This window comes from Variovorax sp. Varisp85 (assembly GCF_047304045.1).
Lineage (GTDB): Bacteria > Pseudomonadota > Gammaproteobacteria > Burkholderiales > Burkholderiaceae_C > Variovorax.
Map to the genome: position 1 here is coordinate 1 of NZ_JBGLYN010000026.1, position 55,889 is coordinate 55,889.

Annotated in this window: 53 protein-coding genes (1 of these 53 running past the window's edge); 18 read left to right on the plus strand and 35 right to left on the minus strand. The window is 67.1% G+C overall.

What is annotated here, in order from left to right; translation table 11 throughout:
* The first annotated feature begins 15 nt into the window (after window positions 1-15).
* Window positions 16-2,925: an aminomethyl-transferring glycine dehydrogenase gene (gcvP, locus tag ACCC97_RS12620; protein WP_413333161.1), complete on the plus strand. Its 2,910-nt coding sequence runs from the start codon at window positions 16-18 to the stop codon at window positions 2,923-2,925.
* An 18-nt stretch (window positions 2,926-2,943) separates the two neighbouring features.
* Here gcvP and ACCC97_RS12625 read toward each other — a convergent pair whose 3' ends face one another.
* The 5 genes from ACCC97_RS12625 to ACCC97_RS12645 all read right to left on the minus strand — a co-directional run bounded on the left by ACCC97_RS12625 (window position 2,944) and on the right by ACCC97_RS12645 (window position 7,501).
* A complete protein-coding gene (locus ACCC97_RS12625) occupies window positions 2,944-3,225 on the minus strand; it encodes a hypothetical protein (RefSeq protein ID WP_007834440.1) in 282 nt (93 codons plus the stop codon).
* A 95-nt stretch (window positions 3,226-3,320) separates the two neighbouring features.
* Window positions 3,321-4,241, minus strand: coding sequence for a DUF3014 domain-containing protein (locus ACCC97_RS12630; protein ID WP_007834437.1), 921 nt, complete (start codon window positions 4,239-4,241; stop codon window positions 3,321-3,323).
* 129 nt (window positions 4,242-4,370) lie between these two features.
* The gene (locus tag ACCC97_RS12635; protein WP_413315139.1) at window positions 4,371-5,048 is read right to left on the minus strand and encodes an alpha/beta hydrolase; all 678 of its coding nucleotides are present in this window, start codon (window positions 5,046-5,048) and stop codon (window positions 4,371-4,373) included.
* Window positions 5,049-5,058: 10 nt separating this feature from the next.
* Entirely contained in the window at window positions 5,059-6,111 is a 1,053-nt protein-coding gene (locus ACCC97_RS12640; protein WP_007834432.1) for an NAD(P)H-dependent flavin oxidoreductase, read from the minus strand.
* Between the two features lie 88 nt (window positions 6,112-6,199).
* On the minus strand, window positions 6,200-7,501 hold the full coding sequence (locus ACCC97_RS12645) for a UDP-N-acetylglucosamine 1-carboxyvinyltransferase (protein ID WP_413315140.1): 1,302 nt from the start codon (window positions 7,499-7,501) through the stop codon (window positions 6,200-6,202).
* A 258-nt stretch (window positions 7,502-7,759) separates the two neighbouring features.
* Between ACCC97_RS12645 and ACCC97_RS12650 the strand changes: the two genes are divergently transcribed.
* From ACCC97_RS12650 to ACCC97_RS12660, 3 genes are all read left to right on the plus strand, one after another.
* Window positions 7,760-8,173, plus strand: a complete 414-nt coding sequence (locus ACCC97_RS12650; protein ID WP_413333092.1) for a GFA family protein — start codon at window positions 7,760-7,762, stop codon at window positions 8,171-8,173.
* Between the two features lie 201 nt (window positions 8,174-8,374).
* On the plus strand, window positions 8,375-8,545 hold the full coding sequence (locus ACCC97_RS12655; RefSeq protein WP_413333094.1) for a hypothetical protein: 171 nt from the start codon (window positions 8,375-8,377) through the stop codon (window positions 8,543-8,545).
* Window positions 8,546-8,633: 88 nt separating this feature from the next.
* Window positions 8,634-9,212 carry a dihydrofolate reductase family protein gene (locus ACCC97_RS12660; protein WP_413333096.1) on the plus strand — a complete coding sequence of 193 codons (579 nt, stop codon included), beginning with the start codon at window positions 8,634-8,636 and terminating at the stop codon, window positions 9,210-9,212.
* Between the two features lie 65 nt (window positions 9,213-9,277).
* Here the strand turns inward: ACCC97_RS12660 and ACCC97_RS12665 are convergent, their stop codons facing one another.
* The 3 genes from ACCC97_RS12665 to ACCC97_RS12675 all read right to left on the minus strand — a co-directional run bounded on the left by ACCC97_RS12665 (window position 9,278) and on the right by ACCC97_RS12675 (window position 11,304).
* Complete coding sequence (locus ACCC97_RS12665; RefSeq protein ID WP_413333098.1) at window positions 9,278-9,784, minus strand: O-acetyl-ADP-ribose deacetylase; 507 nt, start codon at window positions 9,782-9,784, stop codon at window positions 9,278-9,280.
* 402 nt (window positions 9,785-10,186) lie between these two features.
* Complete coding sequence (locus ACCC97_RS12670; RefSeq protein WP_007828126.1) at window positions 10,187-10,795, minus strand: hypothetical protein; 609 nt, start codon at window positions 10,793-10,795, stop codon at window positions 10,187-10,189.
* Between the two features lie 164 nt (window positions 10,796-10,959).
* Window positions 10,960-11,304, minus strand: a complete 345-nt coding sequence (locus tag ACCC97_RS12675; RefSeq protein ID WP_413333101.1) for a hypothetical protein — start codon at window positions 11,302-11,304, stop codon at window positions 10,960-10,962.
* A 300-nt stretch (window positions 11,305-11,604) separates the two neighbouring features.
* On the opposite strand from ACCC97_RS12675, the gene ACCC97_RS12680 reads away from it, so the two are divergent.
* Window positions 11,605-12,168, plus strand: coding sequence for a hypothetical protein (locus ACCC97_RS12680; protein ID WP_101488608.1), 564 nt, complete (start codon window positions 11,605-11,607; stop codon window positions 12,166-12,168).
* Between the two features lie 57 nt (window positions 12,169-12,225).
* On the opposite strand, the gene ACCC97_RS12685 is transcribed toward ACCC97_RS12680, so the two are convergent.
* The 3 genes from ACCC97_RS12685 to ACCC97_RS12695 all read right to left on the minus strand — a co-directional run bounded on the left by ACCC97_RS12685 (window position 12,226) and on the right by ACCC97_RS12695 (window position 15,420).
* Window positions 12,226-12,399, minus strand: a complete 174-nt coding sequence (locus ACCC97_RS12685) for a hypothetical protein (protein ID WP_413333103.1) — start codon at window positions 12,397-12,399, stop codon at window positions 12,226-12,228.
* 54 nt (window positions 12,400-12,453) lie between these two features.
* Entirely contained in the window at window positions 12,454-12,963 is a 510-nt protein-coding gene (locus tag ACCC97_RS12690) for a DUF1993 family protein (protein WP_062471023.1), read from the minus strand.
* A gap of 309 nt (window positions 12,964-13,272) precedes the next feature.
* A complete protein-coding gene (locus ACCC97_RS12695) occupies window positions 13,273-15,420 on the minus strand; it encodes a glycoside hydrolase family 3 N-terminal domain-containing protein (RefSeq protein ID WP_413333105.1) in 2,148 nt (715 codons plus the stop codon).
* A gap of 128 nt (window positions 15,421-15,548) precedes the next feature.
* On the opposite strand from ACCC97_RS12695, the gene ACCC97_RS12700 reads away from it, so the two are divergent.
* From ACCC97_RS12700 to ACCC97_RS12715, 4 genes are read left to right on the plus strand one after another with little or no spacing between them, the layout of a single operon-like run.
* On the plus strand, window positions 15,549-16,844 hold the full coding sequence (locus ACCC97_RS12700) for a glucoamylase family protein (protein WP_413333107.1): 1,296 nt from the start codon (window positions 15,549-15,551) through the stop codon (window positions 16,842-16,844).
* Window positions 16,845-16,852: 8 nt separating this feature from the next.
* Entirely contained in the window at window positions 16,853-18,223 is a 1,371-nt protein-coding gene (locus ACCC97_RS12705; protein ID WP_413333109.1) for a glycoside hydrolase family 15 protein, read from the plus strand.
* A gap of 2 nt (window positions 18,224-18,225) precedes the next feature.
* Entirely contained in the window at window positions 18,226-19,986 is a 1,761-nt protein-coding gene (locus ACCC97_RS12710; RefSeq protein WP_413333111.1) for an ABC transporter ATP-binding protein/permease, read from the plus strand.
* Entirely contained in the window at window positions 19,983-22,274 is a 2,292-nt protein-coding gene (locus ACCC97_RS12715; RefSeq protein ID WP_413333113.1) for a CocE/NonD family hydrolase, read from the plus strand. Before ACCC97_RS12710 ends, ACCC97_RS12715 begins: the two co-directional genes overlap by 4 nt.
* Before the next feature lie 4 nt (window positions 22,275-22,278).
* Here ACCC97_RS12715 and ACCC97_RS12720 read toward each other — a convergent pair whose 3' ends face one another.
* Entirely contained in the window at window positions 22,279-23,916 is a 1,638-nt protein-coding gene (locus ACCC97_RS12720; protein WP_413333115.1) for an alpha-amylase family glycosyl hydrolase, read from the minus strand.
* Window positions 23,917-24,012: 96 nt separating this feature from the next.
* A complete protein-coding gene (locus ACCC97_RS12725) occupies window positions 24,013-24,522 on the minus strand; it encodes a DinB family protein (protein ID WP_007830036.1) in 510 nt (169 codons plus the stop codon).
* Between the two features lie 189 nt (window positions 24,523-24,711).
* Here ACCC97_RS12725 and ACCC97_RS12730 point away from each other — a divergent pair, with 189 nt between their 5' ends.
* Window positions 24,712-25,320, plus strand: a complete 609-nt coding sequence (locus ACCC97_RS12730; RefSeq protein ID WP_413333117.1) for a TetR/AcrR family transcriptional regulator — start codon at window positions 24,712-24,714, stop codon at window positions 25,318-25,320.
* Between the two features lie 47 nt (window positions 25,321-25,367).
* Here ACCC97_RS12730 and ACCC97_RS12735 read toward each other — a convergent pair whose 3' ends face one another.
* Window positions 25,368-25,772, minus strand: a complete 405-nt coding sequence (locus ACCC97_RS12735; RefSeq protein ID WP_413333119.1) for a RidA family protein — start codon at window positions 25,770-25,772, stop codon at window positions 25,368-25,370.
* 131 nt (window positions 25,773-25,903) lie between these two features.
* On the opposite strand from ACCC97_RS12735, the gene ACCC97_RS12740 reads away from it, so the two are divergent.
* Window positions 25,904-26,830 carry a LysR substrate-binding domain-containing protein gene (locus ACCC97_RS12740; protein ID WP_413315154.1) on the plus strand — a complete coding sequence of 309 codons (927 nt, stop codon included), beginning with the start codon at window positions 25,904-25,906 and terminating at the stop codon, window positions 26,828-26,830.
* Here the strand turns inward: ACCC97_RS12740 and ACCC97_RS12745 are convergent.
* Window positions 26,825-27,571: a tRNA-uridine aminocarboxypropyltransferase gene (locus ACCC97_RS12745; protein ID WP_413333121.1), complete on the minus strand. Its 747-nt coding sequence runs from the start codon at window positions 27,569-27,571 to the stop codon at window positions 26,825-26,827. The genes ACCC97_RS12740 and ACCC97_RS12745 overlap by 6 nt on opposite strands.
* Before the next feature lie 30 nt (window positions 27,572-27,601).
* Between ACCC97_RS12745 and ACCC97_RS12750 the strand changes: the two genes are divergently transcribed.
* Window positions 27,602-27,868 (plus strand): helix-turn-helix domain-containing protein, encoded by a 267-nt coding sequence (locus ACCC97_RS12750; RefSeq protein WP_042672889.1) that lies wholly within the window; start codon window positions 27,602-27,604, stop codon window positions 27,866-27,868.
* On the opposite strand, the gene ACCC97_RS12755 is transcribed toward ACCC97_RS12750, so the two are convergent.
* From ACCC97_RS12755 to ACCC97_RS12775, 5 genes are all read right to left on the minus strand, one after another.
* Window positions 27,865-28,899 (minus strand): RNA methyltransferase, encoded by a 1,035-nt coding sequence (locus ACCC97_RS12755; protein WP_413333123.1) that lies wholly within the window; start codon window positions 28,897-28,899, stop codon window positions 27,865-27,867. The two genes, ACCC97_RS12750 and ACCC97_RS12755, sit on opposite strands and share 4 nt — an antisense overlap.
* A gap of 97 nt (window positions 28,900-28,996) precedes the next feature.
* Window positions 28,997-29,701 (minus strand): SDR family oxidoreductase, encoded by a 705-nt coding sequence (locus ACCC97_RS12760; protein WP_413333125.1) that lies wholly within the window; start codon window positions 29,699-29,701, stop codon window positions 28,997-28,999.
* Between the two features lie 37 nt (window positions 29,702-29,738).
* The gene (locus ACCC97_RS12765) at window positions 29,739-30,740 is read right to left on the minus strand and encodes an NADP-dependent oxidoreductase (RefSeq protein ID WP_413333163.1); all 1,002 of its coding nucleotides are present in this window, start codon (window positions 30,738-30,740) and stop codon (window positions 29,739-29,741) included.
* Window positions 30,741-30,837: 97 nt separating this feature from the next.
* Window positions 30,838-31,443, minus strand: a complete 606-nt coding sequence (locus ACCC97_RS12770) for a TetR/AcrR family transcriptional regulator (RefSeq protein ID WP_413333127.1) — start codon at window positions 31,441-31,443, stop codon at window positions 30,838-30,840.
* Between the two features lie 77 nt (window positions 31,444-31,520).
* The gene (locus tag ACCC97_RS12775) at window positions 31,521-31,964 is read right to left on the minus strand and encodes a cupin domain-containing protein (protein ID WP_413333129.1); all 444 of its coding nucleotides are present in this window, start codon (window positions 31,962-31,964) and stop codon (window positions 31,521-31,523) included.
* 338 nt (window positions 31,965-32,302) lie between these two features.
* On the opposite strand from ACCC97_RS12775, the gene ACCC97_RS12780 reads away from it, so the two are divergent.
* A complete protein-coding gene (locus tag ACCC97_RS12780; RefSeq protein WP_413333131.1) occupies window positions 32,303-34,231 on the plus strand; it encodes a 3'-5' exonuclease in 1,929 nt (642 codons plus the stop codon).
* Window positions 34,232-34,436: 205 nt separating this feature from the next.
* Here ACCC97_RS12780 and ACCC97_RS12785 read toward each other — a convergent pair whose 3' ends face one another.
* From ACCC97_RS12785 to ACCC97_RS12840, 12 genes are all read right to left on the minus strand, one after another.
* Window positions 34,437-35,561 (minus strand): 3-deoxy-7-phosphoheptulonate synthase, encoded by a 1,125-nt coding sequence (locus tag ACCC97_RS12785; protein WP_413333132.1) that lies wholly within the window; start codon window positions 35,559-35,561, stop codon window positions 34,437-34,439.
* 73 nt (window positions 35,562-35,634) lie between these two features.
* Window positions 35,635-36,846: a DUF1501 domain-containing protein gene (locus ACCC97_RS12790; RefSeq protein ID WP_007828080.1), complete on the minus strand. Its 1,212-nt coding sequence runs from the start codon at window positions 36,844-36,846 to the stop codon at window positions 35,635-35,637.
* A gap of 156 nt (window positions 36,847-37,002) precedes the next feature.
* On the minus strand, window positions 37,003-38,565 hold the full coding sequence (locus ACCC97_RS12795) for a DUF1800 domain-containing protein (protein ID WP_413333134.1): 1,563 nt from the start codon (window positions 38,563-38,565) through the stop codon (window positions 37,003-37,005).
* A gap of 118 nt (window positions 38,566-38,683) precedes the next feature.
* Entirely contained in the window at window positions 38,684-39,367 is a 684-nt protein-coding gene (locus tag ACCC97_RS12800) for a DsbA family oxidoreductase (RefSeq protein WP_007828076.1), read from the minus strand.
* A gap of 46 nt (window positions 39,368-39,413) precedes the next feature.
* Entirely contained in the window at window positions 39,414-40,823 is a 1,410-nt protein-coding gene (locus ACCC97_RS12805) for an MFS transporter (RefSeq protein WP_413333135.1), read from the minus strand.
* Between the two features lie 28 nt (window positions 40,824-40,851).
* Window positions 40,852-42,735: a bifunctional sugar phosphate isomerase/epimerase/4-hydroxyphenylpyruvate dioxygenase family protein gene (locus tag ACCC97_RS12810; RefSeq protein WP_413333137.1), complete on the minus strand. Its 1,884-nt coding sequence runs from the start codon at window positions 42,733-42,735 to the stop codon at window positions 40,852-40,854.
* 132 nt (window positions 42,736-42,867) lie between these two features.
* Window positions 42,868-43,632: an alpha/beta fold hydrolase gene (locus ACCC97_RS12815; protein WP_007828070.1), complete on the minus strand. Its 765-nt coding sequence runs from the start codon at window positions 43,630-43,632 to the stop codon at window positions 42,868-42,870.
* Window positions 43,629-44,768, minus strand: coding sequence for an MFS transporter (locus ACCC97_RS12820; RefSeq protein ID WP_413333165.1), 1,140 nt, complete (start codon window positions 44,766-44,768; stop codon window positions 43,629-43,631). The genes ACCC97_RS12815 and ACCC97_RS12820 overlap by 4 nt, the downstream gene beginning before the upstream one ends.
* A gap of 80 nt (window positions 44,769-44,848) precedes the next feature.
* On the minus strand, window positions 44,849-45,271 hold the full coding sequence (locus ACCC97_RS12825) for a carboxymuconolactone decarboxylase family protein (RefSeq protein WP_007828066.1): 423 nt from the start codon (window positions 45,269-45,271) through the stop codon (window positions 44,849-44,851).
* Window positions 45,268-46,479, minus strand: coding sequence for a 3-carboxy-cis,cis-muconate cycloisomerase (gene pcaB, locus ACCC97_RS12830; protein WP_413333140.1), 1,212 nt, complete (start codon window positions 46,477-46,479; stop codon window positions 45,268-45,270). Before pcaB ends, ACCC97_RS12825 begins: the two co-directional genes overlap by 4 nt.
* 16 nt (window positions 46,480-46,495) lie before the next feature.
* Complete coding sequence (locus ACCC97_RS12835) at window positions 46,496-47,329, minus strand: shikimate dehydrogenase family protein (protein ID WP_007828063.1); 834 nt, start codon at window positions 47,327-47,329, stop codon at window positions 46,496-46,498.
* Window positions 47,330-47,358: 29 nt separating this feature from the next.
* Window positions 47,359-48,282: a shikimate dehydrogenase family protein gene (locus ACCC97_RS12840; RefSeq protein ID WP_413333142.1), complete on the minus strand. Its 924-nt coding sequence runs from the start codon at window positions 48,280-48,282 to the stop codon at window positions 47,359-47,361.
* Between the two features lie 199 nt (window positions 48,283-48,481).
* On the opposite strand from ACCC97_RS12840, the gene ACCC97_RS12845 reads away from it, so the two are divergent.
* From ACCC97_RS12845 to ACCC97_RS12865, 5 genes are all read left to right on the plus strand, one after another.
* Window positions 48,482-49,276 carry an IclR family transcriptional regulator C-terminal domain-containing protein gene (locus ACCC97_RS12845; protein ID WP_007828060.1) on the plus strand — a complete coding sequence of 265 codons (795 nt, stop codon included), beginning with the start codon at window positions 48,482-48,484 and terminating at the stop codon, window positions 49,274-49,276.
* 72 nt (window positions 49,277-49,348) lie between these two features.
* Window positions 49,349-50,359: a Bug family tripartite tricarboxylate transporter substrate binding protein gene (locus tag ACCC97_RS12850; protein WP_007828059.1), complete on the plus strand. Its 1,011-nt coding sequence runs from the start codon at window positions 49,349-49,351 to the stop codon at window positions 50,357-50,359.
* 25 nt (window positions 50,360-50,384) lie between these two features.
* Window positions 50,385-51,050 (plus strand): response regulator, encoded by a 666-nt coding sequence (locus ACCC97_RS12855; protein WP_007828058.1) that lies wholly within the window; start codon window positions 50,385-50,387, stop codon window positions 51,048-51,050.
* Window positions 51,051-51,094: 44 nt separating this feature from the next.
* Complete coding sequence (locus ACCC97_RS12860; RefSeq protein ID WP_007828057.1) at window positions 51,095-52,516, plus strand: sensor histidine kinase; 1,422 nt, start codon at window positions 51,095-51,097, stop codon at window positions 52,514-52,516.
* Window positions 52,517-52,535: 19 nt separating this feature from the next.
* Complete coding sequence (locus ACCC97_RS12865) at window positions 52,536-53,543, plus strand: Bug family tripartite tricarboxylate transporter substrate binding protein (protein WP_413333167.1); 1,008 nt, start codon at window positions 52,536-52,538, stop codon at window positions 53,541-53,543.
* Window positions 53,544-53,559: 16 nt separating this feature from the next.
* On the opposite strand, the gene ACCC97_RS12870 is transcribed toward ACCC97_RS12865, so the two are convergent.
* The 3 genes in view from ACCC97_RS12870 to ACCC97_RS12880 are tightly spaced (each overlapping or abutting the next) and all read right to left on the minus strand, a layout consistent with a single transcriptional unit that may run on beyond the window.
* Window positions 53,560-54,783, minus strand: a complete 1,224-nt coding sequence (locus ACCC97_RS12870; RefSeq protein WP_413315170.1) for an ROK family transcriptional regulator — start codon at window positions 54,781-54,783, stop codon at window positions 53,560-53,562.
* The gene (locus tag ACCC97_RS12875) at window positions 54,776-55,573 is read right to left on the minus strand and encodes an ATP-binding cassette domain-containing protein (RefSeq protein ID WP_007828054.1); all 798 of its coding nucleotides are present in this window, start codon (window positions 55,571-55,573) and stop codon (window positions 54,776-54,778) included. Before ACCC97_RS12875 ends, ACCC97_RS12870 begins: the two co-directional genes overlap by 8 nt.
* Window positions 55,573-55,889: the 3' portion of an ABC transporter permease gene (locus tag ACCC97_RS12880; protein ID WP_413333145.1), read on the minus strand. Its footprint extends 643 nt past the window's final position; only the last 317 of its 960 coding nucleotides appear in the window; its start codon lies off the right edge, out of view; the stop codon is at window positions 55,573-55,575. Before ACCC97_RS12880 ends, ACCC97_RS12875 begins: the two co-directional genes overlap by 1 nt.

Below are 55,889 nucleotides of genomic sequence, written 5' to 3' on the forward strand. Positions count from 1 at the left end.
CCCTACCTCTCCGCCATGTCAAGCCACGCCCTCCCCTCCCTGCAACAACTAGAGAACGCCGAAGAATTCCTCGCCCGCCACATCGGCATCGATGCGGCGGACGAGGCGCGCATGCTGCCCGTGATCGGCTCGGAGACGCGGGCTGAGCTCATCGACGGCATCGTGCCCGCGGCCATTCGCCGCGCGAAGCCGATGCGGCTGCCCGCACCGGCGACCGAAGCCGATGCGCTGGCCGAGTTGAAGGTGATGGCGTCGAAGAACAAGGTGTTCCGCAATTTCATCGGCCAGGGCTACTACGGCACGCACACGCCGGGCGTCATCTTGCGCAACGTGCTCGAGAACCCCGCCTGGTACACCGCCTACACGCCCTACCAGGCCGAGATTTCGCAGGGCCGCATGGAAGCCCTGCTCAACTTCCAGACGATGGTGTGCGACCTCACGGGCATGGCCATCGCCAACGCATCGATGCTCGACGAAGCCACGGCCGCGGCCGAAGCCATGACGCTCGCCAAGCGCAGCGTCAAGAGCAAGAGCAACGTGTTCCTGGTGTCGGGCGACTGCCATCCGCAGACCATCGAAGTCATCAGGACGCGCGCTGCGCCGCTGGGCATCGAGGTGAAGGTGAGCACCGTGTCGGAAACGCTGCCGCACCTGATGGTGAGCGGCGAATTCTTCGGCGTGCTTGCGCAATACCCCGCCACCACCGGCCACGTGCACGACCTGCGCCCGCTCGCGGGCCACGCGCACCAGTGCGACGCCGCCCTCATCGTCGCGGCCGACCTGCTGGCGCTGACGCTGCTGGTCGCACCCGGCGAGTTCGATGCCGACATCGTCTGCGGCACCACGCAGCGCTTCGGCATGCCGCTGTGCAACGGCGGCCCGCACGCCGCCTACCTGGCCTGCCGCGATTCGTTCAAGCGTTCGCTGCCGGGCCGCCTGGTGGGTGTGAGCGTCGACGCGCACGGCCGGCCCGCCTACCGACTCGCTCTGCAGACGCGCGAGCAGCACATCCGTCGCGAGAAGGCCACCTCCAACATCTGCACCGCACAGGTGCTGCCGGCCGTGGTGGCCAGCATGTACGCCGTGTACCACGGGCCCGACGGGCTCACGCGCATCGCGCAGCGCGTGGCGGCGCTCACCGCCATCCTCGCCCGGGGCCTGTCGCAGATGGGCCGCGAGCTGGTCAACACCACGGCCTTCGACTCGCTGACGATCCGCACCGGCGACGACACGGCCGCGATCATCGAACGCGCGCAGGCTGGCGGCGTCAACCTGCGCCAGCGCCTGCAACAGCACCTGGGCATCTCGCTCGACGAAACCACCACGCGCGCCGACATCGAAACCCTGTGGGCCCTGTTCGTGCCCGCCGGCACCCCGATGCCGCGCTTCGACGACCTGGCCGCCAACACCGCGCCGCTCATTCCCGAAGACCTGCGCCGCACCAGCGCCTTTCTCACGCACCCGGTGTTCAACACCCACAAGAGCGAGACCGCGATGCTGCGCTACATCCGCAGCCTGTCGGACAAGGACCTCGCGCTCGACCGCAGCATGATCCCGCTGGGCAGCTGCACCATGAAGCTCAACGCGACCAGCGAGATGATCCCCATCACCTGGCCCGAGTTCGCCAACATCCACCCCTTCGCACCGGCCGAGCAGCAGCAGGGCTATGCGCAGCTCGACGCGCAGCTGCGCGCATGGCTGTGCGAGGCCACCGGCTATGCCGGCATCAGCCTGCAGCCCAACGCCGGCTCGCAGGGCGAGTACGCGGGCCTGCTGGCCATCAAGTCCTTCCATGAGGCCAAGGGCCAGGGCCACCGCAACATCTGCCTGATTCCGTCGTCGGCGCACGGCACCAACCCGGCCAGCGCGCAGATGGTGGGCCTGCAGGTGGTGGTGACGGCCTGCGACGCGCAGGGCAACGTCGACATGGACGACCTCAAGCGCGCCTGCGAGAAGCACAGCGCCCACCTCGCCGCCGTGATGATCACCTACCCGAGCACGCACGGCGTGTTCGAGACGCGCGTGAAGGAACTGTGCGAGCTCGTGCACGAGCACGGCGGGCGCGTGTACGTCGACGGCGCCAACATGAACGCGCTGGTCGGCGTGGCCGCGCCGGGCGAATTCGGCGGCGACGTGAGCCACCTGAACCTGCACAAGACCTTCTGCATTCCACACGGCGGCGGCGGCCCGGGCGTGGGCCCGGTCTGCGTGGTCGAAGACCTCGTGCCGTACCTGCCGGGCCATGCGACGGCCGGCGTCGCATCGAACGGCGTCGGTGCGGTTTCCGCAGCGCCGCTCGGCAATGCGGCCGTGCTGCCGATCAGCTGGATGTACTGCCGCATGATGGGCGCCAAGGGCCTGCAGGCCGCGACCGAAACGGCCATCCTCAGCGCCAACTACATCAGCGCGCGCCTGAAGGACCATTACCCGACGCTGTACGCAAGCCCGAACGGCCACGTCGCGCACGAGTGCATCCTTGACCTGCGCCCGCTCAAGGACACCAGCGGCGTCACCGCCGAGGACGTGGCCAAGCGCCTGATCGACTACGGCTTCCACGCGCCCACGCTGAGCTTCCCGGTGCCGGGTACGCTGATGGTCGAGCCGACCGAGAGCGAGCCTCTGGCCGAGCTCGACCGCTTCGTCGACGCGATGATCGCCATCCGCGGCGAGATCCGCCGCGTGGAGGAAGGCGTCTGGCCGAAGGACGACAACCCGCTCAAGCACGCGCCGCACACGGCCGCGAGCCTGCTCGGCACCGAGTGGCCGCACCCCTACTCGCGCGAACTCGGCGCGTTCCCGCTGGCCGAACTCAAGCAGGCCAAGTACTGGCCGCCGATCGGCCGCGTCGACAACGTGTACGGCGACCGCAACCTGTTCTGCAGTTGCGTGCCGGTGGGCGAATACCAGGAAACCGAAGAGGCCTGAGAAGGCCCGCAGGCGGGTTCAGCCGCGCCGCGCCGCGGCGCCCTTCTTCGGTGGGGATTCGCGGCGATAGATGGCCCACTTCACAGTCAGGATGTCCGCGGCGATCTTGGCCGCGTTGACGCCCGCATAGGCCTCGGACGGGTTGAACTGGAATGCCTCCTGGTATCGCTTGACCTGCGCGTAGTCCTGGTCGAAGGTCATCGGGCCCATGAGTTCGGCAGGATCGGCGCCCGCGGGAAGCGCGAGGAATTTCTCCGGATCGGTGGCACTCTGGTAGAGGTCGACGCTCATCGGGTTCATACGTTTGTCCTCGAGATCTTGGTCTTGGGAACAAATCATCTGCGGCATCTGCGCGGCATGCAATCAGTCCGCGCCTACACGGCGCACCGTGCGCGTCAGGGCTGTTTCTTCTTCGCCAAGCCGGCCGTGGCGATCTGCTCGCGGAAGCCGCGCAGGCTGGCCTTCAGCCTGCGTTCGTTTTCGAGCCCCACCCGCACCATGATCTTCTGGCCGGAAGAAAGCGACTCCAACTGCGGATCGGCGTATTCGTAGCGCACCCAGGGCCGCTGCGAAGGAACATTGCCCTTCACCTCGACCAGCCGCACCTGCACCGGTCCGGCGGGCTCCGGCGCCTGCAGCAGGTGGTCGATCACGGCAATGAGCCGGTCGTTGAAGTAGCGCCCCGGATAGCCGAGTTCTTCATAGGCTTGCTGGAACAGCGGGTAGAGGCGGGCATACGTCTTGGCCGCCTTCGCAGGATCGACCGATTCGGCAAACAGCACGATGGCGTTGTAGCGCGCGGCGTTGTTGGGCGCGATGACCTGTTTCTCGCCCTGCCCTGCGGTGGTGAAGCGCTGCCTGGCCGGCTGCACCGGCCACGCACTCGCTGGCGCCTGCTCGCGCGCGAGGTTGTCGACCGTTGCCACGAAGCGGCGCACGACACCGTCGAACTTCAGGAAGTCGGCCACGTTCTTGCTGCCGAGCAGGTCGACGAGCGCCTTCATCACGCGCGTATCGGAATCGGTGACGGTAGGCAGCCCCGTGTCGGGCACGGCAATCGCGTCGATGGGGTTGCGCGGCTCCAGGGACTCGGGCGCGGGCACGGGCGCCGGTGCGGGCGCGAGCCCGTCGTTCGGCGCCGCGGCCACCGGCGGGGCCTCGGGTAGTTGTTGCTGCTGCTGATACCAGCGCCAGCCTACGAAGGCCGTCCCGAGCACCACCAGCATGAAGGCGACGATGGCGCCTACGGGCATTTCGCGGCGTGGCCGGAATTCGGGGGAATCGTCCCCGGAGCCGGGGGTATCTCGGTCGGACATGGCGGCACTTTCCTTCTGCTAAGGCTGTGTGTGATGCGGAGAGACCGGTCATGTTGCACCAATCGGGCGCTCCATGGCACCACGGCCGCGTAACGCCCTGTGTCGCCCCGTGCCGCGCAAGCTGCGCAATCAGGCCGCGTCGGTGGGCCCGCTCAGCGATTGCAGCCAGGCAATCGACCCCTGCAGCTCGGCCGGGCGGATCTCGTGCGCGCCCGGAAAGTCCGAGCCCGACAGCGCCAGCGGCAAGCCGCGCGCCAGCTCGCGCGTGGCCTGCGCGGCGCTCGGCGGAATCACGTTGTCGGCGCTGCCATGGCTCACCCACAGCGCCTTGCCCTCGAAGGCCTCCGGCGGCGCGATGTGCGGCACCACCTGCGAGAGCAGCCGGCTGTGCCACACCATCGCGGCACGCACGCTCTGCGGCTTGGTAAGCAGCTGCGACAGCGACATGATGCCGCCCTGGCTGAAGCCGCCAACCACCACCCGCTCGGCCGGCACGCCGAGCTGCTGCGAGGCCGAGGCGATCATCTCGCCGACGAGGAAGCGGCTTTCGCGCTCCTGCTCTTCGTTGATCTGCCGCTCGCCGTTCGGCAGCACCTGGAACTCGAACCACGCGTAGGCACCGGGCGACAGCACATACGGCGCGCGCAGGCTCAGCACGTGGAACTGCGGCGGCATCAGCCGCGCGAGGCCGAACAGGTCCTGCTCGTTGCTGCCCACGCCGTGCATCAGCACCAGCAGCCAGGGTTCGCGGGCCTCGGGCCGGGCCGCGTGTTCGAGGAATTTGAGGGGCAAGTGAAGTTGAGGCATCGATGGATCTTCAGACGGTTGCGTGAAAGCCTTGCGCGAGCGCGCGGGTAACTTCGGCCGCCGGCACCTCGCGGCAGCCGGTTGCGTTCTGCCCCGACCACAGCGGAGAGAAATCGCCGCTGCCCTGCGCCTCGGCCTTGGCCCGCAGCGGCGCAATGCCCGAGGTGGCCAGTGGAAACTCCGGCGCGGCCTCGCCGATGGGCCCCAGGTCGCGCATCACACGGTTCACGATGCCGCGGGCCGGTCGGCCGGTAAAGAGATTGGTCAGCGCCGTGTGCCGCGCGGCCCTGCCCTTGAGCGCCTCGCGGTGCAGCGCGCTGGTCGTCGCCTCGGGCGTCAGCATGTAGGCCGTGCCCACCTGAACGCCTGCAGCGCCCAGCGCCATGGCCGCGGCCACGCCGCCCGCATCCGCGATACCGCCGGCCGCGATCACCGGCACCTTCACCGCATGCACTACCTGCGGCACCAGCGCAAAAGTGCCGAGCTGCCTCGTCAGGTCGTGCGAGAGGAAATGGCCGCGATGCCCGCCGGCCTCCAGTCCTTGGGCGATGACGGCATCGGCGCCGCGCGCTTCGAGCCACAGCGCCTCTTCCACCGTGGTGGCCGAGGCCAGCACCTTCGCGCCCCAGCCGTGCACCCGCGCCAGCAGCGCCTCGGAGGGCAGTCCGAAATGAAAGCTCACCACCGGCGGTGCGAATTCGGCCAGCAGCTCGGCCACCTCGGCGCTGAAGGGGTTGCGGCCCGGCCCGGTCGGAATCCCGGCCGCATCGATGCCGAACTCGGCGTAGTAAGGCGCCAGCGCGGCGCGCCACGCCGCCTCGCGCTCGGCGCTCGGCACGGGCGGCGTATGGCAGAAGAAGTTGACGTTGAAGGGCTTGTCGGTGCCCGCGCGGATCGCGGCGAGCTCGCTGCGCATGGCCTCGGGGCTCAGCATGGCGCAAGGCAGCGAACCGAGGCCGCCTGCGTTGCTCACCGCGATGGCCATCGCGCTGCCCTGAATGCCGGCCATCGGGGCCTGGATCAACGGGAGTTCGGTGCCGAGAATCTGCTGCAGCGTGGTCATGAAGGCGCTCCTTTTGTGTCGGATACCGCCGATTCTCCCGCCAAGGCGGAGTTGCCTCCCGCAACAGGGCCATCGCCCGTGGATCAGCTCACTCCTCGCTCGTCCACTCCACCTGCACGCCAAGGCTGCGCAGGTTCTCGACGAAGCGCGGATGGGCGCGGCGAATGGGCGTGGCGTTGCGGATCTCGGAACGCCCTTCGATGCTCGCCGCCACCATGAACAAGGCGATCGCCACGCGGATGATGTACGGGCTTTCGACCACGGCCGGCGTCAGCGGATTGCCGCCGAAGGTGATGAGCCGGTGCGGGTCCGAAGAGAACACGTGCGCGCCGAACTTCGACAACTCGCCCGTCCAGCCCAGCGCCCCGTCGTACACCTTGTTCCAGAACATCGCATTGCCCTGCGCGCGCACGCCCAGCGCGATGAAGATCGGCAGCAGGTCGACTGGAAAGTAAGGCCACGGCGCCGCCTCCACCTTGGTCAGCACGTTGCTCGTGAAAGGCGTCTGCACCTTCAGCGGGCCGCTGCGGATGGCGCGCGACCAGCCGTCTTCATGCACGATCTGCACGCCGAACTTCGCGAACGTGCGGTCGAGCAGCGGAAAGTTTTCGGGTGCGCTGTTGCGCACGACCACGTCGCCGCCGGTGATGGCGCCCAGCGCCAGGAAGGTCGTGATCTCGTGGAAGTCTTCGTCGAAGCGGAACTCACCGCCCTTGAGCGTGCCGCCGCCGTGCACAGTGAGCCGCGAGGTACCCATGCCTTCGATGCGCACGCCGATCATCGCCATGAAGCGGCAGAACTCCTGCACGTGCGGCTCCGACGCCGCATTGGTCAACGTCGAAGTACCGCCCGCTGCGGCTGCGCACAGCACGAAATTCTCGGTGGTCGTGACGGAGGCGTAGTCCAGCCAGTGGTCCGTGGGCGTGAGGCGGCCCGCGCTGCGCACCAGCAGCGAGCCTTCGGTGCGCTCCACCTCGCCGCCGAAGCGCTGGAACACCTCCACGTGCGGATCGATCTCGCGCACACCGAGCGTGCAGCCCTTCACGTTGTCCTCGAGCCGCGCCACGCCGAAGCGCGCCAAAAGCGGCGGCACCAGCATGATCGACGAGCGCATCTCCTCCGGCAGCCGGTGGCGCGATGCGTCGAAGGCAGTCTCGCGATGGTGCAGCTCGAGCGTGCCGGTCTCGTGGTCCATGCGCACGTCGCTGCCCAGGGTGCGGAAGATGTCGAGGATCTTGCGCACGTCGGTGATGTCGGGCACGCCGTGCAGGCGCAGCGGCTCCCAGGTGAGCAAGGTGGCACAGAGCACCGGCAGCACGGCGTTCTTGTTGGCGGAGGGGGTGACGCGGCCACGCAGCGGCGTTCCGCCGTGCACGATGAGGTTGGACATGGGGGGCGAGCGGAAAAGCGGGAGGCGGTGGAAAAAAGGGCCGCGGACGATCCGAAACCGGAGACGGGAACTTTACCGTCTGGCAGCAGACTGGATGGCGCCGAAGTTGTAAGCACTTCAAATGGCGGCCCTGGCATCCAGCCGGCTCGGCGAAGCGACTCGCGACGAACTTGTTACTCCCCGCGACACGCGTGCCCCCGCTAGATTGGCTGCACCCGGCCAGAGCCGCCGGAAAGCACACCCCGAAGGAACCAGGAAATGACCCACGCCTACACCGGCGGCTGCGCATGCGGCGCAGTCCGCTACGAGATTTCAGCCGAGCCCATCTTCCAGAACGACTGCCAGTGCCGCGACTGCCAACGCAAGAGCGGCACCGGCCATGGCTCGTACCTCACCTTCCCGCGTGGCGGCGTGAAGCACAGCGGCCAGGCCGCGCTGTGGGACATGGTCGGCGACAGCGGCAACGTCAAGACCCGGGCGTTCTGCCCGCACTGCGGCTCGCCCGTGTACATGACCTTTGCGGCGATGCCCGACATCTTCACGGTGCACGCCGCGAGCCTCGACGACCCTGGCCGGTACAAGCCACAGGCGGTCACGTATGCCGTGCGCGGACATCGATGGGATTTTCTGGACCCGGCATTGCCCAAGTTCGACAGGATGCCGCCGATGTGAAAGGAAGGTGACGGCCCTACCCCGCCAGCGCCTCGCACTGGACTCGATCCGCGCGTGAAGGAGGCCCGGCGTTGCCGAGAGAAGTCGCTGCGGCGAGGCGCGCTGGCATGCGTCGAAGAGCGGTGCGGGGTCTGAGTCGGACAAGCCGGCATCGCGCTGGTCTTCGTCCCAGGCGAACAACTGGACGAGCGTTTGCGCGCCTTGCACTACGTCGCGGGCGCCATTCAGGAAGACGGCTTGCCTCTGTTGGGAGAGATCGAGCTTCCCGCCGGAACAGACTGCTTCCAGCTCGCCCGCGCGGACCTGGCCGGCTCGCCTCAGACTCCCGAGCGCTTCGATGAGCCACAGATGGCGCGCGCGAGCAACGCCTGACTCCTAGGCCGGCGGAGTTGCGCGAAGACCGAGAGCGGTTCAGCATCCTCATCCCCTCCAAGCCCAACAACCAAACACGGAGACCCGAATGAGAAAGCTCAAGATCATGGAGCACGTGTCGCTGGACGGCGTGATCCAGTCCTCCGGCGAAGACGGCTTCCCGTATGCCGACTGGACGGCGCCCTACCGGACTCCCGCCGGCCGGGACGAGGTGCTCGCCGCGCACGGCGGGCGCTTCGACCTGCTGCTGGGCCGGCGCACCTACGACATGTGGTCGGACTACTGGCCGAAGGTGCCGGCCAGTCCGATGGCTGATGGCTTGAATGCGGCCACCAAGTTCGTCGTCACCCATCGCCCGGAAAGCCTCGCGTGGGGGCCGTTCGAGGGCGTCGGGCCGGACCCGGTCGAGGGCGTGCGGCGCATCAAGTCGAAGGCTGGCCCGGACCTGGTTCTGTGGGGCAGTTCCACACTGACATCGACGCTGCTGGAGCACGGACTTGCGGACGAAGTCATGCTGATCCTCTATCCGGTGCTGGTGGGCACGGGCAAGCGCTTCTTCGCCGAGGGGACCCCGGGGTGTTCCTTCGAGCTCGCCAGCACGAAGACGACGCCGTCCGGCCTTGTCCTCAATACCTACAGGTTCGCCGCGCCGTTGAGGCCGGCTTAGGCCGTTGGACAGCGCGGCGGCGGGCCTCAGTGTCTGCCATGGTGAGAAGGAGGCCTACACCCACCTTATCCAAGAACAGACCTGTAAATTGCCAAGTCTTCGTCTGAAAAACAGCAGAACGTGACCTCTGCAATGACCGAAGTTTCTTCCAACGCAGCGCGGACCGCATCAACGGCCACCTGCGCAGCCCGTTCGATCGGGTAGCCATAGATGCCCGTACTGATGCTCGGAAACGCCACCGTTCGCGCCCCGTATTCGTTTGCGAGCATCAGCGATTTTCGGTAGCAGGACGCCAGCAGGTCCGCCTCGCCGTTTACCCCTCCCCTCCAGACCGGACCGACCGTATGAATGATGAAGCGGGCCGGTAGCCGATAGCCTTTTGTGATCTTTGCATCACCTGTTTTGCATCCCCCCAGCAAGCGGCACTCATGTACCAGCTCAGGACCTGCGGCGCGGTGGATTGCTCCATCGACACCGCCCCCGCCAAGCAATGACGAATTGGCTGCATTGACGACGGCATCGACCGACAGCCCAGTGATGTCGGCTCGAATAGCATGAAGTCTTGTTTTCATGAGATGTGCTTGAAGGCCCGACCGTCCGCTACTGTGGCTGAATTCTGCCGGAGCGGTCGCCCGATCGGGCTGACGTTAGCCCTCTGGATGAAACAGTTCCGGCAAAAGTCGGTGCGCGTATTCAGCCTTAAAGCCCAGGCATCCCTGAAGTAGGCGGTGTTTCGCTCAAGGTCCGGCACAGCCAGCACGAACGAAAACGGGCGCAGTTGGTTTGCTTGTGACATCGGACCTCCCTTGGCGTGGCAGTTTATGGCTCCTGGCCGACTGTAGCTGGTCGCGCTACCGTCGCGAAAGGGCCCATTGTGGACATCAAGCCTCCCCGGAAGCAGTCGTTCGACCTGAAGGTCAGAACCGTGTCGTTCCAACGCCATCCCTCTTGTTGAGGCGCAGACGGGCACTCCCCTACAGCTTGCGAGTGTCAAGCAGCCAAGATCTTGCGGCTCGTTCTGCTTCGTCTTGTGGTCCCCAGAATGTGAAGCCCTTTCCTTCGAAGTCCCGAATCAAGAAGGCTACTGCGCCATCAAATGGAATAGCAGGTCGTTCAAGATGCGCAGTCATCTCCTCGGAAGTAATGTCGGCCGCCGGGTGGCCGGTTCCATGTGCGAACTTGGAGATAGAAGCATCACTCACAACCACCAGCTTCTCGGTTCCCAGCAAGATGAAGAATCTCGGTGATGCAGATGCGCTGTGCGGAATAAGCATCCCGCCGGAATACACCGCGATGAGTCGCTTTCCATCAAATCTCTTGCGCTCTAAATAGAAAATTCGAAAGTTGTCCGACTGCTCACTCAAGAAGAATGTACCCGCTTCATTCTGGCCGACGGGTACGTATCGGCCTGCTTTTATCGCGAGCGCATATTGAACCTTCGCGAGGCCCGCGACACCCTCGTGCACGAAGTCTTCTGCCGGCGCGCGCGCTGCCACGCCTGACACAGGCTTTAGATTCACTGTTTGAACTGCGCAACCCGCGAGAGCGAGCACGATGGAGACGAGCACTGTTTTGAAGAGCATGAAGTCTGTGTGGTAGTTGATACGCCGGGAGGTTGCACATGAGTTGCAGAAGTGAATACCTCTGCCGAGTTTCGGCTGCGCTTCACCATGTCTTGTACGTCATTGGCTTTGACTAGATTCCGGTCAGAGCCGAAGAGCCGGTTCTGGCCGGGTGCCGCTGTCGGTTAGTTGTCGGACCAAGCCCAACCTTTGCGGGCCATACAGCCCATCAAGATGTCCTGTTTCAGTTGTTCGCCATCGGCTCTGAGACTGTTGCTGGCACTGATGCACTGTTGATACAGATATGGCGCCATGGTCTCTGGGCACCCGTGCTGCTCAGGGACTGCCTGCTTCTTGACTGCCGCAGCGTCGGCTTGGCATTGCGCAAAATCACCCCTGGCGATCGCGTTCCACTGTGCTTTGGGAAGATTCCGGGCTTCCAATTCCTCGTTACTCCATTCTGCGTGCGCTGCACCAAGGGCGATGCAGGCGAGCACAAGAGCGACAAGCTTTTGAACTGCTATTCGCATTGTTGGGTCCTGGCTCCGAAGGTCCGGTCGTGGCCGATAGTACCTATTCGAGCGAGCCTTTCGAAGGCTGGCAGTCGCTGCATGGCCGTCCTTCGTGTGCGCCCGCTTCAGACTGTTGCGAGACAGGCCTGCACGCCTGACTATCTCGCGAATGCACAACCAATCATTTCATTTGCATCTTTTACTCAGAGCAAATCAGCCGGCGCATCATGTCTTGTGCATGTCGTATCGATGCACTTTGGGTCTCGGCTCGACCCACCCGGCCGCTCCGGTATCCAACTACTTCAATTGGAGACCCAAATGAAAAAATTCATTCCCAGCGCCATCGCCAGCCTCCTGATCGCCGGGGCAATCTTGCCGGCCGCCGCCAAGGAGAAAGTCGTCGACCGGAGCATCACGGAAGCGGAAGTCCTGGGGGCCCAGCAGGCCTGGTGCAAGGCGCTGGTCGACATCAGTGCTGCGAATTCCAGCGCAGGGCAGCCGGCCGCCAGGGCGCTGGCCGAGAAGGTCATCGACAGCGCCTACGCCTACCAGCTGGGCGCAGTGCTGTTCAAGCCGACGCTCACGACATCGCCGCAGACCTTCCGCACCGCTCGCGACGGCGCGCTGGCGTACTTCGTGGGCGGCAACCCTGCCTTTCCCAACGACACCGGCTTCGCCCTGAAGGGCTGGACCAAATGCGAGATTGCCAACAGTGCCGTGCTCATCCACGGCGACGTGGCCAGCACGCTGGGTAACGTGCTGTTCACTGACCCGGACGGCAAGGTCACCACGGTCGACAAGACCTGGACTTTCGTGAAGGACGGTGCCGGCAAGCTGCGCATCGTCGTGCATCACTCGTCGCTGCCGTACGCTGGCCGTTGAACACCGCGTTCGAGTGCCGGCAGGCCCAGGCTCTAGGGCGGCGCCTTCAAGGGGCCTTCATCGGGTGATGACGGCCCCTCGGAGGACCGTCATTGGCGGCTCAAAGGCGCGAATCGGTGGCAGCACGCCGTCGTAGCGCGCGACCTGCACCGTAGTGCGTTGCCCCGCGCAACCCTGCGCCAGCGATGAGGTGCCGATGTCGCGCGTCAACACATTGGGGTTGCCGTGCACGCTTGCACTTCGAGCGGCAGTGGCCAGAGTGGCCGAACGCCTGTCTGTCTTGAGTCAGTAGGCCCCCATGTAGTCGCGCTTGCCGATCTCCATACCGTTGTGGCGCAAGATGGCATAGGTGGTGGTCACGTGGAAGAAAAACTGCGGCAGTCCATAGTGCAGAAGGTATGCGCTTGCGGTCAGCTTCTTTTCCTTGGGGGTGCCGGGGCGCAATACGATCTCGCGGCTCTCGCTTGAATCAAATTGCTCAGGCTTGAAGGAGCCGATATGGGCCAAAGCTTTGGCGATCAACGCTTGCAGGTCGGCGAAGCTGACCTCGGTGTCGGGCCAGGACGGCACCTCGGCACCAGCCAGGCGGGAGGCAATGCCCTTGGAGAAGTCTGCGGCGATCTGTACCTGACGTACCAGCGGAAACATGTCAGGGAACAGCCGCGCCTGCAGCAGCGCATTCGGATCGATATTTTTCTGCGTCGCCTGGTCTTCGGCCTTCTTGAGCACGTCGGACAGGGCGCGCAGCATCTGCTGCATGACGGGAACGGAGGCGTTGTACAGCGGGCTGGTCATGGTTAGTTCACTTCTAAAATTGGGCACGATGGCCGGAGTTGGCGTGGCAGAGGCCCTGCCGACCATGCAAGGCTAACAGCACAGGGCGAACTGAATCGCCCCGGCTTTTGTGGCCAGCTTTTCTCCCTGCTGGTAGTCGGAGCAGCCGCGTTGAAGGGCAGTTCATCAGCAAGAAGCGGACGTCAATTGCAGACGCACGACAGACCGCGATCGCTGCGTAACCGCCCTTCGAGGATGCCCGCTTCAGGCTGGCTGCCCCCTTACCTACGCCCCGCTCACAAACGGCCGGTCTCCTTCAGCGCCAAGGTTTCAACCCAATTCAATGGTCCGACGCAGCAACCCCGATTGCTCGGCACTCGGCCCGACAAGGATCTCCACCTCGCCCGCCTCGAACAAGGGCAGCAGGTTCGGCCCGAGGTAACGCAACTCGGACGCCGGTAACTCCAGCTCGACCGCGCCGGCTTCGCCGGGCATCAATCGCAGCTTCGCGTAGCCCTTGAGTTCCAGCAGCGGCCGGGTGACACGGCTCACCTTTCCGCGCACGAACAGGAAGACGGTCTCTTCAGCCTCGCGCACGCCAACGTTGCGCAGCCTGACGCTGATCTTCAGCGCGTCCTGCTCGCGCACGCGCCGCGGCTCGACCTGGAGTTCGTCGTAGCTGAACCGGCCGTAGGTCAGTCCGTGGCCGAAGGCATACAGCGGCGTGTTGTCGACGTCCTGGTACTTGCTCGTGAAGTAGTCGGCGGGATTCATCGGCCGGCCGGTGGGACGCTGGCCGAAGTGGATCGGCACCTGTCCGACGGCGCGCGGCCAGCTCATCGGCGTGCGGCCGCAGGGCGATGCCCGGCCTGTGACCACGTCGGCGATCGCATGGCCCGCTTCGACGCCGAGGAACCACGCAGCCAGCAGCGCATCGGCGTGTTCGGAAAGCCAGGGGACGACGAGCGGACGGCCCGAAAACAGGATCGCGACGACGGGGATGCCTAGCGCACGCGCGCGGGCCGTCACCGCTTCGGCCAGAGCCTGCTGTCGACCGGGAAGCGCGGGCGTGGCGCGGCTGGCCGCCTCGCCGCTCATCGTGGCGCGCTCGCCCAGGCACAGCAGAACGGCGTCGGCGCCCTCGCACAGCGCGACAGCAGCTTCGATGCCGCTGTCGTCGTCGCTCTCGATAGCAACGCCCGGCGCGTGGCGTATGTCGGTCTGCGGCAGCGCGGCGCGCAAGCCGGCAAGCACGCTGACGGCCGGCTCGTGTTCGCCGGCACCCCACCACGGGCCTTTCATCTCGGTGCTCGCGTCGGCCAGCGGGCCGATGACGCACAGTGCCTTGGCCGCCGCGGACAAGGGCAAGGTGTCACGCTCGTTCTTCAGCATGACGATGGCCCTGCGCGCGGCGTCGCGCGCCACCGCGCGCCGCTCGGCGACAACCGCCGCGGGCTCCGGTGTCGCGCCGCGGCGGTAGGGGTCGTCGAACAGTCCGAGCTGTTCCTTGAGCCGCAACACGCGGCGCACGCTGGCGTCGATCTCCTCGATCGTCACGCGCCTCTGCTCGAGCGCGACCGGCAGGCCCTTGCGGTATGCGTCGGCCATCATGTCGATGTCGACGCCGGCCTTCAGCGCCAGTACCGCGGCATCGACGAGATCGGCGGCAACGCCGTGCTTGATGAGTTCCGCGATCGCGTTGTAGTCGCTGACGATCACGCCCTCGAAGCCCATCTCGCCGCGCAGCCAGTCGCGCAGCAAGGGAATGTGCGCCGTCATCGGCACGCCATTGAGATCGGTGAAGGCGGGCATCAGCGTCGCGACGCCGGCGCGCACGGCCGCCGCGAAGCCCGGCAGATGCACTTCGCGCAAGGTGCGCTCGGAGATGTCGACGGCGGCGTACTCGCGCCCCGCGGCGACCCCGCCGTACGCGACGAAATGCTTCGCGCAGGCGGCCAGCGATTCGGCCGACGACAGGTCGGCGCCCTGGAAACCGCGCACCTTGGCCTGCGCGATGCGCGCGTTGAGCCACGGGTCTTCGCCGGGGCCTTCCGCCGTGCGGCCCCAACGCGGGTCGCGCGATACGTCGAGCATCGGCGCGAAGGTCATCGCCAGTCCGTCGGCCGCGCCTTCGCGCGCGGCCTCGCGCGCGGTGCGCTCCCAGAGCTTGTCGTCGAAGGCGCCGGCCTCCGCGAGCGGGATCGGAAAGAGCGTGCGATGGCCATGGATGATGTCCAGGCCGATCAAGAGCGGAATGCCCAGCCGCGACTTCTCGACGGCCAGCCGCTGCATCTCGTGCGTGGGACCGGCGCCCACCATGTTCAGCAGGTTGCCGACGGTGCCGTCGATGATCGACTGCGTGGAGTCTCCCGCGAGCACCGGTCCGGTGACCGTGTAGCTGGAGGCCGTCATCGTGAGCTGGCCGAGCTTTTCGGGCAGCGTCATCCGGGCCATGAGGGAATCGATGCGACTCATCATCAGGGATTTCGAATAGAACCCAGGGGACCTAATGATGGCATGCTGCGGGGGAACCGTCGGCCGCGTGGCGCCGATGATTCGATGAAAACCAACCGTGACACCCGGGACGACAACGAAAGGAACTGTTCGTGCAGAAGGATGACAGGAACCCGAGGGCACTGGCTGCCCTGCCCGATGAAGCCTTGATCGACGCCGTGCAGCGGCAGACCTTCCGCTATTTCTGGGACGGTGCGGATGCCGCCAGCGGCCTGGCACTCGACCGCCGCACGCTCGTCAGCGCCACGGGCGAAGACCTGGCCGACGAGAGGGTCGCGATCGGCGGCACGGGCTTCGGCATCATGGCCATGATCGTCGCGGTGGAACGCGGCTGGGTCACGCGGGACGCAGCGCTGGAGCGCCTGGGGCGCATGCGCGACGCCCTCTTCCGCGCCAGGCGCTACCACGGCGCCTTCCCCCACTTCATGGACGCAGCAAGCGGCGCGACGATCCCGATGAGCCCCAAGGACGACGCGGGCGATCTGGTCGAGACCTCGTTCCTCTGCATGGGCCTGCTCTGTGCGCGCCAGTATTTCAGCGAGGACACGGCCGCGGCGCGCCGGTTGCGCAGTGACATCGACACACTGTGGCACGAGGTCGAATGGAACTGGTTCACCCAGGGCGGACGGGACGTGTTGTATTGGCACTGGAGCCCGAACCACGGCTGGGCGATGAACCATGAAGTGCGCGGCTGGAACGAGTGCCTCATCACATATCTGCTGGCGGCGGCCGCGCCGCGCCATGCGATCGATCCGCGGGTGTACCACCGCGGCTTTGCGGCGGGGGCTGGTTTCCTCAACGGCCGGTCGTACTACGGCATCGAGATACCGCTGGGCATGCCGTATGGCGGCCCGCTGTTCTTCACGCACTACTCGTTCTGCGGCCTCGATCCGCACGGCCTGAAGGATCGCTACGCCGATTACTGGGATCTCAACTGCCGCCACCTGCAGATCAACCGTGCACACTGCATCGCCAATCCTCATGGCCACCCGGGCTACGGCGAATCGTGCTGGGGCCTGACCGCCAGCGACGACCCCGACGGCTACCTCGCGCACGCCCCGGACGTCGACAACGGCACCATTTCGCCGACGGCCGCACTGGCCAGCCTGCCGTATGCGCCCACCGAGGTGATGCAGGTTCTGCGGCATTTCCTCACCGTGCATGGCACGCGCTTGTGGAAGGACTACGGCTTCGTCGATGCGTTCTGCGAACGGCGCGATTGGTTCGCAGAGACTTTTCTCGCCATCGACCAGGGCCCGATCGTCGTGATGATGGAGAACCATCGCACAGGCCTGCTCTGGAAACTGTTCATGAGCGTGCCCGAGGTGCAGGCCGGGCTGCGCCGCCTGGACTTCAGCAGCCCGCACCTCGGGTCACCGGCACTGTGACATTCGGCGTGGCGAGTCATCAAGACCCGGCGTTCGAGTCCTGGCTCGACGGACAGCTCTCACATTCGGCGAGCGCGATGCTGTCCAGCGTCTCGCCGGTGTCGATCGTCAAGCATCGCCCAGGCTTCGGCCAGACCATACGGCCGGTCGCCGGTGCCATCGTCGCCTCGCCGGTGCTCGGCAACTACGACCCTGACCCGGACTACTTCTTCCATTGGTTCCGGGATTCCGCCGTCGTCATCGATGCGCTGCGCCTGCTCTACGTCGAGCGACGCATCGGCGCCGAAGCCCTGCAGCATCTGCGCGACTTCATCCGCTTCAGTCTTGCCTTGAACGCACTCGACGGCCGCGCGATTGCCGCGGTGCAGGACCGCAGGACGCGCGTGGCTCCCGAATTGCTGCAGTACCTGCGCGAGGACCATGAGCTCGCGGGCGTCCACGGCGATGCCGTCGCCGCCGAGACGCGGGTGAACCCCGACGGCACGCTCGATGTCCTGCGTTGGGCGCGCCCCCAGCACGACGGGCCGCCGCTGCGAGCGCTGGCGCTGCTGCGCTGGGTGGCCGGCGGGCACCTCGACGCGGCCCTGCTGGCCGAGGTCGCGCCGCTGATCCGCTTCGACCTCGGCTTCACGCTGCGCCACTGGCGCGAGCCGTCGTTCGACATCTGGGAGGAGGAAAGCGGCCATCACTACTACACGCTGCGCGTCTCGGCAGCAGCGCTGGCCGAAGGCGCGGCATGGCTGGAGGGCCTGGGCGACGCGGCGCAGGCGCAGCGCTGCCGGGAGGAGTCGCAGGCCGTGCTGCGCCTGCTCGATGGCTACTGGGTCGATGAGGAAGGCGCGACGCACGGCTACTACCGTTCGCGCGTGCTGGCCGATGGCCGGCCCAGTCCGAAGGCGCTGGACATCGCGGTGATCCTGTCGGCGATCCACAGCCTCGGCACCGAGGCCTCGCACAGCCCGGTCGATCTGCGCATGCAGGCCACGCTGGCGCGGCTCGACGCACTGTTCGACGCTGCCTATCCGATCAACCACGGCCGTGCCGCAGGCCGTGGCACGGCGATGGGCCGGTACGCCGGCGACGTGTACTGCTCGGGTGGCGCGTACTACTTCTCGACGCTCGGTGCCGCCGAGTTCTGTTTCCGCGCCGCGGTGCTGGGCGGCGATGCACGCCATGGGAACCAGTGGATGGAGCGCGGCGACGCCTACCTGGCCACCGTACGCACCTACACGCCGGCCGGCGGTGATCTGTCGGAGCAGTTCGATCAGCACAGCGGCGCGCAGACCTCGGCGAAGCAATTGGCCTGGAGCCACGCCGCGTTCATTTCGTGTGTCTTCGCGCGCCGCATCGCGGCCGCCGCCTCTCAGGCATCGCGGTAACGATGAGCGCAAGGCCAGGCGACCCTGCCGAGCCGGCTGCAAGGACCGGCGTCTTCCGCCAGGTCGGCGAGCTGCTCGGCGCCTTGCGCGTATCCCCGGTCGCGAAAACGCTTGTCGCGCTGATGGGCGCGATCGTCGTGGTCGTCGCGCTCACGGCGTATGGGCAGATCGAGCTCAACAGCTGGAACAAGCCGTTCTACGACGCGATCTCGCGCCGCGACCTGAGCGAATTCATCGTGCAGGTCGGCGTCTTCGCGGTGATTGCGGGCGCGTTGCTGGTCTTGAACGTCGCGCAGCGGTGGCTCGGCGAAACCTTGCAACTGAAGCTGCGAAAGGCAGTGGTCAACGACCTGGTGGGGCTGTGGCTGCAGCCGCGCCGGGCGTTCTGGCTCCAGGCCAGCGGCCCGATGGGTGCCCACCCGGATCAGCGCATGCACGACGACACGCTGAAGCTGTGCGATCTGTCGGTCACCCTCGGCGTGGGCCTGCTGCAGGCCACGATGCTGTTCGGCAGCTTCGCGAGCGTGCTGTGGGTGCTCTCCAAGGACTTCAGCATCTTCTTCGACGGCCAGGACCATGTGTTGCCGGGCTTCATGTTGTGGGCGGCGATGGTCTATGCGGTGGCCGGGTCGCTGGTCACCTACTGGGTCGGCAACGGCCTGATCTCGCGCAACGCCGAGCGCTACGCGCGCGAAGGCGAACTGCGCTTCTCGCTGACGCGCATCAACGAGCATCTGGACGGCATCTCCCTGGCCGGTGGCGAGGCCGACGAGAAGCGTCGCGTCGCCATGCATTTCGGCGGCGTGCTGCGCGCCACGTCGCGCGTGGTGCTCGGGCTGACCAACCTGACCTGGGTCACCGCGGGCTTCGGCTGGATCACCATCATCGCGCCGACGCTGGTGGCCGCACCGCTGTATTTCTCGGGGAAGGTTTCGTTCGGCGGCCTGATGATGGCTGCCGCGGCCTTCACGCAGGCGCAGTCGTCGCTGCGCTGGTTCGTCGACAACTTCAGCATCATTGCCGACTGGCGCGCCACGCTGCTGCGTGTCACCGACCTGCGCCGGATGCTGGCGTCCGATCTGGAGGCACGGGCGAGCGGCAGTCGCATCGCCTACGAGGAAGGCGAAGGCGGAACGCTCGCGATCGAAGCGCTGGAGGTTCGCTCCTGGAGCGGCCACGATCGGCTGGACGTTTCGGGCCTGGTCGTGCACCGCGGCCAGCGCGTGCTGATCCTCGGCACGCCGGGTGCCGAGAAGACGCTGCTGTTCCGCTCGCTTGCGGGCCTGTGGCCCTGGGGCTCCGGCACGGTGCGCCGGCCGGGCGGCGAGACGATCCACTACATGCCGCGCGGCACGCCCTACATTCCCCGCGGCACGCTGGCCGAAGTGCTGTCGTATGCGATGGAGCCGACGACCTATCCCAGAGATGCCATGGTGGCCGCGCTGGCAAGCGTGGGCCTCCAGCGCCTGGAACCCTTGCTTGACAGGAAGGGCCGCTGGGAAAGCGAGCTCAGCATGGACGAGCAGCTGCGGCTGGGCTTCGCCCGCGTGGTGCTGCAGGCGCCGCCCTGGCTGGTGATGGACGAGGCCTTCAGCGCATTCGACGACGACACGCTCGAACTCATCATCGGCGTGCTTGGCAAGCTCACCCACACGGGCATCATTCACATAGGCTCGGCCGGCGAGGCGCACGACCGGCTGTTCACGCAGGTGGTTCATCTGGTCAAAGCGCCGCACGCCGTGCCCGAGGAGCAGCGACCATGAGACGCCCCCTGCCAACCGTCAGCCGTGCGCGCCGCGCCCTCATGCGGCTGGCTCTTGCGCTGCCCGCCTGGCCCACCGGGTCCCGGGCGGCTGATTTCGGCTTCCGGCCGCCGCGCGACCCGGACGATGCCGCCGCTGCGGACCTGATGCGGGACTTGGCCGAGCGCATCCTGCCGGTGTACCAGGACGCGGACACCGATTCCTTCCTGGCCAACGTCACCGCCCTGCAGATCGTCAGCGGCGCCTACCGTGCGGCCTACGACAGCAGCCGCTCCCTGCGCGACCGGCGCCAGGGCAAGCCCTTCGACGGCCTGGTCGAGCGTGCGATCCTCGATGGCATCTATACGAATGCGCGCATGCTCGAGGCGGACGGGCGCCTCGGCTTCGCCGAAGCCTACGCGCGCTCGTTCCATGAGCTGGTGTCGCCTCTCGACAACGCGCAGGCCCAGGCCGTCATGGCGCGGCTCGAGATTCCGCCGGCTACATACAGGGAGCCGCTGCGCCAGGCCTTCGATCTCTGGCGCGCGAAGGGCAGCCTCCCGGAGGCCGAGGCCTTGGCGCTCGTGCGAACCTGGCTCTCGTACCAGTCGCGCCGCAGCTTCGGTGCGCTGCTGCCCGAATTGTTCGCCGCGCAAAACGGCAGCCGCTACGTGGCGGAGGCCGACGTCAGGATTCCCGTGCGGGGCGGCGTCATCCATGCCAGCGTGGTCCGGCCCGGCCGCATGGACGGCGCGCTGTCGACGCTGCTGCGCTTCACGCTCGACCCGGCCGAGGACGACGCCAGGCGCAGCGCCGCCAGGGGCTACATCGGCGTCACGGCATACGTGCGCGGACGCACGCCCGACGGCAAGGGCGCCGTGTGGCCCTTCATTCGCGACGGCGAAGATGCCGCCGCCGTCATCGACTGGATCGCCCGGCAGGCGTGGAGCGACGGCCGCGTTGCCATGCTCGGCGACGGCTACTCCGGCTACGCCGCCTGGGCCGCCGCGCGCAAGAGGCCGGCGGCGCTCAAGGCCATCGCCACCATCGCGCCGATGGCGCCGGGCATCGACTTCCCGATGGCCGGACAGATCTTCCGCAACGCCATGGTCCGCTGGGCGCAGGAGCACGCGGATGCCGAGCCCCTGCAGGCCGGCATCGACGCCGACGCCGGCCCGGACGCGGTATGGCAGGCACTCGACGCGCGCTGGCATCGCGGCAATCGCCCCTACTGGGACGTGGACCGCGTCCTGCTGGGCAGGCGCAGCAGGCTGATCCGCGCCTGGCTGACGCACCCGAGCCACGACCGCTACTGGCAGAAGTTCCTGCCGTCGGCGGAGCAGTTCGCGCGCATCGACATCCCGGTGCTCAGCTTCGCCGGCTACTACGGCGCCGACGCCGGCGCGCTCTACTTCCACCACGAGCATCTTCGCAACCGGCCGCAGGCCGACACGACGCTGCTGCTTGGCCCCTACGACGCGACCTCGATCCGCCGCGGCACGGCGCCGACGCTGCGCGGCTACACGCTGGACCCCGTCGCGCGCGTCGACCTGCCCGAGCTGCGCTACCAATGGCTCGACCACATCCTGAAGGGCGCGAACAAGCCTTCCCTGCTGCTGGATCGCATCAACTACCAGGTGATGGGCGCGGACCAGTGGCGCCATGTGCCGACGCTGGACGCGCAGGAGCGCACGCCGCTGCGCCTCTATCTCGACACCAATGGGCGCGACGACCCGCACCGCCTGTTGCCGTCGCCGTCCGAAGGCGGTGGCAGCGCGCGGCTCTCGGTCGATCTCGCCGATCGGCGCGACGTGGGCATGCCGTGGCCCGACGCGCTGCGCGTGAAGGAAGTGCCGGCGCGCAACGGCATCAGCTTTGTCAGTGACCCGCTGCCTTCGGACACCGAGATCGCCGGCAGCCTGCGCGGCGTGTTCGACATCACACCCTCGCGGCAGGACGTGGACTTCCACATCTCGCTGTACGAGCAGACGGCGAGCGGCGAACACCAGCTGCTGTTCGACCCCTACGACTTCCGCGCCAGCTACGCCGGCCATCGCGTGCGCCGCCGGCTTCTTCGGGCCGGCGAGCGCCAGCTGCTGGCCTTCACCACCGAGCGGGTCACCGCTTGCAGGCTCGCGGCGGGCAGCCGCATCGTGCTGGTGATCGGCCTCAACAGGCGCCCCGACCGGCAGGTCAATTACGGCAGCGGCAAGGACGTGAACTCGGAAACCATTGCCGACGCGAAATGGCCCGTGCGCGTGCGCTGGCATGCGCGCAGCTACGTCGAGATCCCGACCGGCAAGCCTTGATCCCTCATCGTGTCGTCGGGCCCTTGTCGCTCACCGCGCCGATGAGGACACCTTCGCAAGGCGCCAGCACCAAGGGCCCTTCGATCGATCCGGCGCGCGCAGGATCGGTCGATGCCAGCACGATCGGCTGGCGCGGCAACAGCGCCGGCGATACCGGCGCCGAGGTGGCGCCGAAGTTCAATATCACCACCAGCCGCTGTCCGTCGCTCTCGCGCGCATAGGCGAGCATCTCGTCCCCGGCTTCAAGCGCTTCGTAGCTGCCCCGGTGCAGCGCAGGCTGCGCGCGGCGCAACGCGATGAGGCGCTTGTAGAGCGCCAGCATGGAGCCCGGATCGCGCGACTGCACTTCGACGTTGTGCATGTGCCAGTCGGATGCGAGGCGCAGCCACGGGATTCCCGTCGTGAAGCCGGCGTGCGCTTCGGCGCTCCACTGCATGGGCGTTCTCTCCGGGTCTCGGCCCAGGCCCATGCCGGGCTTGTTCTTCTCGAACGGGTCCTGCACTTCGTCGGCAGGAATGGGGACGTCCGTCATGCCGATCTCGTCGCCGTAGTAGAGCGTGGGCGTGCCGCGCAGCGTGAGCAGCAGCATGGCGGCGAGCCGCGCCATCCGTGGCCCGACGCGGTTTGCAATGCGGGACCTGTCGTGATTGCCCAGCACCCAGTTCGGCTGGGCGCCGGCGGGCAAGGCGGCTTCGTAGTCGCGCACTAGGCGGTCGATGCGCGCCGCCTGCCACTCGGTCGCGATCAGCTGAAAGTTGAAGGGCAGCTGCACGCCTTCGAGCACCCCCTGGGCGTTGAGGCCGTAGTAGGCGACCAGGCGCGCGAGCGGCAGGTAGAGCTCGCCGATCAGCACGCGCGACGAGTGTGCATCGCTGAACTCGTCGACCACGCGGCGCATCTCGGCCACGATCGGCTGCACCTCCGGCAGGTCCGTGTTGTGAAGCATCGTCCAGCGGAGAAACGGGTCCTGCCCTTCGACGAAATCCGGATTCGGCGGGTTGTCGCGGAACTGCGCGTCCTTGACGATCTGGGAGAGCACGTCGACGCGGAATCCGTCGACGCCGCGCCGGAGCCAGAAGCGCAGCACCTCATACATCGCGGCGCGCACTTCGGGGTTGCGCCAGTTGAGGTCGGGCTGCTCCTTCAGGAACGAATGGGCGTAGTACTGCCCGGTGGCCGCATCGAAGCTCCAGGCCGGGCCGCCGAAATTGCTCAGCCAATTGTTGGGCGGCCCGCCGTCGGGCGCCGGGTCGCGCCAGATGTACCAGTCGCGCCGCGCATCACTGCGCGCGCTGCGGCTTTGCACGAACCACGGATGCCGGTCCGACGTGTGGTTGGGCACGAAATCCAGGATGATCTTGAGCCCCTTCGCATGGGCCTCCTGCACCAGCGCATCGAAGCCATCGAGCGTGCCGAAGCACGGATCGATGCCGCAGAAATGGGAGATGTCGTAGCCGAAGTCGGCCATCGGCGAGGGATAGATCGGCGAGATCCAGACGGCGTCGATGCCGAGCGAGACCAGATGATCCAGCCGGGCACGGATTCCGTCGAGGTCTCCGATGCCATCGCCGTTGCTGTCCTGGAACGAACGCGGGTAGACCTGATAGACGATTCCGCACTTCCACCAGTCGTCAGCTGACATCTTGATCCCTTCGTGCTTGGCTTCGAGCGGGGTCATTGTCTCCAGAAACCGTGCGGGGCATCGTCAAGCAGGCCCGGAGCGGACGTAGCAACCCGACTACGCTCGAGCGGCGACCCGCCCTCTCGTCGACGCCTGGGCCTCGTGCAGGTACGTCGTGAAGCCATCCCTGGCCGGTGGAACCGAATTGAGCAGCATCACCGCGCTCACCTGTCCACGATGGCCTGCTCCGTGCGTGACAACATGCATGAGCATCTCCTCGCGGGACATGCGCCCCTGTGCGCCGTCGGTGAACGCGAAGTCGATTCGTTCGGCCAGTTGGTCGAGATCGAGCGTCGACACATAGTCGATGTATTCCTGATCGCTTCTCCGGAGATCGGTGGACAGATCTTCCAGCGTTGGCATCTCGCTCAAGTTGGCCGATGCGTACCCGTGAGCTTCCCGCCTGATGTGGGCGGCGAATATCCGGTCGACCACATAGGTGTGGCTCAAGGCCTTGATGGCCAAAGCGGTGATCGAGGAGCTGTCGCCAAGCCGGGCCAGCGCGGTCAACAGCTGATCGTTTGCCCAAGCCTTGTATCTGAAGAGGTGATGCAGTGTGTCGTCCATGTCATGGTCTCCTGAGGGGTTTGCGCGCCACGGGTCTTACATGCAGGAAGTTGCGCTGCCTGTCCGCGCCCACTCAGAATATGAGCGATCATTCGCTTTTCATACTCGCATTGATGGCATCTGAAAATGACGAGAAAACCAGTCATCCGGCCCAGGAAAACCGCCATTCAGGAGCGATCGCGCGCGACCGTGGACAACCTGATCGAGGCAACTGCTCGCATTCTGGTCAAGGATGGTTTCGACAAGGCCAGCACCAACCGCATCGCGGAGGTTGCGGGGGTGAGCATCGGCTCGCTCTATCAATATTTCCCCAGCAAGGAGGCACTCGTCGCCGCCGTGATCGAGCGCCACCAGCAGCAGATCATGCAGATGGTGCGCAGCGAGCTGAGCGAGGTCTCGAGCCAGCCGCTGGACCAGGCGATGCGCAGGTTCGTCGCTGTCGCGGTAGAGGCGCACCGTCTCGATCCCCAGCTGCATCGGGTGCTCGCCGAACAGATCCCGCGCGTGGGAAAGCTGGAGAAGCTGGAAACCTTCAGTCGTGAAAATTTCAGCCTGTTCAGTACCTATCTAGAAGGAGCCCGGGACGAACTCGGCGTTGACGACCTGGAGCTCGCATCGTTTGTATGTGTCACCACGATCGAGGCGTTGACGCACAACGCGGTGCTGCACCACTCCAAGGTTCTGACCGACGATCGGATGGAAGCGCTCATCGACGAGGGTGCGCGCCTCGTGACCGGCTACCTGAAAGGCCAGCGCGCAAACCAGCTCCGCGCAGGTCACCATAAGCCCATCCGCTGAGATCGCTCCCATGCAGGCGGCCGGGCGGCCCGTGGCGAGCGCAGGGCTCAGCCCTCATTGTTCTCCGGCAGCCTCGCAATCACCTTGATCTCGAACTGGAATCCGTAGAGCCACGTCACCCCGATCCCCGTCAGCGTCGGGTGCGGCGCTCCGCCCCAGTACTCCGGCACCACCTTCCAGACCGTCTCGAAATTCGACTCCGGATCGACGATGAACACCGTGACGTCGACCACGTCGTCGAACGTGCAGTTCGCCGCCGCAAGGATCGCATTCAGGTTCTCGAACGCCAGCCGGACCTGCGCCTCCAGATCGGGCTCCGGCGAGCCATCGGGGCGGCTGCCGACCTGCCCCGACACGAACAGGAAGCCGTTGGACCGGATCGCCGGCGAGTAGCGATTCTTTTCGTAGAGCGCCTGGCGCCCGGGTGGAAAAACGACGTCGCGCTGAGTCATGGATGGATGGCCTTCCCGAAGAAATAACGATGAAGGGACTTTAGGGAGCCGCGCCTCCCGGATAAATGGGCAAGGCCAACAATCACTGTTTGCAGAACCCAAACAATCTGCGCATCCGCAGGAGCAGCACCATGGACCGTTTCGATGCAATGCAGGCTTTCGCCCGCGTGGTGGAAGCAGGCAGCTTCACCAAGGCGGCCGAGACGCTTCACATGAGCAAGACCAGCGTGACGCAGCTGGTGCAGCAGCTCGAAGCGAGGCTGCGCGTGAAGCTGCTCAACCGCACGACGCGCAAGGTCAACGTCACTGCCGACGGCGCGGCCTACTACGAGCGCGTGGTGCGCCTGCTGGCCGACATGGACGATGCCGAGACCAGCCTCTCGGGCGCCTCGGCATCGCCCAGGGGCCGGCTGCGCGTTGACGTGCCCAGCCCGCTGGCGCGCACGATCCTGGTGCCGGCGCTGCCGGCGTTCCACGCGCGCTACCCCGACATCCAGCTCGACATGGGCGTGAGCGATCGCATGGTGGACCTGATCGGCGAGAACGTGGACTGCGTGGTGCGCGGCGGCGAACTCACCGACCAGTCGCTCATGGCACGCCGCGTGGGCGATCTGCAGCTCGGCGTGTATGCGGCGCCGAGCTACCTGGAACTCGCCGGCACGCCCTCGCACCCTCAGGACCTGGAAGACACGCATCACCGCATCGTGGGCTTCCTGTGGTCGCGCAACGGCAAGACTTTTCCGTACACCATGCGCCGCGATGGCGAGCACATCGGGGTGCAGGGCCGCTACGTGCTGTCGGTCGACGACGGCAATGCCTACCTCGCGGCTGGTCTGGCCGGACTCGGCATCCTTTGGCTACCCGACTACTTGGCCAAGGCGCACGTGGCGAACGGGGAACTGGTACCTCTGTTCGAGGGCTGGCAGCTCGACCCGATGCCGCTGTACATCGCGTTTCCGCCGAACCGGCACGTCAGCGCCAAGCTGCGCGTGTTCATCGACTGGGTGGCCGGGCTGATGGCGCTGCATGCGCCCATCAGCGGCCGGCGCGGTTCATGAAAGCGGGAGAGCGGACAGTTCGCGCAGCCGCTGATGCGCAGCCCCATCCCATGCAATGGGCTGCTGCTTCTTCGCACTCAGGTAGTGGTGCGTGAAGACCGCGAGATAGGCCTCCAGCGTTTGCTCGGCGGCGTGTTCACCTGCCAGGTTCATGCACAGCGCGGCCACCTCGCTCGTGCAGAAATGGTCGTCGCGGCCGGAGCGGCGCAGCTTGTATTGCGTGGTCCGCTCCGGCTGCAGGCTCAGCACGGGCAGCAGGTCGAGGTAAGGGCTCCTGCTGAACATCTTGCGCGCCTCGGACCAGGTCCCGTCGAACAGGATGAAGAGCGGGCGTTTGGCAGTGCCGGCACGGGTTGGGTCGGGCGACGAAACACTGGCGACCACCCGCTCGGGCGCCGCGTACTGCCCCGGGAACACCACGTACGGTTGCCACTGCGGGTCGTTCAGCAAGGCCAGCAGCGCGGGGTCGGTGTCGGTGCGCATCCAGCCGAAGGCGAAGGTATCGGCCACCACGTCGGCAATCAGCCAACCCGTGTTGGTCGGCTTGAGCGGCTCGATGTCGGCCATGAGCAGGCACACCCCAGCGCGTGTTGCCACCGACGGGCGCACTGCGCACATGCAGTGGCTGGGCACCAGCCGGCAGCCGGCGCAGCGCTCGCGCTTGAAGCCCCCGCGGGCCAGAAAGGGTTTGGCGCTTCGCGCCAGGCGCGCGGCGCGAAGGAGGGAAACGGCGTGGGGCATGCGGGGATTCTCTGCGGTGACAATGCGGAAATGGCCAAAGGCAAACGAATTTCCGCAGACATCGGGGGCGACGCCATTCTGGCGATCAAGGAGCTGGGCGCCGCCGCCAAGCTGGCGCGCACCAGTGCCGGCGAGGGCCAGGCCGCCGCTGCCGCACGCCTGGGCGTTCACGTCCAGACCATCGCACGGATCGAATCAGGCGAGCCAGGCGTCGCCATCGGGCATGTGCTCGGCATGCTGGCTCTTTACGGGATCTCGGTGAAGCTGCAGCACCCGGACGCGGGCGGGTCGACCTAACGCCGGTCTTCGGTCTTTCGAAACAGCACCTGCACTTCGGCTGCGCGCGCCCTCAACTGGCCGCATCCGCCGTCGACATCCTGGCCGGCTGAATTGCGCAGCTTCGTCAGGATGCCCCGTTCGTGCAGCGTGCGCGCCATCTGTTCGCAGTGCTCCCACGACGGGCGGCTGAACGCCACGCCGTCGACTGCGTTGAAGGGAATCATGTTCAGCACGCCGTACTTGCCGGAGAGCAGCTGGACGATGCCTTCGATCTCATCCTGCCCGTCGTTGACGCCTTCCAGCAGCGTCCATTGGTACTGGATCGGGTAGCCGGTGGCCCGCGCATAGCGCTCGCCCGCGGCGACCAGTTCCTCGGGCGTCATGTTCGGCGCGCGCGGCAGGAGCTTGCGGCGCAGTTCGGCCTTGGTCGTGTGCAACGAGAGCGCCAGCGCAGGCTTCACGCGTTCCTGGTGCAGCCTCTCGAACGCGCGTGGATCGCCCACGGTCGAGAACACCAGGTTCTTGTGGCCAACGTTGCCCACCGTGCCGAGCAGGTCGATCGCCTCCATCACGTTGTCCAGGTTGTGGGCCGGTTCACCCATGCCCATGAACACCACCTTGCGCACCGGCCGCCGCATGCGCGCGAGGGCGACCTGGGCAATGATCTCGGCGCTTCCCACCTGGCGCAGCAAGCCTTCGCGGCCGGTCATGCAGAACTGGCACCCGACGGCGCATCCGACCTGCGAGGAGACGCACAGGCCATCGCGGGGCAGAAGCACGCTCTCCACGGTCTGGCCGTCCGCGAGGGCCACGAGCAGCCGCTCTGAACCATCGGCACCGGGATGCACCGCATGGATGCGCGCCAGCCCAGCAAGCTCAGCTTCGATGGACGGCAAGGCAGCCAGCAACGACGACGGGAAGAAGGTCCCCGGCAGGCGCCTGCCGCTGTCCCGGGGCAGCGCATGGGACCAAAGCCGCAGGATGCGTTGTTCGTGGCTGGGGCCGGCTCCGGCTTCGCGCAGTCGGCGTTTCAGTTCGTGGATTCGCATGCTGGGGCAGATTGTGCACGGCAGGCAGTCCGCCGCCGGTCATCGTGCAAGGAACGCAAGCGCCTTGCTCAGGAAGTCGGCGTGCAACCGAAACACCTCAGGAGGCCTGCGGCAGGTAGCTGGGTCTGTCCGCCGTCATCCCGCGCTTGACTTGCAGGGTGAGTTCATCGGCCAGCACTTCGTCGAGACCCGATTCAAGTCCGTCGAGCGCGCGCTTGACGATTTCCTCCGGGCTGGACTTCGGCACCTCGAACCCGCGTGTCAGATCGGTATCGACGTAGGCCATGTGCAGCCCCAGCACCTGCGTCTTCTGTGCCGCCAGTTCGTTGCGCAGTGCATTGGTAAGCGACCAGGCCGCGGACTTGCTGGCCGAATAGGCGCCCAGTTCGCCGCCGTTCACCCACGAGGCGACCGACAACACGTTGAGCAATGCGCCACCGCCGTTGGCCCTGAGGATCGGCGCAAAGGCCTTGCTCATGCGCAGCACGGCGAAGAAGTTGGTCTCGAAGATGCGTCGTGCCACCTCTTCGCTGTCGGCTGCGAGAAAGCCGCCAGGCTGTGCAATGCCGGCGTTGTTGATCACGAGCGTCACGTCCGAGGCCAGCTCCGCGGCGGCTGCGACGTCTTCCGGCTTGTTGACGTCGAGCCGCAGGGGCTGGACACCGGCTTGCGTGATGGTGACGGGGTCGCGCGCACCAGCGTAGACCTTGCGGGCGCCACGGGCGAGCAACTCGCGTGCAAAGGCCAGGCCAATGCCGCGATTGGCTCCGGTGACGAGGACGACAGCGTTTTCGATCTTCATGGGAGACTCCAAAAAATGAGCTGGTTGGGAATCGGGTTCACTTGACTTTGATGACGACCTTGCCCTTCGCGCGGCCAGACTCGACATAGGCCAGGGCCTCGTTGGTCGCCTCGAAAGGAAAGACCCGGTCCATCACGGGCCGGATGGCCCCGGCCTCGATGAGCCGGGTGATCTCGCGCAGTTGGCCTCCATTCGCCCTCATGAAGAGGAACGAATAGCCAATGCCTCGGCGTTTCGCCCTTCGCCTGATGCCCGAGCTCAGCAGCCGCATGACCAGCTTCACGAACCCGGGTGCCGAGATTTCCTTGCCGAATTCGGGGTCCGGCGGTCCGGAGATGGAGATGAGCCTTCCGCCGGGCTTGAGCACGCGAAGCGACTTCTCGAGCGTCTTGCCATCCTGGCTGTTCAGGACCACGTCGTAGTCGCGCAGGACATCCTCGAAGTCCTGCGTCCTGTAGTCGATGACCACGTCTGCGCCCAGGCTCTTCACAAGCGCGACGTTGCCTGCGCTCGTCGTCGTGGCGACGGTTGCGCCCAGATGCTTGGCCAACTGGATGGCGAAAGTGCCCACGCCGCCGGAGCCCGCCTGAATGAAGACCTTCTGCCCCTTCTTCAGCTCGGCCTTCTCGACCAGCGCCTGCCATGCCGTCAGGCCCACCAGGGGGATGGAGGCGGCTTCGACCATCGTGAGACCCTTGGGCCGGAGCGCAATCGATGCCTCCTTGACCGCAACGAATTCGGCGAAGGTGCCGATCCGGAAGTCATCCGCCCGCGCATACACCTCGTCGCCGGGCCTGAACTGCTGCACGCGCCGGCCCACCTCGACCACGACGCCAGCCACGTCGTGGCCCAGGACGAGCGGCAGGCGGTAGGGCAGGATGAGCTTGAACTCTCCGTCCCTGATCTTGGCGTCCAGCAGGTTCACGCCGGCGGCATGAACCTCGACCAGGACTTCGTCATCGCGCAGTTCGAGGGTCGGCATTTCCGCCGACCGCAACGCGCTCTTTTTCCCGTAGCGCTCCAACACAAATGCTTTCATGGCCTTCCTTGTTTCTCCGTCAATAAACACTTCATTTGGAATGATGATCATCATATTTAAAGGCAAACGAAAGGGCGGCATCCATCCATCAACGGATTCAGTTGCCGACGGAGGTCAGGTGCTTGAGCGCGGCCTCGCGCAGGCTGTCAGACAGCGCAGGCTCGTCGACAGCACGCGCGAGCAGCAAGGCGCCCACCATGGTGGAGAGGGTCACGAGGGCCCGTTCGTGGGCTCCGGGCTGTCCCCAGTCCGGCAACTGGCGGGCGACGAGGTCGATCATTTCCTTGATGTGCCGGGTCGCTACACGGCGCACTTCGGGAGCCTGCCGCGAGGTCTCGGAACCCAGCGCGGCCAGGGGGCAACCTATGTCGGCGTTCTCCTGATGCTCCCTGGAGAGATAGGCGCTCAGCATGGATGCGAGCGCAGTGCCGGGGGGCACGCTGGCCACGACGTCGGCCGCGGCGGCGGCGGACTCTGCGCACGCCCTCCCCGCCGCTTCGGCCAGCATGGTCTCACGCGATGCGAAGTGGGCATAGAAGGCCCCGTGCGTCAGGCCGGCCTCCTTCATGATGTCCGAGACCCCGGTCCCGTCGTAGCCGCTGCGACGGATCGCGCGGGCTGCCACGGACACGATGCGCTCATGCGTTGCATCCTTGGCGGCAGCTCGGGTATTGGGCCTGGTATTTCGCATGATGCACATCATACAACATTCGTATGCCATGCGCACTGCGGCACAGTCTGGCCTCGGCAAGCGACCGCCCGGCTACGGCCGCCTCCCGGTCAGGCTGCGACGGCAATCCCATTCCGCTCGAGCACCTCCAGCAGCTTCGGAATATCAGGCGGCCCCACCGGAATCTCGCGATCGATCGCGGTGAACATCTGGGCGGCCAAGGCGCCCTCCCCCGTGATCTCGAGCATCTGCCCGCCGCCCTTGCCGTAGTGAAAGCCATGCACCGTTCCACGCGGTACATGGACGAGCGTGCCGGGCTGGCACATGTGCGCGCGGCCGTCGCAGAGAAACTCGACCTCGCCTCCGAGGACGTAGAAGGCTTCGTCCCAGTCGTGGCTGTGCGGCGGTGGCCCCGTGCCTTCGTCACCCCGTTGGAAAGTGATGCCATAGCTCTGCGTCGTCGCATTCGACGCCAGCACCGTCACCTGCGTGCCGAGCACGTTCAGAGGGACTTCACGCCGGTCAGGCGTCAGGACAAAGTACGGAATCGTCATGGTCAATTCCTCCAACGCGGGGCCGTGATTCTGCGCGCCGCGTGGAGGGGGCACAAGCTGTCAGGCGGCGCGCAGGGTAGCGGAAGCACGAACAAGCGGCATTGCTTGGCGCGACAAAGCCCAGCGCGAAATACGAGAAGTTGCAGCAGAATCCCCGTACGCCAGCGTCTTCATCGCGCAGTTCATCGATGGCAGCTGGCCGAGTTCGCACCTAGGATGCTGGAATTCGTAGTGGTAGCTGACGAAGGCTTGGAATCAGACCTGGATCACACAAGAGAGTGCTGCCAAGTTAAACAGGCCTCTCGCCATTCTTGTTCGAAAGGAAGGACAGGGAATTCATGACTTCAAGCCGCGTGCCTTTGAAATGGACGGACGAGCAAAAGGACATCCGCGCCTGTAAAAGCGACCGGATCATCGTTGAGGCCAATGCGGGCGCCGCGAAGACGACAACTGCGGCTTTTACGATTGCGGGCCTTATTGAACGAGGTGCGAATCCCAAGAAGATTCTGTCCTTGAGCTTCACGGAGCCAGGCGTGAAGGCGTTCGAGGCGGCCTTTACGCGCATCGACCTGCCCAGGGAGATCGTACGGCAGTTGCGCGTAGGCACAGTCGAAGATTTCTGCGCTAAAAGGCTTGAGCGACTCGAGGGAATCAGGGTCCGACGTGACAAGAGGCCCGAGGACATTAGAGAAGCGGTCATTGACGCAATTGCAACCGCCAGAGAGCGGGCCGAAGCTCGATTCCCAGGAGAATTCTCCTTGCACGGCGAGGGGGGACTGGCGGTCGAAGGGCTTCTCGAGGAGTTCGGTCAGATCAAAGGGTCCATGGCTATCCAACGCGCTGGCGAGTACTTTTCCTTAACGCCTCAAAGTGCATCCGACCTGGGATTCAGCTTCACGACCCTTTCTGTACTCAGGGAATACGAGCGGGAGCGGATAGCTTTTCTGGACGGAGAAGGTGAGCAGGCAAGATTCCGATACCAGGGCGATGCCACCTATGACTTGGCTCGATTGCTGATCTCGGACGATCCACCGTTTTCGTGGGAAAGCCACCCGCTATGGGTTGGCGCGGAGGCCGTGGTATTTGACGAAATGCACGACTGCAACTGGGCCATCTTCACCGTTCTGAAAAAGCTGCTAGAGGTCAACGATGGCTGTACGTTCCTTGGCGTAGGAGATCGAGACCAAGTAATCCATGCAAGGGATGGCGCCGACTCCTACTTCATGAAGGACGGATTTGGCATCGAGATCAGTGAGCCTAAGCGCTTGCCGCTCACGTTGACTCATCGCTTTGGCGAATCGTTGGCGCGGCCGCTCGGCAGTTTCGCGAGCAAGGCCTATACCGCTAACAAGGATCGGAAGTCGGCAGTCGAGGTAAAGGTAGCCAACACGGCAGAAGAGGTCCTTCACGTTGTCGAAGACGCAGCGAGGAGTCGACGAGGGCTCGATGAAGACTCTGACCTCCAGGATCTTGCAGTCTTGCTCCGACACCCCGGAAACGCTGTGGAATTGGAGCACTTCTTGATTGTCAAAAGCCTGCCCTATGAGACAGTCGGCTTCAGGAGCTTCCTTGAACGCCCAGAAGTTCTCTTCATTCGAATGCTGCTCGCCGTCGCGGTCGACCTGCAAGCCAAGTTTGGTACCGAGACGCTGCTGGCTGCAAAGCGGGCGACGTGGCAGTTCGTAGGGGGAACGCTGCCGGGCGAAGGAGACGCAGTTGAGACCGAACAAGTCGTTGACAGCGCGAGCGAGGAGAACTTCCGATCGTTCGTACTGCCACGATTGCTTCGAGAGACGGAGCACAGCGTGTCGGAGCGAATCCTTGGGGCAATGGCATTGGCTAGCAACAACAGCATTGCTGATTTTCCCAAGATTACTGCAGCTCTTGGAGTGAACGAGCTGACTCGGCGCGTCTTCGTGCGGAGTTCGGACGTCGAAGAAGTCGAGTCCTCTATTGCCGGTCTTCTCAATGTGGCGAAGAGATATGCCTCTATTAATTCACTGCTGGACGCGTTACTTCAGTATGACCACGCCGCAAAGGCAAGAAGCCAGAAAGAGAGTCGAATTGTTCTCTCCACCATCGAGTCTTCCAAAGGCCTTGAGTTCGATCACGTCATTGTTCCAGGCGTAAACGCAGGCAGTTTTGATGGCAATAGCCCAGACGAAAGAAATCTCTTCTACGTTGCCACGTCGAGAGCGCGCAACCTGTTGACTGTTACTCATGCAACTGGGCGTGCCAGCCGCTTTCTTGCCAGCTTTCTGCGGTAGGCGTCGGCACCGCACGCAGAGCGGCCGAACCAGGAGGAGGAGGAGGAGGAGCGGCCGGCCGATCATTGCCAACCTGGATGTCCGGCTGCGTTGATCGCCGCCATTCGCTGCGGCGGCGGCTGGGCGAACATCGCAGACCAGTCTGAAGCTGCCCGACACGCCCAGGTCGCGCGAGCACCCGCAAGCAAGCAGGCCCCCTCCAGCCTCACCCCTTCGACACCCGCCGCCGCGCCTTCACCGCCGAAGCCAGCCCCTCGAGCACCGGCACCGTCTGCGCAAACCCAATGCAGGCATCGGTAATCGAAACCCCATGCTTCAGCGCAACCCCAGGCTTCAGGTCCTGCCGTCCTTCCTCCAGATGGCTCTCGATCATGATGCCCGTGATGCGCCGCTCGCCCGCCGCGATCTGCGCCGCCACGTCTTCGGCGACCACGATCTGCCGCTGGTGCTGCTTGCTGCTGTTGCCGTGCGAGACATCGATCATCACCTGCGGCCGCAGGCCATTCGCCAGCAGCGCCTCGCAGCTGGCCGCGACATCCGCGGCCGAATAGTTGGGGGCCTTGCCGCCGCGCAGGATCACGTGGCAGTCGTCGTTGCCGCGGGTCTCGAAGATCGCCGCCATGCCCATCTTGGTCATGCCCATGAAGGCATGCGGCGCGCGGGCCGCGAGGATGGCGTCGGCCGCAACCTTGACGCTGCCGTCGGTGCCGTTCTTGAAGCCGACCGGGCAGCTCAGGCCCGACGCCAGCTGCCGGTGGCTCTGGCTCTCGGTGGTGCGGGCGCCGATGGCACCCCAGGCGATCAGGTCGGCAATGAACTGCGGGCTCAGCAGGTCGAGGAACTCGGTGCCGGTCGGCAGGCCCAGGGTGGTCAGTTCGAGCAGCAGGCGCCGCGCGCGCTCCAGCCCTTCGTTGATCGCGAAGCTGCCGTCCAGGTGCGGGTCGTTGATGTAGCCCTTCCAGCCCACGGTGGTGCGCGGCTTCTCGAAGTAGGCACGCATCACGATGAGCAGGTCGTCCTGCAGCGAATCGGAGACGATCTTCAGGCGCTGTGCGTATTCGATGGCCTGGTCGTGGTCATGGATGGAGCAGGGGCCGACCACGACCACCAGCCGGTCGTCGCGGCCGTGCAGCACGTCGGCAATTTCCGCGCGGCTGCGCTCGACCAGCGCCAGCGTGTTGTCGCGCACGGGCACGCGTTCCTGCAGCAGCGCGGGGGTGATGAGCGGACGGACGGCGCCGATGCGCACGTCGTCGATGCGCGTGGTGTCGAGCGTGCTGTCGCGGGAGCCGACTTCGGCGTCGTGGAGGGGGTCGTCGAGGCGGGGCATGGTGGTCGTGGCTGTGGTTTCGAATGGAGCTTCCTCGATTGTCCACTCGAAGGCCCCATGGCCGATCCGCCCGTCAGACCAGCTGCAGATCCTTCGGCGCCACCCCGTCGAACACCTTCGCAAGCTGCGCCGGCGACAAGCCATACATCCGCCTGAACAATCCGCCGAACACCGCCCGGTATTCATTGAGCACGGGATAGTCCCGGTTCTCGAACAGCGTCGCCTGCGTCAGCGCCTGCTGCTCGCCCACGACGCGCCCGCCCGCCTGTGCCGACAGCCCGCCGCCGAGCACCCAGTACACGGTGCCGTGCCCGTGGTCGGTGCCGCGGTTGCCGTTCTCGCGGAAGGTGCGGCCGAACTCGCTGATGACGACGACGACGGTCTGGCGCCATGCATCCTCGCCCATCTCCTGCGCGAAGCCGGCCACGCCGCGGCCCAGTTCTTCAAAACGGTTGGCAAGGTAGCCGGTGGCACCGCCCTGCCCCACGTGCGTGTCCCAGCCGCCGACGTCGACGAAGCCCAGGTCGAAGCGGTCGCGCATCAGCAGCGCCATGCGGCGCGCGACCAGCTCGAAGCCCTTGGCGCTCATGGCGTTGCGGCTGGCCGCGTCCATCTCGGCCTGCACGGCGCGCATGACTTCATCGCGCACCTGGAAGCCCTCGGCCACGGGCTGCGCGAGTGCGGTGTTGCGGTACATGGCCGCGATGACCTGGCTCTGCCGCGCGTCGAGGGCCGAGCGCGCATTGCCCGCAAGCGCCATGTTGGCGGCCTTGGCGTTGCCGCGAAGCGAGATCGGTAGCTGGTCGGTGAAGGCGATGGGCGACACGTCGGTGGCGGGCCCCGCGCCGAGCACGCCGGCCAGCCGGTTGAGAAAGCCCGAGCGGTAGTCGCGGCGCTTGTCGAGCGCCTGGCCGAGTTCGATGGAGTCCTGCGTCTCGAAGTGGCTGCGCGTGAGGTCGTCGGTGCCGGCGAAGGCGATGAAGGACGCCTGCTTCTGCTGGAACAGTGGCATCACGGTTTGCGCGAGCGCCGGGTGCAGGCCCCAGTTGCCGTCGATCGGCAGCGCGCCGTTGGGTGTGCCGGGACGCGCGATGGCGATGTTGGGCCGCGAGGCGTAGTAGAAGTCGCTGCTGGTCGGCACGAGCAGGTTGCTGCAGTCGTACGCGCCGCGAAGGAACACGACCAGCAGCTTGGTGCCTTCGGCGGCGGGCGCGGCCATCAGCTGGCCGGCGGCGCCTGCGAACGGGGCGGCGGCGATGAGCTTCAAGAGTTCTCGACGTTGCATGACGGTTGTCCTTTCTTTTGCCTTGCTCCTTCCCCCTCTGGGGGAAGGTTGGGATGGGGGCAAGCGGCACTCGATCAAACACCGAAGCGGAACCAGCGCCGCTTGCCCCCGCCCCTGCCCTCCCCCAGCGGGGGAGGAAGAAAAACCAAAATCCGTTCAGCGGCGCATCAGCTCGGGCGACGCCAGCAGGAAGGTATTCCATTCCTGCGGATTCTTCGCCTGCGCCAGCGCCTCGCGCGTATCCGCACTCAGGCCGCCCTGCATCGCGCGAACCGCTGGCGATTCGGCCAGCGGCGGAAAGGCGGGCTTCTCCAGCGGCGCCTTGTCGTCCGTGCGGAACAGCACCGCGCCGTTCGCACCGATGGCACGCGCGATCTCGAAGCGCGTGTTCATCTGCCCCGCACTGGCCCATGCGGCTTCATTGAGCGGATAGCCATCGGGCGTCTCGTGGCCGTACAGCTGCTCGCCCATGCGGTTGATCCAGTTGAGCACGGGGTTCACGTCCGACGCGACACGGTCGTCGTATGCGAGCCGCACGCCGGCCATCACGTAGTGCACCGGGTCGCGGAACTTGCGGCCCAGCGATGCAGAGAACTCGGGCGATTCGAACAGCGACTTCAGTGTGATGGCGATGTCGCCGTCGCTGCGCGTGAAGGCCGCGGCCATGCGGTCGACCAGCGCGGGCGGTGGATCGTCCGACACGAAGTACACGGCGAGCTTGCGCGAGATGAAGCGCGCGGTGGCCGGCGCGCGCGCGAGGCGGTCGAGCGCCTCGTCGGCCTCGGCCAATCCACGGCTCTGGATGGGTTGGCCCAGCAGCGTCTTCGGCCCGTAGTCGTGCCGGTTCGGGTTGAACTCGAACAGGCCCTTGCGCACGTAGTCGGCACGCACGGCCGGCCGCACATTGGGCGGTGGCGCATCGAGCGGCTGGTAGCTCACGCCCACGCCGGTGAGCACGCGCGCCAGCTCTTGCACGTCGGCCTGCGAATAGCCGCCCCCCACGCCCAGCGTATGCAGCTCCATCAGCTCGCGCGCGTAGTTCTCGTTGATGCGGTTGGCGCCGTTCTGCGCGTTGTCGAGGTAGCGCAGCATCGCGGGGTGGTGCAGCGTGGCGCCGAGCAGGTCGCGGAACTTGCCGAGCGCGTGCGGGCGGATGGCGTTCTCTTCGTAGTCGCCCACCATCGCACGGATGTTGTCCTTGCGCAGGTTGACGTTGAAGTGATTCATCCAGAACCACGTCATCTGCTCCTGCAGCTGGTTGGGCGAGTACAGCGCGCGCAGCACGAAGCGCTGCTGCGCCTCGCGAGCGAGCTGGTTGAGTTGCTGCTGGTAAGCCTGCCGCGCGGCCTTCTTCTGCTCTTCGTCGGGTAGCGCGTCGGCGGCCTTGCGCTGCGCGTCGAGTTCGGAGACGAGCTGGTCGAGCGGCGTGCGCGAGATGGCCATCGCATCGATCTGCGCCTGCGCGGTCGGCGGCAGCGGCGCGGGCCGCGGGTTGAGCTGGTCGCGCATCCACAGCGACAGGCCGCGCTTCGCCAGCCGTGCGTCGCTGCTCGCGTTGGCGCCCCAGCTCACGCGGTCGAGCCAGCGCAGGCGCGTGGCTTCGTTCACCGGAGCGGAGGGCAGCGATACCGATACCAGTGGCCGATGGTCTCCCGGCGCGCTCGCGCAGGCCGCGAGCAGCGCCACCACACAGGCGCCGAGTAGGCTTTTCTTATTCATCGGGACTCCTGGGCGTGAGCGTGAAGAGGATGCTCCTCTCAACCACTGCGCCCCGCTGCGCGTTGACGCTCTTTACCTTCGCAGCGCTGCGCCAGGAGGCGCCTAAGCGTCAGCTAAGTCAGGCTACCGACACGCTCGGCGGCGCAGCGCCGGCAATCTGCCGCAGCGCGCGCTCGAACACCTCGACGGGTTGGCCGCCCGAAATGAGGTGCTGGTCGTTGATGATGATCGCGGGCACCGAGTGGATGCCGGCGTCGGTGTACATGCGCTCGCGTTCGCGCGTTTCCTGCGCGAATTCGTCGCTGTCCAGGATCTGGCGCGCACGCACCGGGTCGAGCCCCGCTTCGGTCGCCGCGCGCACCAGCACTTCGGGGTCCGACGGGTTCTGGCTGTCGGTGAAGTAGGCCTTCAGCAGCAGCTTCTTGAGTGCCGCTTGCCGTGCCGGGCTCTCGAGCTCGGCCCAGTGCAGCAGCCGGTGCGCGTTGAAGGTGTTGTAGACGCGCGGCCGGCCTCCGGGGCTGAACTCGAATCCGACGGCAGCGCCGCGCTGGCGGATCATCTCGCGCGACTGGGCTTGTTGCTCGCGCGTGGAGCCGTACTTCTGGTTCAGGTGCTCAAAGGTGTCCTGGCCTTCGGGCGGCATCTGCGGGTTCAACTCGAAGGGCTGGAAGTGCAGTTCCGCGGTGACCCCGGGCGCCACGTTCCTGAGCGCCGCCTCGAGCGAGCTCAGGCCGACGGCGCACCAGGGACAGGACACATCGGAGACGAAGTCGATCTTGAGGTGGGAAGAAGAGGTAGTCATGGCGCCATTCTTCATGGCGCCACAACCCTTGGCATGCGAAAGGTCTTCAGGCCGCGGCCTTGGCCATGCGCGCTTCCGCCAGCGTCTTCTCGCGCAGGAGGTCGTACTCGGCCTTGTCGACCGGGATCGCGTCGGGCTTGCCCAGATCGTTCATGTGCACGCGGTAGGTTTCGCGGGCAGTCCAGGCCGAAACCGCGGCGATGGCGCAGATCGCCAGCGTGATGGCTCCGACGGTCAGCGGGATGTTGGTGGCGCCGGGGGGTGCGACCGCCACGAACAGCGCCGGCAGCAGCGCGGTGATCGCGGTACCGATGTTCTGCGAGATCGCCATGCCCGAGACGCGGGTGCGCGTGGGGAACATCTCCGGGTAGAAGCTCGGGAACACGGCGTTGTAGCCCTGGTAGACCACGCCCCACATCAGGAGCGACATCACGATGGCCAGCGGCACGTTGTGGATGCTGATGGCGTACAGGTAGCCGAACGACAGCAGGCCCGAACCGATGGCACCGATGGCGATCGGCAGGCGGCGGCCGATCTTGTCCGACAAGGTGCCGACGTACGGGATCACGATCACGGCCACGATGTTGCCCATCACCGGAATCCAGAGGTAGATGTCTTTCTCGAAGTTGATGCCGTAGCCGGGCTGCACCGCGTAGGCGGCGCCGAAGATGGTCGCGACCACCGGGATCACGTTCATCAGGGAGCACAGCAGCACGCGCAGCATGTCGGGCCAGCTTTCGGTCACGGCCTGGATCACCGGCGCCTTCGGCACAGCCGCGCTCTTGTCGACTTCGGCGAAGGCGGGTGTCTCGTCCACTTCCTTGCGGATGATGTAGCCGGCCACGATGACGATGAAGCTCAGCAGGAACGGAATGCGCCAGCCCCAGGAGTTGAAGGCGTCCTTGTCCATGTAGTGCGCGAGCGGCAGGAACACCGCGGCCGCCATGATCTGGCCGGCCTGCACGCCCTGCAGCGTGAAGCTCGCGAAGAAGCCGCGACGCCCGAATGGCGCGTGCTCCAGGATCATCGAACTCGCGCCGGAAATCTCGCCGGCCACCGCGAAGCCCTGGATCAGGCGCAGCATCACCAGCAGCGCGGGCGCCCACAGGCCGACCTGGTCATATGTCGGCAGCAGGCCGACGGCAACGGTGGAAAGGCCCATCAGGAACATGCACAGGATGAGCACGTTCTTGCGGCCGTGCGTGTCGCCCCAGTGGCCCAGCAGCACTGCGCCGATCGGTCGTGCGACGTAGCCCACGCCGTACGTCGCGAGCGACGCGATGATCGCGATCTGCGGATCGCCCTTCGGAAAGAAGATCTGCGGAAAGATCAGCGCCGCCGCGGTGGCGTAGATGAAGAAGTCGTAGTACTCCAGCGCCGAGCCGATCCAGCCGCTCGCGGTGGCCTTCTTCGACTGGTGCTTGCCTTTCGGCTCGTGGGCCGTGGTGGTTGCCATGGTTTGTCTCCGGGTTGACGAAAAAAATCTATTCCTGCGCCTGCGATGCCATGCGCGCGGGTGCGTTGAGCGCGCCGTAGGCGTCGTAGCCTGCGGTGCGCTGTGCCAGTTCGAAGAACAGTCCGCCTTCGATGTTCTCGGTGTAGATGTGCAAGTAGTCGCCGGCCGGCGAACGGTCGAACAGCACGCCCGCTTCGCGCATGCGCGCCAGCAGTTCGGGCGCGATGTCGATGCGCGTAGCCAGGTCGTCGTAGTAGTTGTCGGAGATGGGCACGAAGCGCGTGCCGTTGGCGCGCAGTTTCGCGGCCGAGTCGAAGATGTCCGCGCAGCCCAGCGCGATGTGGTGCACCGCGCCACCGCCGGTCACGCTCAGCGTGCGCGCGGTGCGGGTGCGCTGGCTCAGCGACACGTTGAGCACCAGCCGCACGCTGCGGTCCGCGTTGGCGACGCCGCGGCTGCGGATCAGGCCGAAGGGATCGGCCAGCTCCAGGCTCTCGCCGGGTTCCAGGCCGAGCACGGCGCGCGTGAACAGCACCCAGGTGTCGAGCTGGTCGACCGCCAGGCCCAGGGCCACGTGGTCGATGCGCTGCAGGCCGGCGTCGTTGGCATCGGCGCCCTCGTCCTGCAGGACGAAGTCGGCCTCGTACAGGCCGTTGGCACCCAGCGCCTCGGGCACGAAGTGAATGAGGTTGCCGCCCGGCGCGACGATGGCGGGCACGTGCAGTTCGTGGGGACCGACCGGGCTGTCGTGCCGCTGCGAACGCATGGCGGTGGCGCGGTCCACGGCCGCGAGCGGGTCGCCGCAGCGCACGCCCAGCGCGCACACCGAGGTGCCATGCGCCTCGAAGCGGCCGCGCGCGAACGAATCGGGCTGTGCGTTGACGATCAGGTTGATCTCGCCCTGGCGGTACAGCGTCACGGCCTTGGAGCGATGCTTGCCGATGCGGCGGAAGCCGAGCTGCTTCACCAGCGTGTCCAGCGTTGCGGCCGAAGCCTCGTCGGCCGCGAACTCGATGAACGACAGGCCCGACAGCGCGGACACCGGCGGCGGGTTGAACAGCTCCACCTGCAGTGGCTGCATCGGGGCTTCGGCAACCAACCGCCCGCGCGCTTCGCTTTCGAGGTACAGCAGCGAGCGCATGGCGTCCACCGCGGTGCGGCGGTTCGGCGTCTCGCGGAAGATGTCGTTGAAGATCTCCAGCGACAGCGGCCCGGTGTAGCCCGCGCGCAGCACCTGCTCGAAGAAGCCGACCACGTCGAAGTCGCCCTGCCCCGGGAACGAGCGGTGGTGGCGCGCCCACTGCAGCACGTCCATCGACAGCAGCGGCGCATCGGCCATCTGCAGGAAGAAGATCTTGTCGCCCGGAATGGCGGCGATGCCGGCCGGGTCGTCCTTCAGCGAGAGCGTGTGGAAGCTGTCGAGGATCAGGCCCAGGTGCGGATGATCGGCGCGCCGCACGATGTCCCAGGCCTGGCCGTACAGCGAGGTGTGGCGGCCCCAGGCCAGCGCCTCGAAGCCCACGCGCAGGTTGCGGCGCGCGGCGCGCTCGGCCAGTTCATGCAGTTGCGCGGCGGCAAGCGCCGGGTCGTTCACCGACAGCGGCGAGGTGTTCGAGCAGCACAGCACCGTCGGCGCGCCCATGGCTTCCATCAGGTCGAACTTGCGCTCGGCTCGCTCCAGGCTGCGGCGGAACTGCAGCTCGGGCATGCCCTCGAAATCGCGGAACGGCTGGTACAGGTCGATGCTCAGGCCAAGGTCGCCTGCAATGCGGCCCAGCTCTGCCGCCGTGCCCTTGAAGTTGATGAAGTCGGCCTCGAACAGCTCGATGCCATCGAAGCCGGCGGCGGCGACGGCTTCGAGCTTCTGGCGGAGCGTGCCGCTGAGCGAGACGGTGGCGATGGAGCGGTGCATGGCTGGACTTTAGGAATACCCGGCCCTCACCACAATCAATTCAGAAGCCAATTGATCGATGATCGATCACATGCGTTCATCATTCGCACGAAATACGGGATACACCTAGGCTCCCGGCCCGGCTGGCGGCCTTCAAAGGCTGCGCCAGAAATCGATCAGCAGCTGCGTGAACTCCACCGGGCGTTCGACGGCGCTCAGGTGCGCGGCGTCGATGGTGACGAGGCGCGCGCCCGGAATGGCCCCGGCCATGGCCTGCGACATCGCCATCGGCGTGGCCTCGTCCTGCAGTCCGCCGATCACCAGCGTGGGCACCGCCATGCGGTGGTTGCTCTCGCGGAAATCGATGGCCGCGACGGCGTTGCAGCTCTCGATGTAGCCCTGCGCGTCGGTGCGCACCAGCACGTCGTGCAGCGTCTTCGCGGCGGCCGCGCCCTCGGGCGTGCCCGCGTAGGCCGGCGTGAGCCAGCGCGCCACGGCGCCCGGGGCAATGGCGGCCACACCTTTGGCGGCCACCGTCTCGACGCGCGCGCGCCAGGGGGACTGATCGGGGTAGTGCGCGGCCGAATTGGCGATCACCACCGTCTTCAGCAATTCGGGGTGCCGCACCGCCAGCGCCTGCGCCGTCATGCCGCCCATCGATAGGCCGACGAAGTGCACCGGCTCGCCGCCCGCCTCGCGCTCGATGAGCTCGGCCACGTCCTGCGCCAGTGTCTCGACGCGCAGCGCGCCTGGCACCACTTCCGACGCGCCGTGGTTGCGATGGTCGTAGCGCAGCACCGTGTGGGCGCGCGCGAGCTGGGCGGCCACGCCGTTCCACATGCTCAGGTCGCAGCCGAGCGCATGGCTGAGCACGACGATGGGACCATCGCCTTCGCGGACGACATTCAGACGGGTCATGGTGTGGTTTCCTTTTTCGGGTGTTGAAGACGCGGCAGCCAGAGGAACGCGATGGCCACCAGCACGCTGCCGGCCAGCAGCATGGGCACGACCATCGGCCAGGCGCCATGGGAAAAATCGGCGTCGACGAAATGCGAGGCCGCCTGGCCCACGCAGAACGCGACCATCATCATGCCGAAGCCGGACCACGATACGGCCCGGCCCGCCAGATGCGGCAAATCACCCACCGCGCCCGCCTGTCCGCAGGGCTGGTGGATGCCATGGCCGAGGCAATACACGGCATGGCCGAGCAGCAGCGGCACGGCACTCAGCGGCATCAGCCAGCAGCCGAGCGCCTGGACGAGCGCCCCTGCCAGGCTCAGCGAAGCGCCCAGCCGCACGGTGCGCACCGGTCCGTAGCGCCGGAGCAGCGTGCGGCACATGGTGGTGCTGAAGATGTAGACCAGCGAGCCGCCGGCCGGGATCCATCCGTACCACGCGGGCGACCAGCCCAGGTAGCCGATGTAGACCATCGGCGACAGCAGCAGGAAGCAGAACAGCCCGCCCCACGTCGCCGCCGCCAGCGAGGCCCAGGCGCGGAAGGACCGGCTTGCGAACACGGCACGCGTGCTGCCGCGCGGCGCGGACGACTCGCCCTCGCCCGGCGGCTTGCGCGTTTCGCCGAACGAGCGCCAGCACAGCGCGAACAGCACCGAGGCATACACCGCCATCGCGACCATCACCCAGCGCCAGCCCGCGCCCTGCACCAGCCACGCGCCGAGCAGCGGCGCCGTCAGGCCGACCACGCCCAGCCCGGTCAGGCCGCGCGCCATCACATGCGGACCTTCGTGCGCGGCGTACAGGTCGCGCACCGCCGCGCGCGAACACACGAGGATCGCCGCCATCGAGAAGCCCTGCAGCGCGCGCCAGCCCGCAAGCAGCGTCACGCTGCCCGCGAGCGCGCCGCCCAATGCCGCGAGCACGTAGCAGCCGAGCCCCGCCAGCAGCACCGGTCGGCGCCCGAAGCGGTCGGCCAGCGGGCCGCACAGCAGCTGCGCGAAGCCGAAGGCCAGCACGAACAGCGTGAGGCTGGTGCTGGCGGAGCCGAGTTCCTTCGCAATGGCCGGCAGCGCCGGCAGGTAGCTGTCGGTGGCCATCGGCTGCGCCGCCAGCAGCAGTGGCAGCAGCAAGGTGAAGCTGGCGTCGAACCGGCCTGTCCGCCTGGCGACCGGCGTGCTCACTGGGGCAGCGCAGGCAGCAAGCCCTTCTCGCGCAGGATGCCGGCCGCGATGCCGAAGGCATGGTTGGCCACCGGCACGCCGCAGTAGATGGCGGCCATCATGATCACTTCCTTGATGTCCTCGGGCGTGAGGCGCGACTCGGGCGGCCCGTCGAGCGCGGCGCGCACGTGCATGGCGAATTCTTCGTACGCATGGATGCCCAGCATCATCGACAGCACCATGTAGCGGCGCGTCTTGTCGCCCAGCGCGGGGCGGCCCCAGATGTCGTTCCAGGCGTGGCGCGTGATCAGTTCCTGGAACTCGGCGTTGAAGCCGTTGCGGTTGGCGAGCGACTTGTCGACCCAGGCATCGCCGAGCACGCGGCGGCGGTTGACGAGGCCGGCTTCGTAGCCTTCGGCGGGAGTTTCGGGGGCGGTCATTGCGGGAGTTCCTTGTCGTTGAGCCGGGCCTGCAGCGCCTTCACTTCGCCGAGGGCGGTCTGTCCGGCGTTGTGGGCGAGCGCGGGGTCGAACCATTCGTCGGCCGCGTCGCGCGGGAGTTCGGCGCGCAGCCGGTCGATGTTGGCGCGCATGCGCGCGGCGTCGACCTGCAGGCCGGGCAAGGCGCCCGCCATTGCGCGCACGCTGCCGTGCGCCGACATCAACAGCTGCGGCCATTCGGCCAGCTCGGCCTGCCAGGCGCCCAGCGCGCGCTCGTGCTGTTGCGGCATGGCGCCGAGCAGTGCGGCCACGCGCTGCGGTGCGCGGTGCGCGGCGGCAATGGCGACCATCGAGGCCACCGGGTTGCGCTTGTGCGGCATCGCCGACGAGCCGCCGCGGCCGGGCTCGCTGGGCTCTGCAACTTCGCCGACTTCGTACTGCCCGAGCAGCGCGATGTCGACCGCGATCTTGCCGAGGCTGCCGGTGACAAGGCCCAGTTCGCAGCCGAGCGCGACCCATTCGTCGCGCTGCGTGTGCCATGTCGCACCGGGGTCGCCCAGCCCCAGTTCCTTGGCCATGCGCTGGCGTACGGCCGCGCCCTGCCCCTTCATCTGCGCCAGCGTGCCGACGGCGCCGCCGAGCTGCAGCTGCAGCGCGTGCCTCGCGGCGTCGCGCAGGCGGATGCGGCTGCGCACCAGCGGCGCGGCCCAGCCCGCGCACTTGAAACCGAAGCTGGTGACCGAGGCCGGCTGCATCAGCGTGCGCGCGAGCATCGGCGTTTCGGCGTGCGCGACAGCCAGGCGCAGCAGTGCATCGGCGGCCTTGGCGAGATCGGCTTCGACGAGCGCGACCGCCTCGCGCGTGACCAGCGCCATCGCGCTGTCGATCACGTCCTGGCTGGTGCTGCCGAAGTGCACGAAGGGCGCGGCCTCGGCATTGAAGAGGCCCACGGCTTCGCGCAGCGCCTTCACCAGCGGAATCGCGACGCTGCCCGCGCGCCCGCTCTCGCGCACGATCTTGGCCACGTCGAACAGCTCGACCTTGCAGCTGCTCACGATCGAATGCGCGGCGCTTTCGGGGATCAGCCCTTCGGCCGCCTGCGCACGCGCGAGCGCGGCCTCGAAGCGCAGCATGGCGTCGACGAAGGCGCGGTCGCTGAAGGCGCCGAGCGTTTCGGATGTGGAGAGGAAGCCTTCGAAAATACTCATGGGGCGACCCGGCCTTTCAGTACTTCAGTTGGGCCACGGCGCGCAGCTCTTCCGGCGAGGCTGTGCCGAAGCCGAAGAACTCGAGGTACGCGGGAATCATCTCGAACAGCATGTCGGTGCCGACCTGCACCTGGCAGCCTTTGGCCTTGGCCGCCTGCAGCAGCGGCGTGTACTCGGTCTTCATGACGACCTCGCCGACGAAGGTGTTCGGGTCGATGCGGTCCACGTCGAAGGGCAGCGGATCGCCCTCCTTCATGCCGAGCGGCGTGGCGTTGACGACCACGTCGTAGCCGGCCGGGTCCTTCGAGCCGGTGGCCACCTTCATCTGCGGGTAGTGCTCGCGCAGCCGCGCGGCCAGTGCGCCGGCCGAAGCCTCGCTCATGTCGAACAGCATCAGTTCGGCGGCGCCTGCCGCGGCAATCGACGCCGCAATGGCCGAGCCCACGCCGCCTGTGCCCGACACCAGCACGCGCGTGCCCTTGAAGAGGCGCCCCTTGCGCTCCACGCCGCGCACGAAGCCCGCGCCGTCGAACTGGTCGCCCAGCAGTGTGCCGTCGGGCCGTTTGAGGATCGCGTTGCAGGCGCCCGCGACGCGCGCCGTGGGCGTCACCTCGTCGACCAGCGCCATCGTCGTGACCTTGTGCGGCATGGTCACCAGCGCGCCGCGGATGTTGCTGAACCTGAAGATCTGCGGCAGCGAGGCCGCGTAGTCCTCGGGCTTGACGCCCATGGGCACGACCACGGCGTCGATGCCGTGCTTGTCGAACCAGGGGTTGTAGATCATCGGCGCCTTGAAGGCTTCGGTGGGATAGCCGATGTGGGCGATGAGTGTGGTCTTGCCGGAAATCATGTCGTTCGTGTTTCTGTAGGAAGGCGCGGTCAGGCCACGCTGGGGGAGTGGTAGCGCAGCGGCTGCGCGATTTCGGCGTGCATCGCCGGCGGATAGATGATTTCGCGCAGGAAGTTCGAGTCGGCCTGCATCGCGGCGGCCGCGTCCAGATGGCCGAAGTAGCGGAAATAGTGGGGCATCTGCTGGATCAGCATCTCGAAGCCCGCCTGCGCGTTGAGCCCGCGGTCGCGGGCCGCGCGCACCAGCGGCGTGGGCTGGTTGCGCAGAAGAATGTCGAACAGCGCCGCATGGCTTTCCATGCGCGCCACGTCGACCGGCAATGCATCGCCATCGACCAGCCCGAGCTGCGTGGCGTTGATCACGAGGTCGAAGCCTTCGGGTGCGTTGCTGTCCACCGAGGCGACGGTCGCGTCGAAGAATGCATCGAGCTTGGCCGCCACACCGGCCGCCTTGCCTGCGGCGCTGTCGTAGAACGCGATGTACTCCGCGCCGTTCACCGTGCCGCCCTCGGCCAGCGCCACGCCGATGGCCGCGGCGCTCACGCCCGCGCCGAGGATCAGCACGCGCTTGCCGCGGAACGGGATGTTGCAGTGGTCGAGCGCGCCGATCAGGCCTTCGCCGTCGAACAGGTCGCCTTCGAGCTGGTCGCCCTCGGTGCGGCGCACCACGTTGACCGAGCCGGCCACACGGCCGAAGAGGCCGCAGCCGTCGAGCAGGTCGACCACCAGCGGCTTGTGCGGCGGCGCGATCACCATGCCGCGCAGGTTGCGCGCGAGAAAGGCCGACTTGAAGAACACCGCGAAGTCGCGCACCGGCACCTGCATGGGCAGCAGCACGGCATCGATGCCGAAACGCTCGAAGGCGGCGTTGAACATGCGCGGCAGCCGCACGTTGCGAACCGGGTCGCCGGGAATCAGGTAAGCCTGGGTGCTGCCGCGGATGGAATGGCTCATGTGCTTGCTTCCGTTCGTCAATCGCTCTTTTCGAGACCGGATGCCGAGCTTTATAGTCGCTTCACTGAAGTCCCGCACTTCTTTCACCCGCTAAACAAGCGATCATCGAACTTGAAAGATCGTTTATCGCTCAATCCAAGGGTTTTCACCTGCATTCAATGCAGCTCTCGAACCCTCCCACGAAGGCACACTTCCCGCCATGAGCAAGGACAGCAAGGACGACTCCGCGCCCCCGCCCGGCCTGGACAAGCGCGACTGGATCGCCGGCCTGGAGCGCGGCGTGAGCATCATCGAGGCGTTCGACGACGCCAACCCGCGCCTCACCGCCAGCCAGGCCGGCCAGCGCACGAACATGACCCGCACCGCCGCGCGGCGCTACCTGCTGACCCTGCAGCACATGGGCTACGTAGCGAGCGACGGCAAGCTGTTCTGGCTCACGCCGCGCGTGCTTCGGCTGGGCCAGTCGTACCTGGAGTCGGCGCGGCTGCCGCGCGTGGTGCAGCCCTTCCTGCAGCGGGTGGCCGCCGGCACCAACGAGATCGCCTACCTCAGCGTGATGGACGGCGACGAGGTGGTCTATATCGCGCGCAACGGCCCCAACCGCAGCATGAGCACCGGTTACGTGCTCGGCGCGCGCGTGCCGGCGCAAGTCACGGCCTCGGGCATGCTGATGCTGTCTCTGCGCAGCGATGCCGAGCTGAACGAATGGCTGACGACTCGGCAGCTCACGGTGTTCACCTCGCACACGATTGCGAGCATGGAGCGCATGAAGCTCGAACTCGCCCGCATCCGGGCCCAGGGCTGGGCCCTTTCCGAGCAGCAGCTCGACCTGAACTCGCGCGGCATCGCGGTGCCGCTGCGCGACCGGCACGGCACGCTGGTCGGGGCGCTGAACATCACGATGCCGATGGGGCATGAAAGCTCGGAGGACGCGGTGGCGCGCGTGCTGCCGGTGCTGCGCGAGACGGCGCAGGCGATGCGCAACCTGATCTGACTGACAGCTTTCCGACAGCAACCGTCGGGCACCATGCGCGCTTTCAATCCCAAAGCGCTGGAGACAAGCACCATGTCCGACCTCTTCGTTCCCGACGACACCCGCCTGAGCCGCCGCGGCCTGCTGCAAGCCGGCGGCGCCGCGGCCCTCGGAGGCCTGCTCCCCTCCCTGGCCTCGGCGCAGGACACCTGGCCCAGCAAGTCGATCCGCTTCGTCGTGCCCTTCGCGCCAGGCGGCAGCTCGGAGATCGTCGCGCGCTCGACCGCCGCCGAGCTCTCGCGCACGCTGGGCCAGAGCGTGTTCGTCGACAACAAGCCGGGCGCCGCCGGCAACATCGCCATGAGCGAGGTGGCGCGCAGCACCGACCAGCACACGATCATCCTCGGCCACATCGGCACGCTGGCGGTCAACCCGTACATCTTCGCCAAGCTGCCCTACGACGCGAACAAGGACTTCAAGCCCGTGAGCCTGCTGGCCAAGGTGCCCAGCCTCTACGTGGTGCACCCCGACGTGCCGGCGAAAAACCTCAAGGAGTTCATTGCGTATGCCAAGTCGAAGCCCGGCAAGCTCAGCTATGGCTCGGCGGGCAACGGCAGCGCGGGCCACCTGGCTTTCGAGTACCTGAAGATGACGGCCGACGTGTTCATGCTGCACGTGCCCTATCGCGGCACCGGCCCGATGGTGACCGACCTGCTCTCGGGCCGGCTCGACGCCTCGGCCATCGGCGCGGCGGCGATCATTCCGTTCATCAAGGCGGGCAAGGTGCGCTGCATCGCGACCGGCTCGGCCAAGCGCCTCGCGCAGTTGCCCGACGTGCCGACCGTGGCCGAGCAGGGCTTTCCAGGTTTCGAGATGACGCAGTGGTACGGCATGCTGGCGCCGGCCAACATCGCGCCTGCCAACCTGGCCAAGCTTTCCGCCGAGACGATGAAGGCCGTGAAGTCGCCCGATTCGATGCAGCGGCTGACGGCCGATGCCGCCGAAGCCGTGGGCGGCACGCCCGAGCAGTTCGCACAGTTCATCGCCTCCGAGCAAGCTCGTTGGCAGAAGGTGATTGCAAGGGCAAACATCAAGCCGGATTGAGCCCTGCCGGCCCTAGCATCGGCCCATGCGCATCCTCCTCGCCGAAGACGAACACACCCTGGGCACCTGGCTGTGCAAGGCACTGGAGCACGCGGGCATCCAGGTCGAATGGGTGGACGACGGGCGCCTGGCCGACCGGGCGCTGCAGCAGCGCGACCACGACGCGCTGGTGCTCGACCTGGGCCTGCCCGGGCTCGACGGGCACACGGTGCTGCAGCGGCTGCGCGAACGCGACCAGCGGCTGCCGGCACTGATCCTCACGGCGCGCGACTCGCTGAATGAGCGTGTCGCCTCGCTCAACGCGGGCGCCGACGACTTCCTCGCCAAGCCCTTCGCGCTGGCCGAGCTCGAAGCGCGGCTGCACGCGCTGGTGCGGCGTGCGCGCGGCATCGAGCATCCGCGTCTGGCCTGCGGCCCGCTGGTGTACGACGGCGCGCGCCGGCACTTCACGCTGAACGGCGAGGCGCTGGCGCTCTCGCCGCGCGAACTGGCCGTGCTGCGCGTGCTGGTGCAGCGCAGCGGCGAGCCACTGTCGAAGCAGCAGATCCTCGAGCGCGTGTTCTCCGACGACGAAGACGTGCACCCCGAGGCGGTCGAGGTTTTCATCTACCGGTTGCGCAAGCGGCTCGACGGCACCGGGGTTCGCATCGTCACGCTGCGCGGACTTGGCTACGTGCTGGAAACAGACTGAATGAAGCTCACTCCCAGTCTTCGAGCACTTCGGGCTGAGTGGACGTGTTGACGCGCCTGCGCAACCGCCTGCGCCGCACCAGCTTGTGGCAGCGGCTCGCGCTGCTGCTGTTCCCCGCCCTGCTGGTGGTAACCGGCCTCGAGCTGTGGATGACCCGGCACGACGCGCTCGCCGCCGCCAACGCGGCCTACGACCGCTCGCTGCTGGGCGCGCTCAAATCCATCGACGCCAACATCTCGACCGCCTCGGGCGGCCTGTCGGTCGAGCTGCCGTACACGATGTTCGAGTTCTTCGAGCTCACGGCGAGCGGGCAGGTGTTCTTTCGCGTGTCCACGTCCGACGGGCTGGTCGAGCTCGGCAGCGCGGACCTGCCCGCGCCGCCCGCCGAACTGGCGATGGGCGTGCCGGCCTTCTACGACGCGGCCTACTTCGGAGAATCGGTACGGCTCGCGGCCTACCGGCGCGACCTCGATCGCGCGCCGGCCGGCAGCACCGGGCGCAGCGTGCTGATCCAGGTGGGCGAGAGCACTCGCTCGCGGCAGGAGTTCAGCGCGCGCTTCGTGCGCAGCGCGGCGCTGCGCGATGCGCTGGTGCTGGCGATACTGCTGTGCGGCACCGCCATTGCGCTGGCGGCGGCGCTGCGGCCGCTGTCACGGCTGGCGCGCGAAGTCCAGGCGCGCACGCCGGACGACCTCACGCGCATTGCGGAAACCGACCTGCCCGCCGAGGTGCGCCCGCTGGTCGCCGCGGTCAACCAGCAGATGTCGCGCACGCAGGAACTCGTCACGCAGCAGCGCCAGTTCCTGGACGATGCCTCGCACCAGCTGCGCACACACCTGACCACGCTGCAGATGCAGGCCGACTACGCGCGGCGCGAGCAGGACCCGGCGCAGGTGCAGGTGGCGCTCGACGCGCTCGGCACCGAGATCGGCCGCGCGACGCGCAGCGCGCAGCAGCTGTTGGCGCTGGGCCGCAGCGACACGGTGTCGGTGGAGCCTGCCGAGTTCGACGTGGCGGCATTGCTGCGCGAGGTGGCGGTCGACCTGCTGCCGCTGGCGCGCGCCAAGCGCATCGACCTGGGCATTCATTCGCCCGTGCCTGAATTCCTTGCCGTGGCGGATCGATCGCTGATGCGCGAGGCGCTGGGCAACCTGGTGGCCAACGCGATCGCTTACACGCCCGCCGAAGGCACGATCACGCTCTTTGCCGCGGGCGACGCGGCGGGCTGGAGCCTCAACGTGGAAGACAACGGCCCCGGTATCGGCGACGAGGAGCGGGCCGCGCTCGGCCAGCGCTTCCGGCGCGGCGCGCGCGCCGGCAAGGGCGGCTTCGGGCTCGGGCTGGCCATTGCGCGCTCCATCGCGCAGCGGCATCGGGGCGAGCTGCGGCTCGAAGCGCGCGAGGCAGGCACGGGGCTGCATGCGATCATCTGGTGGCCCCGCACCCAAGCTGCGGCGGCCACCTGACAAGCCCGCCGCCATGCCCATGCGACCTACCCGCCGCCACGCACTTCGCACGCTGTCCGCGCTGCTGATGCCTTGGGGCGCGGGCACGAAGGCTGCTGCCAACGATCCCTCCGAAGACGCTGCCGACTGTGTGATCCCCGCCAAGGCCGGCGGCGGCTTCGCACTGACCTGCGCGCTCGCGCGCGATGCGCTGCAGGCCGTGCGCCCCACGCGCCCGCCGCTCGCCCAGCGCTACCTGCCGGGCGGCATCGGCGCCGTGGCCTTCGACCGCATCGCCACCGGCCGACTCGGCGGCCCGGGCACGCTGGTGGCGTTCTCGAGCGGCTCGCTGCTCAACCTTGCGCAGGGCCGCTTCGGGCCGCATTCGCCCTCGGCTGTGCGCTGGATCACGACGCTCGGAACCGACTACGGCGTGATCGCCGTGCATCGCGATTCGCCCTACAAGCGCCTGCAGGACCTCGTCGCGGCGCTGCGGCAGGACCCGTCGCGCATCGCCTTCGGCGCCGGTGGCACGGTCGGCAGCCAGGACTGGGTGAAGGCCGCGCTGCTGGTGCGCGCCGCGGGGCGCGACCACAAGGCCATGCGCTTCGTGTCGTTCGAAGGCGGGGGCGATGCGCTCGGCGCGCTGCAGGGCAAGCATGTCGACGCCTTTCCGGGCGACGCGGCCGAGGCGCTGCAGGCCATTGCCGGCGGCGCGGCCGTGCGCCTGCTTGCCGTGCTGTCGGAGAACCGGCTCGGCGGCGCACTCACCGGCGTGCCGACCGCGCGCGAACAAGGCGTCGATGTGGTGTGGCCCACCGTACGCGGCCTTTACCTGAGCGCGGCCGTGCCGGAATCGGCCGTGCGCGCGTGGACCGCGGCGTTTCGCGAGGCGAGCGCGGCGCCCGGCTTCGCTGCCTTGCGCGAGCAGCACGGCCTGTACCCCTTTGCGCTCACCGGCGCCGCGCTCGACGACTACGTGCAGGCGCAGATCAAGAGTTATCGGCGGCTGGCGGACGAACTGGGCCTGCGGCGCTGGCCTTCCTGAACGCCGGGCGGTCCTGTCAGGCCGCCTTCAGGAACACGTCGTGGTCGGGCGCGAAATTGGCGTGCAGCGGCAGCATCGCGCCGCCCAGCGCACACGCTTGCGCACCCGCCTTGCCGCCATGCAGCCGAGGCTGCCAGAGGCCTTCCCAGTTGCAGCCGTCCAGCGCGGCACGGGTCTGATCGAGCAGCGCCTGCAGCAGCGCGCGCGACATCGAGCCGTCCACCACCACGTCGGGCAGGTCGAGCATGGCGGTGCCGCTCACGATGGCATGCGCCAGCGCCTGCGAGGCGCTTTCCAGCCAGGCTTGCGTGGTGGCGGCATAGGGCGGTTGAAGGGCGCGGTCGTCATATGCGGCCATGGCGTCGAGGCCCTCGCCGGCCAGGCGCTGCTCCAGCTCCCAGAGCGACGCCTGCGCAACCAGCTGCGGCGGCAGTGCGCCACGGCTGCCCGGAGGCTGCATCGGCAATGAAGCGAGCGCGCCTGCGTTGCCGTGCGCACCGGTGTGCAGGTGCGAGTTGATGACCAGCCCGCCGCCCACGAAGGTGTCGACGAAGATGTACAGGAAGCTCTTCAGGTCGTGCCCTCGCCCGCCGACCAGCTCGGCCACGCAGGCGGCCACCGTGTCGCGCGCGAAGCTCACCGGCACGTCGGTGCGCGCGCGCACCTCGGCCGCCAGGTCCATCTGGTTCCACAGGTCGGACTGCGCCTTCGACAACCCCAGCGTGCGGTGCCAGCCGCCGAGCTGGAACGGCGCGGCCAGCCCCGCGCCCACGTTGCGCGCGGCCAGCGGTCCCAGCCCGTCGCGCAGCCGGTGGATGTGCTGCGCGATGGCGGGCAGCAGCTCGTCCGCATCGGGAAAGTCGTAGCTGATCGCGTGGCGCTCGCGCACCTGCGCGGCGAAGTCGATCAGCAGCCATTCGGCGCCGCGCCGCCCCACCTTGATGCCGATGGCGAAGGCGCCGTCGGGGTTCAGCGCCAGCGGCACCGACGGCTGCCCGATGCGCCCGCGCACGCGGCTCTGCTTGACGATGAGCCCGTCTTCCTCGAGCCGCGCGGTGATGAGCCCGATGGTCTGCGCGCTGAGCCCCGTCAGCCGCGCGAGGTCGGCCTTGGGCAGGCTGCCGTGGACGCGCAGCGCCTGCAGCACTGTGCGCTCGTTGAACTGGCGCATGCCGACCTGGTTGGAGCCGCGGGGCCGCAACAGGTCGGGCGTGCGTGCAGGCACGTCCGCATCAGGCATGCGCCTCCGCGGGCAACTGGTCGGCCGTCATGGCGCCGGTCATCACGGCGACCGTGTCGCTCATGCTGATCTTCTTCGGGTTGAGCACGGCCGCGCGGCGGCCGAGGCGGGCCACGTGAATGCGGTCAGCCACCTCGAACACGTGCGGCATGTTGTGGCTGATGAGCACCACGGGCAGGCCGCGATCGCGCACGCGGCGGATCAGCTCCAGCACCATGTTGCCCTCCTTCACGCCGAGCGCGGCGGTCGGTTCATCCATGATGACCACGTGCCGCGCGAAGGCCGCGCTGCGCGCCACGGCCACACATTGGCGCTGGCCGCCCGAGAGCGTCTCGACCGCCTGCGTCATCGACTGGATGCCGACCTTCAGGTCGGCCATGCGGGCGGTGCTTTCCTTCAGCATCTGCTTCTTGTCGAGCATGCGCAGCACGTTGCCCAGGAAGCCGGGGCGGCGCAGCTCGCGGCCGAGGAACAGGTTCTCGTAGATGGTCATGGCCGGGGCCACGGCGAGATCTTGATAGACCGTCTCGATGCCGGCGCGGCGCGCATCCAGCGGATTGCGGAAATGCACTGCCTTGCCGTCGAGCAGGATCTGCCCTTCGTCGGGCACCACCGCGCCCGACAGCGCCTTGATGAGCGAGGACTTGCCTGCGCCGTTGTCGCCGATCACCGCGAGGATTTCTCCTTCGCGCAGCTCGAAGTCGACACCGTCGAGCGCCGTGACCTGGCCGTAGCGCTTCACCAGGCCCTTGGCCTGCATCACGATCTTGGGGTTGGCGATGATGTTCATCAGCGGGCCCCCCTGCGCGAGAGTTGGTCGGCCGCTACCGCAAGAATCACGAGCACGCCCGTCACCAGCACCTGGTAGATCGACGACACGCCCATCAGCGTGAGCCCGTTGCGGAACACGCCCACGATCAGCACGCCGATCAGCGAGCCCAGCACGATGCCGCGGCCACCGAACAGGCTGGTGCCACCAAGCACCACGGCCGTGATGGCGTCGAGGTTCTCGGTCTGCCCCGCGTTCGGGTCGCCCACGCCGGTGCGCGCCACCGACAGCAGCGAGGCAACGCCATACAGCACGCCCGCCGCCACGTACACGCCCA

Coding starts and splice junctions, on each gene's coding strand:
- gcvP (WP_413333161.1), top strand. CDS start 16: ATGTCAAGCCACGCCCTCCCCTCCCTGCAACAACTAGAGAACGCCGAA.
- ACCC97_RS12625 (WP_007834440.1), bottom strand. CDS start 3,225: ATGAACCCGATGAGCGTCGACCTCTACCAGAGTGCCACCGATCCGGAG.
- ACCC97_RS12630 (WP_007834437.1), bottom strand. CDS start 4,241: ATGTCCGACCGAGATACCCCCGGCTCCGGGGACGATTCCCCCGAATTC.
- ACCC97_RS12635 (WP_413315139.1), bottom strand. CDS start 5,048: ATGCCTCAACTTCACTTGCCCCTCAAATTCCTCGAACACGCGGCCCGG.
- ACCC97_RS12640 (WP_007834432.1), bottom strand. CDS start 6,111: ATGACCACGCTGCAGCAGATTCTCGGCACCGAACTCCCGTTGATCCAG.
- ACCC97_RS12645 (WP_413315140.1), bottom strand. CDS start 7,501: ATGTCCAACCTCATCGTGCACGGCGGAACGCCGCTGCGTGGCCGCGTC.
- ACCC97_RS12650 (WP_413333092.1), top strand. CDS start 7,760: ATGACCCACGCCTACACCGGCGGCTGCGCATGCGGCGCAGTCCGCTAC.
- ACCC97_RS12660 (WP_413333096.1), top strand. CDS start 8,634: ATGAGAAAGCTCAAGATCATGGAGCACGTGTCGCTGGACGGCGTGATC.
- ACCC97_RS12665 (WP_413333098.1), bottom strand. CDS start 9,784: ATGAAAACAAGACTTCATGCTATTCGAGCCGACATCACTGGGCTGTCG.
- ACCC97_RS12670 (WP_007828126.1), bottom strand. CDS start 10,795: ATGCTCTTCAAAACAGTGCTCGTCTCCATCGTGCTCGCTCTCGCGGGT.
- ACCC97_RS12675 (WP_413333101.1), bottom strand. CDS start 11,304: ATGCGAATAGCAGTTCAAAAGCTTGTCGCTCTTGTGCTCGCCTGCATC.
- ACCC97_RS12680 (WP_101488608.1), top strand. CDS start 11,605: ATGAAAAAATTCATTCCCAGCGCCATCGCCAGCCTCCTGATCGCCGGG.
- ACCC97_RS12690 (WP_062471023.1), bottom strand. CDS start 12,963: ATGACCAGCCCGCTGTACAACGCCTCCGTTCCCGTCATGCAGCAGATG.
- ACCC97_RS12695 (WP_413333105.1), bottom strand. CDS start 15,420: ATGATGAGTCGCATCGATTCCCTCATGGCCCGGATGACGCTGCCCGAA.
- ACCC97_RS12710 (WP_413333111.1), top strand. CDS start 18,226: ATGAGCGCAAGGCCAGGCGACCCTGCCGAGCCGGCTGCAAGGACCGGC.
- ACCC97_RS12715 (WP_413333113.1), top strand. CDS start 19,983: ATGAGACGCCCCCTGCCAACCGTCAGCCGTGCGCGCCGCGCCCTCATG.
- ACCC97_RS12720 (WP_413333115.1), bottom strand. CDS start 23,916: ATGTCAGCTGACGACTGGTGGAAGTGCGGAATCGTCTATCAGGTCTAC.
- ACCC97_RS12725 (WP_007830036.1), bottom strand. CDS start 24,522: ATGGACGACACACTGCATCACCTCTTCAGATACAAGGCTTGGGCAAAC.
- ACCC97_RS12735 (WP_413333119.1), bottom strand. CDS start 25,772: ATGACTCAGCGCGACGTCGTTTTTCCACCCGGGCGCCAGGCGCTCTAC.
- ACCC97_RS12740 (WP_413315154.1), top strand. CDS start 25,904: ATGGACCGTTTCGATGCAATGCAGGCTTTCGCCCGCGTGGTGGAAGCA.
- ACCC97_RS12745 (WP_413333121.1), bottom strand. CDS start 27,571: ATGCCCCACGCCGTTTCCCTCCTTCGCGCCGCGCGCCTGGCGCGAAGC.
- ACCC97_RS12750 (WP_042672889.1), top strand. CDS start 27,602: ATGGCCAAAGGCAAACGAATTTCCGCAGACATCGGGGGCGACGCCATT.
- ACCC97_RS12755 (WP_413333123.1), bottom strand. CDS start 28,899: ATGCGAATCCACGAACTGAAACGCCGACTGCGCGAAGCCGGAGCCGGC.
- ACCC97_RS12760 (WP_413333125.1), bottom strand. CDS start 29,701: ATGAAGATCGAAAACGCTGTCGTCCTCGTCACCGGAGCCAATCGCGGC.
- ACCC97_RS12765 (WP_413333163.1), bottom strand. CDS start 30,740: ATGAAAGCATTTGTGTTGGAGCGCTACGGGAAAAAGAGCGCGTTGCGG.
- ACCC97_RS12770 (WP_413333127.1), bottom strand. CDS start 31,443: ATGATGTGCATCATGCGAAATACCAGGCCCAATACCCGAGCTGCCGCC.
- ACCC97_RS12775 (WP_413333129.1), bottom strand. CDS start 31,964: ATGACGATTCCGTACTTTGTCCTGACGCCTGACCGGCGTGAAGTCCCT.
- ACCC97_RS12780 (WP_413333131.1), top strand. CDS start 32,303: ATGACTTCAAGCCGCGTGCCTTTGAAATGGACGGACGAGCAAAAGGAC.
- ACCC97_RS12785 (WP_413333132.1), bottom strand. CDS start 35,561: ATGCCCCGCCTCGACGACCCCCTCCACGACGCCGAAGTCGGCTCCCGC.
- ACCC97_RS12790 (WP_007828080.1), bottom strand. CDS start 36,846: ATGCAACGTCGAGAACTCTTGAAGCTCATCGCCGCCGCCCCGTTCGCA.
- ACCC97_RS12795 (WP_413333134.1), bottom strand. CDS start 38,565: ATGAATAAGAAAAGCCTACTCGGCGCCTGTGTGGTGGCGCTGCTCGCG.
- ACCC97_RS12800 (WP_007828076.1), bottom strand. CDS start 39,367: ATGACTACCTCTTCTTCCCACCTCAAGATCGACTTCGTCTCCGATGTG.
- ACCC97_RS12805 (WP_413333135.1), bottom strand. CDS start 40,823: ATGGCAACCACCACGGCCCACGAGCCGAAAGGCAAGCACCAGTCGAAG.
- ACCC97_RS12810 (WP_413333137.1), bottom strand. CDS start 42,735: ATGCACCGCTCCATCGCCACCGTCTCGCTCAGCGGCACGCTCCGCCAG.
- ACCC97_RS12815 (WP_007828070.1), bottom strand. CDS start 43,632: ATGACCCGTCTGAATGTCGTCCGCGAAGGCGATGGTCCCATCGTCGTG.
- ACCC97_RS12820 (WP_413333165.1), bottom strand. CDS start 44,768: ATGGCCACCGACAGCTACCTGCCGGCGCTGCCGGCCATTGCGAAGGAA.
- ACCC97_RS12825 (WP_007828066.1), bottom strand. CDS start 45,271: ATGACCGCCCCCGAAACTCCCGCCGAAGGCTACGAAGCCGGCCTCGTC.
- pcaB (WP_413333140.1), bottom strand. CDS start 46,479: ATGAGTATTTTCGAAGGCTTCCTCTCCACATCCGAAACGCTCGGCGCC.
- ACCC97_RS12835 (WP_007828063.1), bottom strand. CDS start 47,329: ATGATTTCCGGCAAGACCACACTCATCGCCCACATCGGCTATCCCACC.
- ACCC97_RS12840 (WP_413333142.1), bottom strand. CDS start 48,282: ATGAGCCATTCCATCCGCGGCAGCACCCAGGCTTACCTGATTCCCGGC.
- ACCC97_RS12845 (WP_007828060.1), top strand. CDS start 48,482: ATGAGCAAGGACAGCAAGGACGACTCCGCGCCCCCGCCCGGCCTGGAC.
- ACCC97_RS12850 (WP_007828059.1), top strand. CDS start 49,349: ATGTCCGACCTCTTCGTTCCCGACGACACCCGCCTGAGCCGCCGCGGC.
- ACCC97_RS12855 (WP_007828058.1), top strand. CDS start 50,385: ATGCGCATCCTCCTCGCCGAAGACGAACACACCCTGGGCACCTGGCTG.
- ACCC97_RS12865 (WP_413333167.1), top strand. CDS start 52,536: ATGCGACCTACCCGCCGCCACGCACTTCGCACGCTGTCCGCGCTGCTG.
- ACCC97_RS12870 (WP_413315170.1), bottom strand. CDS start 54,783: ATGCCTGATGCGGACGTGCCTGCACGCACGCCCGACCTGTTGCGGCCC.
- ACCC97_RS12875 (WP_007828054.1), bottom strand. CDS start 55,573: ATGAACATCATCGCCAACCCCAAGATCGTGATGCAGGCCAAGGGCCTG.